The sequence below is a fragment of the Streptomyces sp. NPDC058683 genome (assembly GCF_042716195.1).
Lineage (GTDB): Bacteria > Actinomycetota > Actinomycetes > Streptomycetales > Streptomycetaceae > Streptomyces.
This window is the reverse complement of record NZ_JBHXSK010000010.1, coordinates 113,039-168,685: the sequence shown is the minus strand read 5'-3', so window position 1 is coordinate 168,685 and position 55,647 is coordinate 113,039. Positions and strand designations below refer to the sequence as shown.

The window sequence follows — 55,647 nt, the reverse complement described above, 5'->3', positions numbered from 1 at the left end:
GGAGCGGGAGTGGGGGGACTCCGGCGGGTCCGGAGGCTCGAGCAGCGAGGCGAAGGGCGATTCCGGTACGACGGACTCCTCGCCGTCCGCCCGTACCGGCACCGGCCGGCAGCAGACGTCGTACACCACCCGGGTCGTCGCCTCCCAGGCCTACGCGATCCTCGTCATTCCCCGGCTCGGCCTCCGTGTCCCGGTCGCGGAGGGCGTCAGCAAGCCGAACGTGCTCAACCACGGGTACGTCGGCCACTACCCCGGCACCCAACAGCCGGGCCAGGCAGGGAACTTCGCGCTCGCCGGGCACCGGAACACGCACGGGGAGCCGTTCCGGTATCTCCCCCGGCTCCGGCGCAAGGACACCGTCGAGGTCGAGACCAGGGCGGCGACCTACACGTACACCGTGGACCAGATCCTGCCGCAGACCTCGTCCCGTGACTCCGGGGTCATCCGGGCCGTACCGCGGTCGATCGTGAAGCCGTCGTACGGGTACCAGGAGCCCGGCTACTACATCACCCTCACCACCTGCACGCCCGAGTTCACCTCGCGGTACCGGATGGTGGTGTGGGGGGAGTTGGTGTCGATGCGGCCGCGGGCGTAGTGCGCTGCCGCCGGGAGCGTCGCCCTCGTGACCGGGGCCGGCGGATCGAGGACGTCCACGAGGGGCGGCGGGTGCTCGCGGAGGCCTGGCGCAGAGGGGATGCCGGTCCCACGGAGGAGGAGCGGGCCGTGCTCGCCGTGCTTGAGCGGGAGCATCGGGTGCCCGGCCTCCTGGACACCGACCCGGTGCCGCTCCTGCCTGTCGCCCGGCTCTTCGTGCGGGACGTTCCCGGGCTCGTCGTTCCCGACGGCCGTGACCTGCTTCAGGTCCTGTGGTGTCCGTTCGGCGCCCACGGGGAACAGGCGGCTCCCGGTCCCGCCCCGCCGGGTCTGGAAGCAGCGCCGTAGGGGCCCGGCACCGACGTCGGCAATACGTGACCGCCCGCCTGGTCCGGGCGGGCGGTCGGCGGTCGGTGGGGCCGGACTACGTGGTCGACCAGCGCCTCAGGCAGGGCCAGGTGTTCGGACCCACCTCGCCGTCCCACTCACTGGAGTCCGAGAAGCAGGCCTTCTGGGCGTTGATCACCGCGGCTTCCGTGTTGGAGCCGAACTCGCCGTCGATGCCCTTCGGGCTGAATTTGCTGTCGCCGACCCGGTTGGCCCAGTAGGTCAGCAGGCACTGCACCTCGATGACGCGATTGCCGGTCTGCCCCTTCTTCGTGTTGGTCGTGTTGGTGTCGCTGTACCCCTCGTACAGGTAGTACAGGCCGCCACTGGCCTTCCAGGAGGGGTGGCAGGTGTACGTCGCCGTGGCCGCGGTGGGTACCGCCGCCGACGCGGCGGGTGCCAGGGCGACGAGCGAGGCGCCGAGGACTCCCGCCACGAGAACCGTCAGCTTGGCGCGCGCCGTCCGCGCCGTCCTCGTCCTGGCACCGGTGGTGTTCCTGATCATGAACTGTCCCCCATGTTCGGATCGGTCCTGGTGAGGCCACGATGTCAACGTGGTGGACGAGGATCCAGGACGTTCGACCCAGTTCTAAAGACGCAGGCCCACGTGGCCGGAACGCGTGACGGGTGCGCACGGAGGGGTGAGGGGCGGGGGAGGGAGCTGAGAGGGCGTCAGCCGAGCCTTTCTCCGGGCGTCCGGCTCTCCCGCTCCCGCAGCCCCAGCACCGCCACCGCCGCCAGCAGTGCCAGCCCCGCCGACACCGCGAGGGCGGTGTTCGCGCCGTGGCCCGGGCCGCCGCTCGACGAGGTCACGATGGCGATCGTCAGGGCGACGCCCGCGCAGGAGCCGATGTAGCGGAAGGTCTGCTGGGCGCCGGAGCCCATGGCGGCGCGGGCGGCCGGGACCGATTCGACCGAGAGCAGGGGCAGGGCGGCGTTCAGGAGGCCGCTGCCGATGCCGCCCAGGACCAGGCCCGGCAGCAGGCGTTGCCAGGAGCCCGAGTCGACGGCGCCGAGCATGGTCAGGACGCCGGCCGCGTGGAGGGTGAAGCCGACCGCCAGCTGCCGGCGGGGCGGGACGCGGCCGGACAGGCGCTTGGCCTGGAGCGCCACCGTGAAGGACAGGCCCGACCAGAGCAGGAACAGCCACGCCGTGTCCAGCGGGGTCAGGCCGAGCACCTGCTGGAACAGGACCGGCAGGAAGCTGAAGAGGCCGATGACCGCGAAGCCCGTGAACAGGCCGCCGGCGGAGGAGGCCAGGAAGCTCGGGCGGCGCAGCAGGCCCAGGTCGATCATGGGGGTCGTGGTGCGCTTCTCCACCAGGACGAAGACGGCTATGAGGACCACCGCGGCCAGGAACAGCAGGCCCACCTCGGACCGCAGCCAGCCGTCACGGCCCAGGGTGAGCGCGGCCACCAGGGAGACCAGCGCCAGGCCGAAGGTGAGGGCGCCCAGGATGTCGGGGCGGCCGCCCCTCGGGGAGCGGGATTCGGTGAGCGCCCGTGGTGACAGGGCCGCCACCAGCAGCGTCGCCGCGGCCAGGACGGCGTAGGCCACCCGCCAGTTGGGCAGCGCCGCTGCCAGGAGCGGGCCCGCCGCGATACCGCCGCTCACGAAGGCGCCCCACACGCCGGTCGCGTGCAGCCGGCCGCGTGGGCTCGGGAAGGCGTGCACCAGCAGGCCGAGGCTGCTCGCCAGGATCGCCGCACTGGCCGCGCCCTGGGCGATACGGGCCAGCGTGAACAGCAAGGTGGAGTCGGTCAACGCGCCGAGGGCGGTGGTGATGCCCAGCGTCAGCGTGCCGAGCAGGAAGATCCGGCGGCGGCCGAAGTCGTCGGCGAGGCTGCCGACCACCAGGAGGAGGGCGGCCAGGCCGAGCGGGGTGCCGTTGATCAGCCAGGCCTGGGCGGAGAGCGGGGTGTGCAGGTCGGCCGCGGTGTCGCGGAGGGTGACCACCGGCGCGGTGTACGTCATCAGGCTCACGGCGGTGGCCGCGCTGGTCAGGGCCAGGGTGGCGCGGGCGCGGGGCGTCGTGTCGGGGTGGGGTGCCGCGGGCTTGTGTCGGGCACCCGGCGCTTCGACCTCAGTGAGGGTTCGTTCATTGAACTCAGCCATGGTGGTACCGTAGCACGGTGGGTTCGATGAATGAACCTAGCGTGGAGGAACTGACTAAGGTGGTCCCCATGGCACTGGGCAAGGACTATGTGACGCAGGAGTGCTCGATCGCCCGCGCGCTGGAGGTCGTCGGCGAGCGCTGGACGCTGCTCGTCGTCCGCGACGCGCTCTACGGCGTACGGCGCTACAACGACTTCCTCGTCCACCTCGGCATCCCGCGCGCCGTCCTGTCGGCCCGCCTCAAGGCGCTCACCGAGGTGGGGATCCTGGAGAAGCGCCGGTACCAGGAGTCGCCGCCCCGGGACGAGTACGTCATCACCGAGCGCGGGACCGAGCTGTGGCCGGCCCTGCGCGCCCTCGCCGTCTGGGGGCGCGAGCACCTCATGGACTGCCGGCTGCGCTACTTCCGGCACGCGGACTGCGGCACCGAACTCGGGTCGTACGGCGAATGTCCCGCGTGCGGAACCGTCGTGCCCGTCGCCGACGTTCTTATTACGCCGGGACCGGGACTCGACCCCGACCCGGCGGATCCGGTCAGCCGGGCGCTCCTCAAGCCCAAGAGGCTCCTGGAACCGATGGAAACCGATCATGTATAAACAGCGACAGGCAGTCGATAAGCAGTAGAGCAGGCAGTGGGGAAGGGGGAGGACGCACGTGAACCGCTGGTCGGCCGTGCCGTCGCGCCCCGTCGCCTTCCTGCTGCTCGTGCTGCTCGATCTCCTGCTGCTCGACTCCGGCAGCCTCTTCACCACCGTCGCGCTCGCCGCGACCGCCGCCGTCGGCTCTGCCCTCGCGGTCTCCTCCGTCCTCGCCGCCCGCTCCGCGCCCGCCGTGCCGCCCACCCGGGTCCGTACGGCGATCCGCGACCGGGCCCGGCGTACCGCCTTCCTGCCGCAGCGGGACCCGGACGCCAAGGGCCGGAGCCGCCCCCGAGCCCCCGGACACGCCCTCCCGGCGACCACCGCGTAAGGCACCCGAGAACCCGTTCCGGGTGACCCCGCGCGGGTCGTCATGCCGTTCCACCTCTTCACCCACGGCACGACGAGACCCCCGGAGGGCTCCCACCCATGTCCGTTTTCGCTGCCCTGGTCGAGCAACTCGCCGACCTGCTCCAGCCGTTCTTCCACGCCTCCGCGGCCGCCGCCGCGATCGTCCTGTTCACCGCGCTCGTACGGCTGCTCGTGCATCCCCTGTCCCGTGCCGCCGCCCGTGGCCAGCGGGCCCGGACCGCGCTCCAGCCGAGAATCGCGGAGTTGCGGAAGAAGCACGGCAAGGACCAGGAGGCGCTGCAGAAGGCCGTGCTGGAACTGCACACGCAGGAGAAGGTGTCACCGCTGTCCGGCTGTCTGCCCGGGCTGCTGCAACTGCCCGCGTTCTTCCTCCTGTACCACCTCTTCTCGAGCTCCACGATCGGCGGCCACGACAACAGCCTGCTGAACCATTCGCTGCTGGGCGCCCCCCTCGGCGGGCGCGGGGCCGACGTCCTCGGCAACGGGTCCGGGGGCGCCGGGCTGGTCTATCTGGGGCTGTTCGTCCTCGTCGCCGCGGTCGCCACGTTCACCTTCCTGCGCACCAGGCGGACGACGGCGGGGGCGGTCGCGAGCGGCGTGGAAGGTGAGCAGGTGCCGGGGCTGGGCGCGGTCACCAAGGTCACGCCCTACCTGTCGTACTTCACTCTGTTCACCGTGGCCGTGGTGCCGCTGGCCGCCGCGCTGTACGTGGTGACCAGTACGACGTGGAGTGCCGTCGAACGCGCTGTGCTGTACCGATGAGGGCGGGAGTACGGTCCAGTACGTGAACAGGGTATTGCCCGCTGCAAGTTCTTCTCGGAGGATCGACCAGTCCTCCGATGGCTGCACCCATCGGCCGGGCGCCCGCTATCAAGGGAGATGGTGACGACCATGAAGCTGCTGCGAGTCGGTACGGCGGGGGCGGAGCGGCCCGCGCTGCTCGACGCCGAGGGGGTCCTGCGGGACCTGTCCGGGATCGTCGACGACATCGACGGGACCCTGCTCGCCGACGAGGCCGCGCTCGGCCGGGTCCGCGCCGCCGCCGAGGCCGGGGAGCTGCCCGCGCTCGACGCGACCGGGCTGCGGGTCGGACCGCCGCTCGGGCGGATCGGCAAGATCGTGTGCATCGGGCTCAACTACCACGACCACGCCCGCGAGACCGGCGCCGAGCCGCCGACCGAGCCGGTCATCTTCTTCAAGGCCGCGGACACGGTCGTGGGGCCGCACGACACGGTGCTGGTCCCTCGCGGGTCCGAGAAGACCGACTGGGAGGTGGAGCTGGCGGTCGTCATCGGGCGTACGGCGCGTTATCTGGCCGACGACGAGGATCCGCTGGCGTACGTCGCCGGGTACGCGGTCGCGCACGACGTGTCCGAGCGGGAGTTCCAGATCGAGCGGGGCGGGACCTGGGACAAGGGGAAGAACTGCGAGACGTTCAACCCGCTCGGGCCGTGGCTGGTCACGGCGGACGAGGTCGGGGATCCGCAGGAGCTGTCGCTGAAGCTCTGGGTCAACGGGGAGCTGAAGCAGGACGGGACCACCGGCGAGCAGATCTTCTCGGTCGCGGAAGTCGTGCGGTACGTCAGCCAGTTCATGGTCCTCTACCCCGGGGACGTCATCAACACGGGGACCCCGGCGGGGGTTGCGCTGGGGGCGCCCGAGCCGAAGCCGTTCCTGCGGGGCGGGGACGTGGTGGAGCTGGAGATCGCGGGGCTCGGTCGGCAGCGGCAGGAGTTCAAGAACGCGTAGGCGCTCTGCTGGGAGGGGCGGCGGGGAACTGCTCCGGTCGGTCGGCTGCGGGCCGGATGTGGCTGGTCGCGCAGTTCCCCGCGCCCCTTTTTGTCGGCTACGCCTCCAAAAATCGCTCCAGGGCCTCCACCACGAAACGGTGGTCCTGGAGTTGGGGCAGGCCGGAGACCGTCACCGACCCGATCACTCCCACGTTCTCCACGGTGATCGGGAAGGAGCCGCCGTGGGCCGCGAACTCGTCCGGGTCCAGGCGGGAGGACTCCTCGAACGTCGTGCCCTTCGCCCGGAAGCGGGCTCCCACCAGGTAGGACGCGGAGCCGTAGCGCTCCACCACCCGGCGCTTGCGGACGATCCACGCGTCGTTGTCGGGGGTCGAGCCGGGCAGGGCCGCGTGGAAGAGCTGCTGGCCGGCGCGGTGGATGTCGATGGCCACCGGGGCCTGCCGCTCCCGTGCCATCTCCACCAGCAGGGAGCCGAGGGCCCACGCGTCGTCGTAGGTGAACTGCCGGAAGACCAGGAGACGTTCCTGCTTCTCCAGCTCCTCCACCGACGGGGTGAGTTCGGGGGTGGACCGGGGAGTGATCTGCGGGTGGTGCATCAGAGGGTCACCGTCACCTTGTCTCGGGCCGAGCGGCGGGCTGCTTCCAGTACGTCCAGGGCGGCGGCCGCCTCCAGCGCGGTCACCGGGTTGGGGCCTTCGCCCCGCAGCGCCCCGGCCACCGCCGCGTAGTACGCGGGGTAGTCGCCGGGGAGGGTGGGAACGGCACGGCCGGCGCCGGTCACCGGGGACTCCCCGGCGCCGAGCCTGCCGTAGAGGGACTCCGGCTCGGCGCCCCATCCGGGACCCGGGCGCTCGCCCTCGCGCAGCGCCGCCTCCTGCGGGTCCAGGCCGTACTTGACGTAACCCGCCTTCGAGCCCAGCACCCGGAAGCGCGGGCCGAGCTGGGCCGCCGTCGCCGAGGCATAGAGGTGGGAGCGGACGCCGCTCGCGTGGGTGACGGCGATGAAGGTGTCGTCGTCCGTCTCGGCACCGTCCCGGCGGATGACCGACTCGGCGTACACCTCGGTGGCCGGGCCGAAGAGGACCAGGGCCTGGTCGACGACATGGCTGCCGAGGTCGTAGAGGAGACCTCCGATCTCTGCCGGGTCGCCGGACTCGCGCCAGCCGCCCTTGGGCTGCGGGCGCCAGCGCTCGAAGCGGGACTCGAAGCGCCAGGGGTCGCCGAGCTCGCCCTGCTCGAGGAGGCTGCGCAGGGTGAGGAAGTCGTTGTCCCAGCGGCGGTTCTGGAAGACCGAGAGCAGCAGGCCGCGCTCCTCGGCCAGGGCGGCCAGCTCGCGCGCCTCGGCCGCGGTGCCGGCCACCGGCTTGTCGACCACGACCGGCAGGCCCGCCTTGAGCGCGGTCGTCGCCAGCGGGACATGCGTCTTGTTCGGGGAGGCGATGACGACCAGGTCGAGGTCGCCGGACCGGTCGAACAGCTCGTCGGGGCCGGCGGCCGTTCGGACCTCGGGGAACTCGGCCTTCGCCTGCGCCTGCCGCTCGGGGTTCGAGGTGACCACCGTGTCCAGGGCGAGGCCCTCGGTGGCGGCGATCAGGGGGGCGTGGAAGACGGATCCGGCGAGGCCGTAGCCGATGAGGCCGACGCGGAGGGGAGTGGCAGCTGTCATGCCTCCCACTTTGGCAACGCTGTTGCTAAAGCGCAAGCGGTGGGGAGAATGGGTGGCGTGAACAGGACGAGGAGCGGACGACCGGGTGCGGCCGGAGCGAACCTGCCGGCCATGCGCAGTCACAACGCCGCGCTGGTGCTGGATCTGCTGCGCACGGCGGGGGAGGACGGCATCAGCCGGCTCGAACTGGCCGAGCGCACCGGGCTCACCCCGCAGGCGGTCAGCAAGATCACCGCCCGGCTGCGCGAGGAGGGCCTCGCGGCGGAGGCCGGACGGCGCGCGTCCACGGGGGGCAAGCCGGCCACCGTACTGCGGCTGGTGCCGGAGGCCGGGCACGGGGTCGGGCTGCAGCTCGACCGGGACGAACTGCGTGCCGTACTGGTCGACCTCGACGGCACGGTCGTCGGCGCCCGGCACGGCGAGCTGGACCTGGGAGCGGGGGCGGCGGCCGTGCTGGGGGCCGCCGCGGAGCTGGTCGGCGAGCTGCGCGAGGAGGCGCCCGGAGAGGTCCTCGGGGTCGGCGTGGCGGCGCCCGGGCCGCTCGACCACATCCACGGTGTGCTGCACCGGGTCACCGGGTTCCCCGAGTGGGACGGTTTCCCGCTGCGGGACGCGCTCGCGGAGCGGCTCGGGGTGCCGGTCGTCGTCGACAAGGACAGCAACGCGGCCGCCCTCGGACTCGCCGTCGGCGGCGAGGGCGGCTCCTTCGCCTACCTGCACCTCGGTACGGGGCTCGGCGCCGGACTGGTGATCGGCGGCAGCGTGCACCGGGGCACGCGGACCGGGGCGGGGGAGTTCGGGCACCAGGTCATCCAGCTGGACGGACCCCTGTGCCACTGCGGCAACCGGGGCTGCATCGAGGCGCTCTGCCTGGCGGCGGTGGGCCGCGCGGACCCGGCGGAGGCGGCGCGGGTGCTGGGCGCCGGGGCCGCGAACCTGGCCGCGCTGCTCGACATCGACCTCGTGCTGCTCGGCGGCCGTACGGTCGCGGCCGCCCCGGAGACCTTCGTCCGCGGCGTCGCCGCCGTCCTCGACGCCCGCGCCCGCCGGGAGGGCAGCCTCGGCACGACCGTCCCCGTCCGGCTCGCCCCCGGCAGTGACCGGCGGGTCGCGGAGGGCGCGGCCCAGCTGCTGCTCGCCCCGCTGTTCGGCCGCGCGGACGGCTGACGGCAGGGGGCGGCGGACAGCGGGCAGCGGGCGGGGAGGCGGAGCGCAGGGGGCTGATCGAGCGGAGTTGGCGTGCCCTCGCGGAGTGGCACCGGTCCGGTCCCGGCGGTGCCCGGCATGATCACATGATCATGCGACTGAGCACGTCCCTGTCCCTCTGCGTGGCCGCAGCCGCCGTTCTCACCCCGGTGCCGTCGGCGACCGCCGCGCCCCTGTCGTCGTCGGAGACCACCGCCCCCGCCGGCGGCTCCTGCGCGGGCGCCGACGAGCAGGGCTTCCCCCTCGCTACCCGTATCCACGGCGGCCCCTCGTCCTACGAGGCCGGCGGCGGTTACGGCACCTGGTACCTGGACCTCACCAACACCACCGACCGCACCTGCACCGACGTCCACCCGGTCGTCGTCCTCGTCGACGACAAACGGGCCCTCAAGCCGTCCCAGGCCGAGCTGGAGTTCTACGACGGCCCGCGCACCCGCCCGGTCCCGCTGACGGAGACCGACGAGTCCGAGCTGGTCGGCGTGTTCGACGGGAACGACTTCCCGGGGCTCACCGTGGCACCCGGGGCGACCGTCTCGGTGAAGGTCAGACTCGCCGTCGCCTCCGACGCCGTACCGAACGCGGTCACGGCCAACGCGGCCGTCGTGCAGCGGCGGGGGTCGGACGGCGACTGGGTGGGGGAGTCGGACGACTACCGCTTCGGCATCGGCGGCGAGCCGCCGCCCGCGAGCGCCGCCCCCGCCGTCCCCTCCATCGGCGCGGAGGTCGGCCCGGGGACCTCCCCGGGAACCTCCGCGGGAACCGACCCGGACGCCAGCCCCGGCACCAGCCCCAGCCCCGACGCCAGCCCTGGGGCGACCCCCGAGGTCACCCCTGAGGGCACCCCCACCGCCTCCCCGGGGGGCGCCCTGCCCTTCGCCGAAGCGGCCGAGGAGGCCGGAGAACGCGCCCGCGAGCTGGCCGGCACCGGCCTCGGCCTGGCCCACGGGCTGCTCGCGGCCGCCGTCGCCCTGCTCGCCGTCGGGGGCAGCGTGTTCCTGCTGGCCCGCAGACGGCGGTGAGCGGCGTCGTCCCACGACCCTGCCTGACGACCCCCGCCCGACGACCCCCGCCCGACGACGAAGGCGCAGTCTGCGAACATCCCTGCGTGGACTACCCGAACGACCAGGCCCCCGGCGCCCCCGTCCGCTCCGGCATCCCGGAGCACGGCCGCATCCCGAAGTACTACGCGGTGAAGGCGCGGATCGATGATCTCGTCGGCGATCTGGGGGAGGGCAACGTCATCCCCACCGAGCGCGACCTGTCGGAGGAGTACGGCGTCGCCCGCGAGACCGTCCGGCAGGCGCTGCGCGAGCTGGTGCTGGAGGGCAAGCTGCGCCGGCAGGGCCGCGGCACGGTCGTCGCCGGGCCCAAGCTGGCGCAGCCGCTCTCCCTCGCCAGCTACACCGAAGGCGTACGGCGTCAGGGGCGCACCCCCGGCCGTAGCCTGGTCACCCTCGACCGCTTCCCCTGCCCGGCCGCCCTCGCCGACGAGACCGGCCTCGAACGCGGCGAGCCCGTCTGGCACCTGGAGCGCGTGCTGCTCGCCGACGACGAGCGGGTCGGCCTGGAGAGCACCTATGTCGCCGTGGCCCGGGTCCCGCACCTCGACACCGACTTCCACCCCGACTCCTCCTTCTACGGCTATCTGCACGAGAAGGGCATCGCCTTCGGGGACGCCGACGAACGCATCGAGACCGTGCTGGCCACCCCGCGCGAGGCCCTCCTCATCGGCACCCCGCCGGCCCTGCCGATGCTGCTGATCCACCGGGTGTCACGGGACACCGGGGGACGGCCGCTGGAGCGGGTGCGGTCGCTGTACCGGGGGGACCGGTTCTCGTTCACGGCCCATCTGCGCGGCTGAAAAACACCGATTTCGCCCCCTTTCAAGTATCACGAAAAGATAACGGGTCTAGCCCAAACGTGATGACCAGTTCACGCTCTCGTTGTCAGCCGGTCCATTCCGGTTCCCCAGTCGCGAGGAGCGTGGCGGTCGTGAGAGTGACAGTCGTCGGAGCAGGCGTGGTGGGCACCATGCACGCCTGGCAAGCAGTGGAACGCGGCCACGAGGTCGTGCAGATCGAGCGCGAGGCCGAGGCCCGCGGTGCCTCGCTGCGCAACTTCGGGCAGATCTGGGTGAGCGGGCGCGCGGGCGGAGAGGAGCTCGAAACCGCCCTGCGGGCCCGGGAGCTGTGGGAGGAGATCGGCGGCCGGGTGCCCGCGCTCGGCTTCCGCGCCAACGGGTCGCTGACCCCGGTGCGCGGCGCGTACGAACTCGCCGTCGCCGAGGCCGCCGTGGCCCGCGCGGACGCGGCCGCCCGTGGCCACAAGCTGCTCACGCCCGCCGAGGCCCGCGCCCTGAACCCCGCCCTGCGCGGTGACTTCGACGCCGCCCTCTACTGCGAGCGGGACGCGGCCGTCGAGCCCCGCACCGCCCAGCTCGCCCTCCGCGCCGAGCTGCTGAAGTCCCCGAACTACACCTTCCTGCCGGGCCGCGAGGTCCGCGAGGTGACCGGCCCCGGGACGGTCCGCGACGACCACGGCGACGTCCACCACGCCGACGCCGTCGTCCTGTGCACCGGCGCCTGGCTCGGCGGCCTGGTCCGCGAGCTGGCCGGACCCGACCTGCCCGTGCGCCGCGTCCGGCTCCAGATGATGCAGACCGACCCGCTCGGCGAACCCCTCCCCACCTCGGTCGCCGACGCCGACAGCTTCCGCTACTACCCGGCGTACGCCTCCCCGGCCCTGGACGCCCTCAACGCCGGCCGGCCGCAGCCGGAGACGGCGGCCGTGCACCGTATGCAGCTGCTCATGGTGCAGCGCGCCGACGGCGGGCTGACCATCGGCGACACCCACGAGTACGAGCACCCCTTCGCCTTCGACACCGTCGAGGAGCCCTACGAGCACCTCACCGGCGTCGTCGAGTCCCTCCTCGGCCGGCCGCTGCCGCGCATCCGGCACCGCTGGGCCGGGGTGTACGCGCAGTGCACCGACACCACCCGGGTGGTGCACCGGCAGGAGCTGGCCGACGGGGTGTGGCTGGTCACCGGGCCCGGCGGGCGCGGCATGACCTGCTCGCCCGCGATAGCCGAGACGACCGCGAACGAACTGGGCTGGTGAGAGAGATGACCGACATGGCTGAGATGACTCCAGACATCCGACTCGTCGTGCTGGACATGGCCGGTACGACCGTCGCGGACGGCGGGCTCGTCGAGCAGGCGTTCACGGCGGCCGCCCGCCATCTGGGCGCCGACCCCGACCTCATGATCGACTACGTCCGCGCCACCATGGGCGAGTCCAAGATCTCCGTCTTCCGGCACCTGTTCGGGGAGGAGACCAAGGCCCAGGAGGCCAACCGGGCCTTCGAGGCGGCCTACGCCGAACTCGTCGACGGCGGCAGGGTGCACGCCCTGCCCGGCGCCCGCGAGACCATCGAGAAGCTCCGGGCGGACGGCCGTACCGTCGTCCTCACCACCGGGTTCGCCCGCGCCACCCAGGACGCGATCCTCGCCGCCCTCGGCTGGCAGGACCTGGTGCCGCTCACCCTGTGCCCCGCCGATGCCGGGGGCCGCGGGCGGCCGTACCCCGACATGGTCCTCACCGCGCTGCTGCGCACGGCCGCCGCGGACGACGTCCGCCAGGTCGCCGTCGTCGGCGACACCTCCTACGACATGCTCACCGGCGTCCGCGCCGGCGCGGGCCTGGTCGCCGGGGTGCTGACCGGCGCGCACGACGCGGACGCGCTGCGGGCGGCCGGCGCGACCCATGTCCTGGACTCGGTCGCGGACCTGCCGGGAGTGCTCGGATGACCAGCGGCATCCGCTTCGACTCGGTGAGCGTCACCTACGACGGGAACGTCGACAGTTTCGCCCTCGAATCCCTCGACCTCACCGTCGCACCCGGCGAGGTGATGGCCCTGCTCGGGCCGTCCGGCTCCGGCAAGACCACCGCGCTGCGGGCGGTCGCCGGGTTCGTACGGCCCGTCTCCGGGCGGGTGTTCCTCGGCGACCGGGACGTCACCGACCTGCCGCCGTACCGGCGGGGGATCGGGATGGTCGTGCAGCAGTACGCGCTGTTCCCGCACCTGCGGGTCGCCGACAACGTGGCCTTCGGGCTCAAGGCCCGCAGGACGCCCAAGGGCGAGGTCCGCGAACGGGTCGCCGAGGCGCTGGAGATGACCGGGATGGCGGCGTACGCGCGCCGCTATCCGCGGGAGCTGTCCGGCGGGCAGCAGCAGCGGGTCGCCATCGCGCGGGCGCTGGCCATCCGGCCGGAGGTGCTGCTCCTTGACGAGCCGCTGTCGGCGCTCGACGCGCAGCTCCGCTCCGGGATGCTCGCCGAACTGGCCCGGCTGCACCGGGAGTTGCCCGACGTGTCGATCCTCTACGTCACCCATGACCAGGTCGAGGCGCTCACCCTCGCCGACCGGATCGCCGTGATGGACCGGGCGAGACTGCGGGCGTGCGGGACGCCGACCGAGCTGTACCGGGCGCCTGCCGACGAGTTCACGGCGTCCTTCGTCGGCGGGGCGAACCTGCTGCCGGTGACCGTGGGGACCGGGGGAGTGGACTTCGCGGGGGTCGCGGTGAAGGTCGAGACGGGGGGTGCGGTTGCCGGGGCGCGGGCCACGTTGTGTGTGCGGCCGCATCTGGTGGGGCTGGGGCAGGGGCCCAATCAGCTTGTGGGTGTCGTAAAGGAGATCCAGTGGCGGGGGGCCACGCATCGCTTGTACGTCGAGGTGGGTGGACATGCGGTGATGGCTGATCTGCGGGAGTTGCGGGATCCGCCGGGGTTCGGGGACGAAGTGGCGTTGCACTTCGCGCCGGAGGATGCGGTGTTGCTGCCGGCGGGGGTTGGCCGTGACTGAGGTTGTGCGTCGGCCGCGGGCCGGTGGGGGCTGGTCGCGCAGTTCCCCGCGCCCCTTTGGGGCGCGGTTGCTGTGGACGTTGCCCCCAATAGCTCTCCTCGCTCTCTTTTTCCTTTATCCACTCGCCCTCGTCGTTCAGCAGTCCGTGCAGCCGGACACGGGCGGTACCTCCTTCCAGGCGTACGCCGATGTGTTCGCCTCCGAGTCGTTCCGTAACGCCCTGTGGACCACCGTCTGGATCGCCGTCTCCTCCACCGTCGGGTGCATGGTCCTCGGGTTCCTGCTCGCGCTGATCATCGCCTTCGTTCCCTTCCCCGGTGCCAGAGCCGTCGCCCGCTTCATCGACGTCTATCTCTCCTTCCCCTCCTTCCTCATCACCCTCGCCCTGCTCTTCATCTACGGCACGACCGGGATCATCGGGTCCTTCCAGTTCCTGACCACCCCCTGGGGGGTGCTGCTGGCCGAGGTCACCTACTTCACGCCGTTCGTGATGCGGCCGCTGCTCGCCGCGTTCTCGCAGCTCGACACCGCGCAGCTGGAGGCGGCGTCGAGTCTGGGGGCGCGGGCGCCGCGGATCGTGCGGCAGGTGATCCTTCCCGAGGCGGTGCCCGCGCTCGCGGCCGGCGGGAGCCTGGTGCTGGTGCTGTGTCTCAACGAGTTCGGGATCGTGCTGTTCACCGGCGCCAAGGGGGTCACCACCCTCCCGATGCTCGTCTACAGCAAGGCGATCCTGGAGTCCGACTACCCGGGCGCCTGTGTCGTCGCCGTCGTCAACGTCCTGATCTCCGTGGGTCTCTACGGCCTCTACCGGGTGGTGAGCCGTCGTGCTGGTGCATAGCCGCAAGGCCAAGTGGGCGGTGTGGGCGGTGTTCCTCGTCCTCTTCCTGCCGCTCTTCGCCCTCCCTCTGCTCGTCGTCCTCGGCGCCTCCTTCGCCACCCACTGGTCCGGCGCCCTGCCCTCGGGGCTGACCACCGGCAACTTCCGTTCCGCCACCCGCGGTGACGCCCTCCAGGCGCTCACCACCAGCCTCGTCACCGCCGTCACCGCGAGCCTGCTCGCGCTCGCCGTCGGCACCTGGGCCGCGCTCGCCGCCCATGCCCTCGGCAGGCGCCGCAAGGCCCTGGTCGACGCCCTGTTCGTGCTGCCGGTCGCCGTGCCGTCGGTGGTGGTCGGGCTGGCCCTCCTGGTGGCCTTCTCCAAGCCGCCGATGCTGCTCAACGGCACCCGGTGGATCGTCATCCTCGCCCACACCGTGCTGGTGACCGCCTTCGCCTACCAGTCGGTGTCGGCCGCCATCACCCGTCTCGACCCGGCGTACGAACAGGCCGCCGCCTCCCTCGGCGCCCGGCCGGCCTATGTGCTCTGGCGGGTGCGGCTGCCCCTGCTGCTGCCTTCCCTGACCGCCGCCGCGGGCCTCTGCTTCGCCCTGTCCATGGGCGAGCTGAGCGCCACGATGATGCTCTATCCGCCCGACTGGACCCCGCTTCCCGTCCTGATCTACTCGGCCACCGACCGCGGCGCCCTGTTCGCCGGCTCCGCCCTCGCGGTGGTCCTCATGGCGGCGACCCTGATCGCCCTGTTCGCCGTCTCCCGCGTCCGCAACCGAGCTTCGTACCGCTGATCGCACTGATCCAGAACCCTTACCGACGCAAGGAGTTAGCCTCGCCATGCCCAGAAACACGCTCAAGATCGCCGTAGCCGTCTCCCTCCTCGCCACCCCGCTGCTCTCCGCCTGCGGCGGCTCCTCGGCCGCCGCCGACGAGAAGGTCGTCACCGTCTACAGCGCCGACGGACTCAAGGGCGAGAACAACGACGGCTGGTACGACAAGGTCTTCGCCGACTTCCAGAAGCAGACCGGCATCAAGGTCGAGTACGTCGAGGGCGGCTCCGGCGAGGTGGTGCAGCGCGCCCTGCGGGAGAAGAGCAACACGCAGGCCGACGTCCTGGTCACCCTCCCGCCCTTCGTCCAGCAGGCCGACAGCAAGGGCCTCCTGCAGAAGTACCAGCCGAAGGACTCGGAGCAGGTCGGCGGCGCCGACAAGGCCGCCGACGGCACCTGGACCTCCGTCGTCAACAACTACTTCGGCTTCGTCTACAACAAGAAGGAGCTGAAGCAGGCCCCGACCACCTGGGAGGAGCTGCTCGACGGCAAGTACAAGAACAAGCTCCAGTACTCCACGCCCGGTGTCGCCGGCGACGGAACCGCCGTACTGATCAAGGCGATCCACGACTTCGGCGGGCAGAAGCAGGCGCTGGAGTACCTCGGCAAGCTCCAGGCCAACAACGTCGGCCCGTCCGCCTCCACCGGCAAGCTCGCCCCCAAGGTCGACAAGGGCGAACTGCTCGTCGCCAACGGCGACGTCCAGATGAACTACGCCCAGTCCAAGACCATGCCCAACCTCGGCATCTGGTTCCCGGCCGCCCAGGGCGGCAAGCCCACCACCTTCGCGCTGCCCTACGCGGCCGGACTGCTCACGGGCGCCCCGCACACCGAGAACGGCAAGAAGCTCCTCGACTTCATGCTCGCGCGCAAGCAGCAGCAGGAGGTCAGCTCGGTCGGCGGCGGCTTCAGCGCCCGTACCGACGTCAAGGCCGTCGACGCCAACGCCATCGCGCTGACCAAGCTGATGGACGGCGTCGACGTCTTCTCGCCGGACTGGAACGACATCGACAAGAACCTCACGTCGTACGTCGACGCCTGGAAGTCCGCCACCGGCAGCTGAGCCGCCCGGACCGAGGCGACGGACGGGGTCGCGTTCAGGTAGTCCTGACTAGGCTGGGGGCGTCGGTACGCCGTGGTTCCGGCGCCCCCAGCTCACGCATGACCGCATGCACGCCATCCGCACGCCAGGAGAGCACCACATGGCAGACCGCAAGCCCATCGAGTCATGGCTCACCGACATGGACGGGGTTCTCATCCACGAGGGCGTCCCGATCCCCGGAGCGGACGCCTTCCTGAAGAAGCTGCGGGACTCCGAGAAGCCGTTCCTGGTCCTCACCAACAACTCCATCTACACCGCCCGTGACCTGCACGCACGGCTGCGCCGGATGGGCCTGGACGTGCCGGTGGACAACATCTGGACCTCGGCCCTGGCCACCGCCCAGTTCCTGGACGACCAGCGGCCCGGCGGCAGCGCCTACGTCATCGGCGAGGCCGGCCTGACCACCGCGCTGCACGACATCGGGTACATCCTCACCGACCACGAACCCGACTTCGTGATCCTCGGCGAGACCCGCACCTACTCCTTCGAGGCGCTCACCAAGGCCGTGCGCCTGATCAACGACGGCGCCCGGTTCATCGCCACCAACCCCGACAACGTCGGCCCGTCCGTCGAGGGCGACCTGCCCGCGACCGGCTCGGTCGCCGCGCTGATCACCGCCGCGACCGGCAAGGAGCCGTACTTCGTCGGCAAGCCCAACCCGCTGATGATGCGGGCGGGGCTGAACGCGATCGGCGGCCACTCGGAGACCTCCGCGATGATCGGCGACCGGATGGACACCGACGTCCTCGCGGGCCTGGAGGCCGGGATGCGCACCTTCCTGGTGCTGTCCGGCGTCACCCAGCCGGACGACGTCGACCGCTACCCGTTCCGTCCCTCCCAGGTCGTGGACTCGATCGCGGACCTCGTCGACCGGATCTGAACCGCCTCCGACCGGCCGGGCACCAAACCTGATCTCACTCGTACGGAGCAACAAGGCGCCCCCAGAGGATGCGGGGGCGCCGGGTGCGGGGGAGCCTCCAGATATCTGGAGGTTCACGATGGGCTCATTTCGCCTCACTCTCTGTACCGGACTGCTGGCCTGCGCCGCCGGCCTCTCCCCGGCGGCCGCCCACGCGGCGGACGGCCAGGGAGTCACCGTGACCCCGGCCTCCCCGGCCCCGGGCTCGGTCGTCGCGCTGCGGGTGAGCGGCTGCTCCGGTACGACCGGCGCCGCCTCCTCGGCGGCCTTCGTCTCGGACGCCCGTGTCAGCGGCTACGACGGCACCCTGACCGGCGAGGGCCAGGTCCGCTCCACGATCGGCGCCGGCACCTACGACGTGAAGGTCACCTGCGCCGGCGCCGTCGTCAGCGGCAGCGTCACCGTCGTAGGACAGTCGCCGCTCGCGCAGTCGGGGGCCGGGCAGCCGGACGGATCCGGCGTCCTGCCCGCCACGCCGGCCGCGCCCGTACACGCGGGCGGCGGCGGCACCGCCCCACTCGCCTCGGTCGAGCCCCGCTCGACCGGTCCCGACACCGCGCAGGCGGTCACCGGTCTGGTCCTCGCCGGATTCGCCGCGGCCGCCGTCGGGCTGCTGGGCGCCCGGCGGAGCCGCGGCTCACGCTGAGGAGACAGCACGACGATGTCCGACGACGAAACCGAACGACCCGCCGGCACCGGGCGGCTGCTGACCGGCTTGGCCTGGGCGATCCTGCTGCTCGGGCTGTGGCTGTGGGGCCGCGGGGTGACCGAGGTACCCGACGGCATATCCGGCCCCACCACGGGTGACGTGGCCGCCGTCGGCCGCCCCGTAGGCGCCGAACTCCCGCCCGCCGCCAAGCCGTTGGGCTCGGCCCCGCCCGAGCGCATCGACATCCCGGATCTGGGCGTGCAGGCCCCCGTGGTCGCCCGCGGCCTCGACGGCAAGGGCGGGATCGACCCACCGCCCTTCGACCAGCCCGGCGTGGTCGGCTGGTACGGCTCCGGGACCGAACCGGGAGCCGCCGGCACCGCGATCCTGGTCGGGCACGTCGACACCGAGACCCGACCCGCTGTCTTCTACAAGATCAGCGCCCTGGTCCCCGGCGAGACGATCCGCGTGGTCCGCACCGACGGCACGGTCGCCGAGTTCACCATCGACGACGTACAGGTCCTGCCCCGCGACGACTTCGACGCCCAACAGGCCTACGGAACCCGCGAGTCGGGCCGCGCCGAACTCCGGCTGATCACCTGCGGCGGCACCTTCGACCGGACCACCGACAGCTACACGGCGAACGTGGTCGTCTCCGCGTACCTCACCGGAACCGCCGTATAGAAGCCGTACCGGACTCACCTGGCCCGGTCGACGGTCCGCTCCCCTGAGACCGCCGGCCGGGCCGGTCCTCGACCGCGCGCGCCCGGGCTGCGGGAGTAACCCGGGGGCGGGCACGGGAGGCTGGGAAGGCACGGCCGGGGGCCGGGCCGCCCGCAAGCGACTCTAGAGGGGAACCCGCGCCCGGGCCTAGGTTCGCGCTCGCCCGGCCTCCTCCTCGCCGTCAACCCGGGCTGTAACAGCTCACCGACAAGACCGGGCGATCTCGTGGTGAGTGCGGTAGGTATGTCACGATTGAGGCCTGGCCAAGTGCACCCAGGGGGGAATTGGATGTACGACAGCAGGGGGGCCCGGCCGCCGGCCTGGACGTGGGCACTGGGAGCGGCACTGCTGCTCGCCGGCTGCTCCTCGGGCGGGGGCGGCGACGACCGGCCGGACACCGCGGATCCGGGCGCGGCGATCACCCAACAGCCCAAGGGGGCCGACCCGTTCTGGGTGAACCCCGACTCCAACGCGGCCCGCCAGGTGAAGACCTACGCGAAGGCCGGCAAGGACACCGACGCCGAGCAGATCCGCAAGATAGCGCAACAGCCGACCGGCGAGTGGATCGGCCCGGAGAACCCGGAGCAGGAGGCCCGCGGTTTCACCGAGGCCGCGCAGAAGTCCGACCGTACGGCCCTGCTGGTCCTCTACAACATCCCGCACCGCGACTGCGGCCAGTACAGCCAGGGCGGCGCGGCCGACGGCGACGCGTACCGGGCGTGGATCGACGGGGTCGCCCGGGGCATCCAGGACCGCCCCGCCACGGTGATCCTGGAACCGGACGCCGTCCTGCACCTCGTCGACGGCTGCACCCAGGACCGGTTCGCCGAGGAACGCTACGACCTGCTGCGCGACGCGATCACCAAGCTCAGGTCCCTGAAGAACACGAAGGTCTACCTGGACGCCGGGAACGCCGGCTGGGGCCACCCCGACCAGATCTACCAGCCCCTCCGCCAGGCGGGCATCACCGAGGCGGACGGCTTCGCGGTCAACGTCTCCAACTTCTACTCCACCGAGGACTCCATCACCTACGGCAAGCAGCTCTCCCAGAAGGTGGACAACAAGCACTTCGTCATCGACACCAGCAGAAACGGCAACGGCCCCTACGCGGGGGGCGACCCGGACGAACGCTGGTGCAACCCACCGGGCCGGGCCCTGGGGGAGACGCCGACGAAGAAGACGGCGGACGCCCTGGTGGACGCCTACCTGTGGGTCAAACGCCCGGGAGAATCAGACGGCACGTGCAAGGGCGGCCCGCAGGCAGGAAATTGGTGGCCGACCTACGCTCTGAAACTTGCCCAGGGTTCAGAAACCTAGGGGCGCGGGGAACTGCGCGACCAGCCACGGTGCTCCCGCACCCAAAAGAATCACGTGCGGGAGCGCCACGGCGGAAAAAGCTACGGCACCTTCACCCACCGAGCCTCACTCGGCGTCCCCTGATCGTCGTCCACGAACACCATGTACCACCCCGACGGCACCAGGTTCCGGTTCTTCGGTACCGTCACCGTGATCCGGTTCCCGGACGTCCTGAAGTCCAGCGCGATCGAGCGCTGATCCACATCGGTCACATGCGTGGTCGCACTCGGCCGGATCAACCGCACCTTCTTGATGGTCGAAGCGTGCTGGGACGTGAACGTCCCCGACCCACCCCGGGCGATGGCCGCCGGCCCTCCGCTCAGGGACGGCCGGGAGTCCCGGTAGAGATACGGCGGTGTGTAGATCTCGATCCGCTGCTCGAAGACCCCCGGCTTGGTGTCCGCCTTGTCCGCGAACAGCGGGTTGGACCCGAAGAACATGACCCGGCCGTCCGGCAGCAGGATCGATCCGGAGTGGTAGTTCCGCCCCACCAGCGGATCGGCCACCCTCTTGAAGGAGTTGGTGGCGGTGTCGTAGATCCGCGCCTGCCTGATGTCGGAGTCGCCGCGGCCCCGGTAGTCCTCGGAGCCGCCCGACACCAGCACGCTGTCGTCCGGCAGTACCGAGATCTGCGGATACCGCGTCCCCTTCTCCAGGGAGGGCCCGTCCACGAACTTCGGCTCGGCGTCCTTGAGGTCGATGAGCCGTGTCTTGTTCGTCGACAGCTTGGACTCGCCGACCCCGCCGCCGCCGACCACCATGTATCTCTCGTCCTGCGCCGGAGGCAGCAGCACGGTCCCGGACGTCTCCAGTTTGTTCGGGTCGCTGAGCCCGGGCAGCTGGGTGAACCGGTTGGTGTCGACGTCCCAGATCCCGGGGTCACGGCCCACGTCGTCCGGCCCGTACCCGGCGTTGGAGCCCGAGTAGAAGAGCTTGCCGTTCTCCAGGAGGAACAACGCGGGGTACGTCGGGAACTGGCGCTTGTACTTGGTGTACGTCCAGGTCTTCGTCGCCGGGTCGAAGACCTCGTTCTTGCCCGGCACCAGCTGCCCGATGTCGTCGAGCCCGGAGACACTGAGGACCTTGCCGTCCGACAGCGTGGTGAGCGTCGGATACCAGCGGGCCTCGTTCATCGGGTCGACCTTGATGTACTTCTCGGCGACCGGATCGAACTCGTAGGTGTTCTTGATGCCTTCGAAGTCCCGCTTGTCCATGCCGAGTTTGTTGGCGATGCCGTAGGTGTTGCGGGCGTCGTCGCCGGTCAGTCCCTCGATGCTGTAGTTGTCCTGGGTGCCGGTCTCGTACTGGGTGCCCTCCTTCGGCGCCTCGACGACGACCCGCGCGTAACCGGGGTTGTTCCGCAGGAACTTGCCGGTCTTCTTGTCGAAGACCTTGGTCGCGCGCGGGATCAGCACCGAGTCGTCGGAGAGGAACGTCCTGCCGTTCCCCTTGCCGGTGAACCGGGTGCCCTTGGGCAGGGTCATCGGCTTGTCGGGGTTCTCGTTGTAGAGAATCATGACGCCGCCGGCCTTCTTGACGTCGCCCTTGAGCTTCTCGTACTGCTTGGTGCCGCCGGCGATCAGGATGTTGCCGTCGGCGAGCTGGGTGTGGCCGGTGCAGAACAGGTCGGCCGGGGTGGGCACCTTCTTGACGGTGCCCTTGACCGGGTCCCAGATCCGGCTGTCGTAGATCTTCGCGTCGAAGTTGTCCTGGTTGTTGCCCGAGCCCGCGACCAGCAGCACCTTTCCGGTGTGCAGGAGTACCGCGTGGATGGTGTCCTGGCGGTACTCCTTCGGGAACTCGATGACGTCCCAGTGGCCGTTCTCGGCCTTGTACTCGGGTCTGTTGATCTTGTACTGGTGGTATTGCTCGGTCCCGAAGCGGTACACCCACGGCCCGTTCATCCCGGCCAGGACGAGAACCACCGCCGTGCCGATCGCGAGACGACGAGCCCGGCGGCCGCCGGCACTGTCGTTCATCAGGTCTCCTTCGAGTTCGGTGTCATGGCGAACCGGCTCCCAGCCCAACTGGCGGCCGCTCACAAATTGGTGGGCTAGTGTGTGAGGCATGGGGACCACTCACGTGAAGCGGGCGTTCAAGTTCCGCTTCTATCCGACCGATGCGCAGGCAGCCGAGCTGTCGCGCACGTTCGGGTGCGTGCGGAAGGTTTACAACCTCGCGCTCGCGGCCCGTACGGAGGCGTGGATCCTGCGGCAGGAGCGTGTCAACTACAACGCGACCTCGGCGATGCTGACGGCATGGAAGAAGACGGAGGAACTCGCGTACCTCAACGATGTCTCCTCCGTCCCGCTCCAGCAGGCCCTGCGTCACCTTCAGACGGCGTTCGCAAACTTCTTCGCCAAGCGGGCGAAGTACCCACGGTTCAAGTCGCTGAAGAAGTCCCGCAAGTCCGCCGAGTACACCACCAGCGCCTTCCGTTTCCGCGACGGCAAGCTGACACTGGCGAAGATGACGGAACCGCTCGCCATCGTGTGGTCCCGTTCCCTGCCCGAGGGTGCCACGCCGTCCACGGTCACCGTGTCGCAGGACACGGCCGGCCGCTGGTACGTGTCCCTGCTGTGCGAAGACCCCAGCGTCACGCCGCTCCCGGCCAGCGGGAACGTGGTCGGCGTGGACGTCGGACTCGACCACCTGCTGACCCTGTCCACCGGGGAGAAGATCACTAATCCCCGGCATGAACGGCGCGATCGCGCCCGTCTCGCCAAGGCCCAGCGGGAACACGCCCGCAAGGTGAAGGGGTCGGCGAACCGGGAGAAGGCACGCCGGAAGGTGGCCCGTATCCACGCCCGCGTCGCCGACCGGCGACGGGACAACCTGCATAAGCTCACCACTCGGCTCGTTCGTGAGAACCAAACGATCGTGATCGAGGACCTCACCGTCCGTAACCTGCTCAGGAACGGCAGGCTCGCCCGTGCCATCAGTGACGCTGCGTGGAGCGAGTTCCGCGGGATGCTGGAGTACAAGGCAGCGTGGTACGGCCGTGAAGTGATCGCAGTCGACCGCTGGTTCCCGTCCTCCAAGCTGTGCTCGAACTGCGGGGCCTTGCAGGACAAGATGCCGCTGCACGTTCGTACCTGGACGTGTGAGTGCGGCATCACGCATGACCGCGACGGAAACGCCGCGAAGAACCTTCTGGCCGCCGGGCTGGCGGTGTCGGCCTGTGGAGCCGGTGTTAGACCTCAACGGAGTTCTCCGGGCGGGCAGTCGGCGACGAAGCAGGAACCCCTACGGCGCGAGCCGTAGGAATCCCTTCTTTCAAGAGGGGAGGAAGTCAATCCTTGTGTCCCCCCAGCCCGCCGAGCGCGATCCGCATGGTCTCCTCCGGGTTCCCGCCGCTGCCCGCGGGCGCCCAGCTGGGCCGTTGCTGCGGGGCGTGTGCCGCGCGGGTGTATCCGGGCGGTACCGCGTCCTCCGGCTCGGCGGCGACCGCGGGCGTCCTGCTCTCCTTGCGCAGCGTGTACTGCCAGGCGAGGATCGGGGCCGCCGTGATGAGCAGCGCCAGCGTCGCCCAGGTGAGCATCGCCGGGTGCGAGTGGCCGCCGACGAAGCCGGCGGCGAGCGAGCCGCCGAAGACCAGGATGAAGAACCAGTGGATCCGGAACGTGCCGAACAGCGTGTCCGGGCTGGCCGACTCGCCCTTGGGCGTGACCACGAACTTGCTCTTGCGGCGCAGCACGGCGTCCATGAGCGAGCGGGCGTAGATCGGCGCGGACAGCGCCGACATCATCATGCCGGCCACACCGCCGGAGCCCTCCGGTTCGTGCGGGGAGACGTTGTGCCGCCGGTTCCAGATGTACAGGCCGATCTGGAGCGCGGAGGCGTTGCCGTAGAGCATCAGCCACACGGTGGGGTCGATGTTCACACCCGAGGCGCCCAGGCCCAGGAACAGCGCGCAGCTCAGGGCCGCGAGGATCCAGTTGAGCGCGGACATCGGGTAGAAGATGATCATCATGGTGTAGTTGAAGAACTTGCCCGGCGGCAGCGAGAACAGGCCCTTCCAGTACTGCTTGAGGATGGTCTCGTAGGTGCCCCGGGACCAGCGCAGCTGCTGGGTGAAGAAGTCGGTCCAGGCGTTCGGGCCCTCGCCGACCGCGAGCACGTCCGGGGTGTACACCGAGCGCCACTTCCGCCCGGTGGCCGGATTCTTCGCCCGGTGGATCTCGAAGCCGGTCGCCATGTCCTCGGTGATCGAGTCGTACAGGCCGCCGATCTGTTTGATCGCCCTGATGCGTACGGCGTTGGACGTGCCGACGAACATCGGGCCGCCGTAGCGGTTGCCGGCGCGCTGGATCAGGGCGTGGAACAGGAACTGCTGGGACTCGGCGGCCTTGGTGATGGGGTTGTCGTAGTTGCCGTACACCTGCGGGCCGATGACGAAGCCGATGTCCGGGTCACGGAAGTAACCCAGCATCCGCTCCAGGTAGTTGGGCAGCGGGACGTGGTCGGTGTCGACGGAGGCGAAGAAGTCGTACTCGTCGCCGTGCGCCTCCAGCCAGGCGTTGTAGTTGCCGTGCTTGGTCTTGGCGCGGTGCGGGCCCTTGGGCCGGTTCCACTTCTCGACGCCCTTGCGGGTGAAGTGGTGCACGCCCAGGCGCGCGCAGACCTGCTTCACCTCCGGATCGTCGCCCTCGTCGAGCAGCCAGATGTGCAGCAGGCCGCGATGGCGCAGCCGGACCGCCGCCTCCAGGGTCCGGGTGACCATGTCCAGCGGTTCCTTGCCGGGCACGAACGTGGTGATGAACGCGACCCGGGTGCCGGTCTCCGGGACCACCGGGACCGGGTCGCGGGCCACCAGGGTGGCGTGCGCGTTGGACAGCACGTTCAGGCAGCGGAAGAACTCGATCAGGCCGATCGACACCAGCATCACGATGTCGAGGGCCGGCAGGAAGTCGTAGGCCGGGTAGTCGCGCTGGGTCCAGTGCGCGGGCTGCAGCAGCCAGGTCAGCAGCACCAGCGAGAGCAGCGGTGCCGCGCCCAGCATCAGGGCGGCGCGCAGGCGATGCGGTTCCTGGGAGAGCAGTGAGCGGTACTGCACCTTGTACGGTTTGCTCGGATCGGGCTGGGTGAGGGGGCCCGCGAGCCTGCTGTAGTGCTCGTAGTCGTATCTCGGGAGTGTCTTCTTGATCCGGCGCAGGGCGCCGGTGGTGCTTCGGTGTGCGGGTACGCGGAGCTGTGTGGTCTGTGACGGGTCGTATGTCTGTGACGGGTCGTGTTCCTGTTCCTGCCGGGCGCCCGTCGGCGTCGACGTCATGAGTCATCCCCCCACACGCGCAGATCGGCGCGTGTCTGTCGGTCCCACCGCCCGGTCGGATCCCCCTCGATCAGGCCGGGCGCGTCAATGGCGGGGCACGGTCGTTCCACAGATATGGACACGGACCGTGACCGTCCGGTTGCATGATGCCCCCCTCGGCATCGATTCATGACCGGGGCCCCTCACCCCGCAGATCTGGCAACCGGTTACCTACCCCCCAAGTGCCCCGAATCATCGGCACTTTGGACATCCAGGGTTCTACGGTGCGGAGCATGATCGCAAGAGCGAAACGCGGTGTTTACCGGTCATAGGTGTTCATTGTGGAACCTGTGGTGATTGTGTGGATCGACCGTGTCGGTAGTTGACATAAAGGGGCACATGGTGCCGAAGTGCCCTCGTGTGGCCGGTGGGACGTACGCCAGAAGGCCCCCCGCTGCTGCGGAGGGCCTTCTGGGTGTCTGTGCGCCGCCAGGGACTCGAACCCCGGACCCGCTGATTAAGAGTCAGCTGCTCTAACCAACTGAGCTAGCGGCGCGTGCTGACAGCGAGAACTCTACCCGACGGGGGGTGGTGCTCCCGACCGGCGGCCACCGGGGCGACCCCCGTCCGCCCCCCGCTGTACATCATTCGGACCGTCAGCATGCGCACCGGGACGACAGTTGGGAAACTGATCAATGTGCACAGTCCCGGACATATCCACCCGAAATGTGAGGGGAATCGCATGCCGGCCCCGGTATTCGAGGAACTCGACCCCGCGAACGACTGCGAATGCCCCGGATGCGCCCACTGGCGGCGGGTCGGCCCGCACCCGCTGCCCGGACGTTTCGGCGGGCACCCCGCCGCCCGGGGCGTTCTGGTCGTGGCCGCCGCCGCGTCCGCCGCCCTCGCCGCGAGCGCCCCGACGGCCGCCGCCCACAGCACCCCGCCCGCCCCCCACCGGCCCGCCGTCCCCGTGGACGGCGAGCCCGACACCCCGCAGGGCGCCAAGTCCCCCCTGCACGGCCCCGGCGGCAAACCCGTCCAGGGCCCGGTCACCACGCCCCCCATCACCCGTACGGAGATCATCAACCGGGCGAAGATCTGGGTCGCCGCCCAGGTGCCGTACAGCATGTCCCTCTACTGGACGGACGGATACCGGCAGGACTGCTCCGGCTATGTCTCGATGGCCTGGGGGCTGACCGGGAACGAGTGGACGGGCAGCCTCGGCCAGTTCGGCACGAAGATCACCAAGGCGGAGCTCCAGCCCGGCGACATCCTGCTCTTCCACAACCCGGACAACCCCGAGAAGGGGTCCCACGTCGTGATCTTCGGCGGCTGGACGGACTACACGCAGACCTCTTACACGGCGTACGAGCAGACACCCCCGCACGCCCGCCGCCAGTCCACTCCCTACGCCTACTGGAGCAACTCCGCCAAGTACGTCCCCTACCGCTACAACGGCCTGATCGCGGACCCGGGCACGGCCGGCGCCCAGGCCGGCAGGACGGCGGTGCCGTTCCCCGGCGCGGCCTACTTCGGTCCCGGCGCCGACAACAAGTACGTCACCCTGCTCGGCCGGCTGCTGATCGCCCGGGGCGGGGCCGGTCACTACCCCAAGGGCCCGGGCCCGGTCTGGGGCACCTCGGACCAGCGGGCCACCCGGGCCTTCCAGCTCGCCCAGGGCTGGACCGGCGCCGCCGCCGACGGCCTGCCCGGCCCGCGCACCTGGGAACTCCTCGCCGCCGGCAAGGGCAAGAACATCAAGCCCGCCATCACGGGCACGTCCGCCCCCGCCTCGCACGGGGTCCCGGGCTACCCCGGCAAGAACTACTTCCGTCCGGGCGCCACCAACGACTACATCGCCCAGCTCGGCAGGCAGCTGGTCAAGAAGGGCTTCGGCCGTTTCTACACCCACGGCCCGGACCGGGCCTGGGGCGAGGCGGACCGCAGGGCCGTCGAGGCGTTCCAGCGCAGCCAGGGCTGGCGCGGCGGCGCGGCCGACGGCTACCCGGGGGCGGAGACCTGGCGCCGCCTGTTCCTGTAACGACCCGACGATCACGTGACGCATCTGGCGCGGAGGCTGGAGGCAGGCATGAGTACGACGACCGCACACACCCCTGAATCGGGCGACCCCCTGGACGGCGGGCCGCCCACCCGTCCGGTCCCCCGGCTGATCCAGAACGAGGCCACCACCGAGATCCCCGTCCATCTGCTCTTCCGCGACGACCCCGACCCGGTCTCGGTCCCGCTGCGGCCCGCCGTGGTCGGCCGCCGGCAGGGCACCGGCGAGCAGCCCCGGCTGCGCCGCCCGACCCCGGCCAAGCCCCGGCCGGTCGCCGCCGTCGACCCCGAACTGGTGGAGCGCCCCGCCCGGGTGCTGCCCGGCGCGGCCGGGGTGGCCGCCGGGCTGGGCGGGATGGCCGGGGGGCTCGCCACTTCCTGGTGGGCTGGAGTGCTGCCCCCGCTCGCGGTGCACGCGCTGCGCCTTCCGGCGTACGCGGGCGCGGGACTCGGCCCGGCGCAGTGGGCCGCGTACGCCGGAGCCGGCGCGCTCGGCCTGTTCGGCTTCGCCGGGCTCGCGCGCGGGGCGACCGGACGGGCCTGGGTGCTCGGCCTGTTCGGCCGCTACCGGGGGACGGTGCGGCGCACCGGCCTGCTCTGGGTCAACCCGCTGCTGCTGCGCCGCCGCGTCGACGTCCGGCTGCGGCACTGGCGCAGCGAGGAGATGCCGGCGGCGGACGGCAACGGGGTCGCGCTGCGGGTCGTGGTCCTGGTGGTGTGGCGGATGCGGGACACCGCGCGGGCGGTGCTCGGTGTCGACGACCACGAGACATACCTGCGCGAGTGCGTGGAGGCGGCGCTGGCCCGGGTGCCGGTGGAGGTGCCGGGCCGGACGCGGGGCTCGGTGGAGATGGCCGCCGACGCGCTGACCCGGCTGGTGGCACGGGACGCGGCCGGGATCGGCCTGGAGGTGTTCTCCGTGCAGCCGGTCCGGGTGGAGTACGCCCCGGAGGTCGCCGCGGCCATGCACCGCCGCCGGATCGCCACGCTCGACGCCCAGCAGCGGTCCGGGATGCTCGCCTCCGTCGTGGACTCCGTCGAGGACACGGTGACCCGGCTGACCATGCGCGGCCTGGTCGAACTCGACGACTACGAGCGCAAGGTGCTGGTACGGGACCTGACGGTGGCGTTCTGCTCGGGACGCTCCGACTCCGCACCTTGACCGCAGGGGATGGGTCGTTGATATGGACACCGTCAACTGATGGCAATATTCTGAGACTTGGTCTAGACCTGCACGGCTCACAGAACCTCCCCCACGTTCTCCAGGAGCGGCAGCATGCGTAAACGGACCAAGATCTCGGCCGTCGTGCTCGGTGTGGCGACCGCCGGAGCCTTCGCGCTCTCCACCGGCGGCGCCAGCGGGCACGGCTACACCGACCTCCCCATCAGCAGGCAGAAGCTCTGCGCCAACGGCACCGTGACCAACTGCGGTGACATCCAGTGGGAACCGCAGAGCGCCGAGGGCCCGAAGGGCTTCCCGGCGGCCGGTCCCGCCGACGGCCAGCTCTGCAACGGCGGGGTGAGCCGGTTCTCCCAGCTCAGCTCGCCCAAGACCCCCGCGGGCGCGGCCTGGCCGACGACGAAGGTGACGGGCGGCCAGTCGTACACCTTCCGCTGGCAGTTCACGGCGGTGCACGCCACGACCGACTTCAAGTACTACGTCACCAAGTCGGGCTGGAACCAGAACCACGCTCTCGCCCGTTCGGACCTCAACACCACCCCCTTCCTCACCGTCCCCTACAACGGCCAGCGCCCGCCGAGCACCATCAGCCACAGCGGCACCCTGCCGTCGGGGCTGAGCGGTCACCACGTGATCCTGGCGGTCTGGACGATCGCCGACACGGGCAACGCGTTCTACGCCTGTTCAGACGTCACGTTCTGACCGGCGTCGTTCGACGGCTGGGTAACATCCGGCTGATCTGAGCTTCGCTTGAGGACCTGCGGCAGGTCGCAGGGGTACGTTCCCGCCACGCCGGCCGGTCGGACCGGTGTTCGGAACCGGGGGACTGCCATGGGCCTGCTGCAAGCGTTCTTCTACATCATTCCCGGCATCTTCGTCGTCGGCGGGGTGTACGGGGTGATCAGAACAGTGAAGCGGTCACGCCAGATCAGCCGGACGTGGCGTCACGGCCGTACGGCCGAGGCACGCTGTCTGCGGTCGTACACGACGACCAGCGGCGGCGGTGGAGACACGTCCGTGACGACCACGCTGCACCATGTCTACGAGTTCAGGACGGCCGAGGGGCGTACCGTCCGCTTCGATGAGGGCAACGCGCGCCCCACCGTCCTCGAGGGCGACTTCGTGACGGTGTACTACCTGCCGGAGAACCCGGAGAAGGCCACCGCGCAGCCGCCCGCGCAGGGGAAGCTGGCGGTGGGGACCGGATGCATGGTGGCGTTCCTCGTGGTGTTCATAGGGTTCGCGGTGGCCTTCATGATCGGGGCGCACTTCGCCTTCTCGGACGGGGGCACGGACATGGGGCCGGGGCCCGCGGAGTGGACTCCGTGAGTGCCGCGATCTGCGGGTGGGGCGCTGCGGGTTCGTCGTGGTTGATCGCGCCCACGCGGCGGTAGCCGCATATCGATACGGCCCGCGTCCCCGGGGTACTGATCTGACGGAGTGTCAATTAATCTGCTTCTTCATGGCCTTCCAAGGGCGTACCGTCGCTGAAGCAGTCGCCGCCCGGTGGGGTGACCACCGGCCCGGGCTGTGGTTCGAGGAGCAGGTGCTGACGCATCACGAGGTGGCCGGCGGTGCCGCCGCTCGTGCGGCCCTGCTGAGGGATCTGCTGCCGCCCGGTGCCGTGCCCCATGTGGGCGTGCTGCTCGACAACACCCCCGAGTTCCCGCTCTGGCTGGGGGCCGCCGCGCTCGCGGGGGCGGCCGTCGCCGGGGTCAATCCGACCCGGCGCGGGGCCGAGCTCGCGAGGGACATCCGGCACACCGAGTGCCCGGTGCTGGTCACCGAGCGGGCCCACCTGCCTCTCCTCGCCGGACTCGACCTGCCCGGAGTACGGCTGCTCGTCACCGACGATCCGGCCTACGGCGCGCTGCTCGCGCCCTATCGCGGCGCCTTCCCGGACGCCTCCCGGGCCACCCCCGGCGACCGGATCCTGCTCTACTTCACCTCCGGTTCCACCGGCGCCCCCAAGGCCGCCCTCTGCTCCCAGGGCAGGCTCGCGGCGGCCGGGCGGTCGCTCGCCGGGCAGTTCGGGGTCGGGCCCGACGACGTGCACTACATCTGCATGCCGATGTTCCACGGCAACGCGGTGATCGCCGACTGGGCTCCCGCGCTGACGGCGGGCGCCGGGGTGGCGCTGCGGCGGCGGTTCTCGGCGTCGGGATTCCTGGCCGACGTCCGGCGCTACCGGGCGACCTACTTCACCTATGTCGGCCGTGCGGTGCAGTACATCCTCGCCACCGAGCCGCGCCCCCACGACCGGGACCATCCGCTGCGGCTCGGCTTCGGCACGGAGGCCGGCGCGGTGGACGCGGCCGCCTTCCAGGAGCGGTTCGGGGTGCGGCTGGTCGAGGGGTACGGGTCGTCGGAGGGCGGGGCAGCGATCCAGTGGTCGCCGGGGACGCCCGACGGGGCGGTGGGGCGGGCGGCGCCCGGTCTCGTCGTGCTCGACCAGGAGACGGGGGAGGAGTGCCCGGCCGCCGACTTCGACTCAGGGGGCCGGCTGCTCAACGGGGAGCAGGCGATAGGGGAGCTGGTGAACCGGGCGCCGAACCCCTTCGAGGGGTACTGGCGCAACCCGGAGGCGGAGGCCGAGCGGCGGCGGGGAGGGTGGTACTGGACCGGGGACCTCTTCTACCGGGACGGGGACGGCTATCTGTACTTCGCGGGCCGTACCGACGACCGGATCCGGGTGGACGGGGAGAACCTGGCCGCCGCGATGATCGAGAACATCGTGGCACGGTACGCGGGCGCGGACGCCGTCGCCGTGTACGGGGTGCCGGACCCGGTGACCGGGGACCAGGTGATGGCGACCGTCGCCGGGCGGTTCGAGCCGTTGGACTTCGCCGAGTTCCTGCTGGCCCAGCCCGACCTGGGGACCAAGATGGCGCCCCGGTTCGTGCGGGTGGTGGAGCGGATGCCGGTGACGGCGACCAACAAGATCCAGCGGGCCGCGCTGCGCAGGGAGGGGGTGCGGTGCGCCGACCCGGTGTGGTGGCGGCCGCCGGGCGAGCAGACCTACCGCAGACTGACCCCGGAGGACGCCGAAGGGCCCCTCGTCTTCACGAGGGGCCCTTCAAAACAGTGCGCCGCCAGGGACTCGAACCCCGGACCCGCTGATTAAGAGTCAGCTGCTCTAACCAACTGAGCTAGCGGCGCATGACTCTCGCCGAACCGTCCGATCTCTGTCTCGCGGCTGGCGACGAAGAAAATACTACCTGGTCCGCGGGGGTGCTTCCGACCAGCCCCGGAGAGAAGCCGCCGGCTCAGATGGCGAGGGACAGCAGCACCGGGGCCGCGCTGCGGTTCAGTGCGTCGGCGGCCTGCCGGAGCCGGTGCGCGTGCTCGACCGGCAGGGACAGGGCCAGGCAGCCCACCGACGAGCCGGCGGTGATCGGCACCGCCGCGCACACCGTGCCGATCGCGTACTCCTGGAGGTCCAGGACCGGCACCGTCGGCGGCTGTGCCTCCAGCCGGGAGAGCAGCAGCTTGTCGCTGGTGATGGTGCGCGAGGTGAGGCGGGCCATCTTGTGGCGGGAGAGATGGTCGCGGCGGCCGTTGTGGTCGAGCTGGGTGAGCAGGCTCTTGCCGATCGCGGTGGCGTGCGCGGAGGACCGGAAGTCCACCCACTCGTTGACCGCGGGGGCGTCCGGGCCGGCCGCGTACGGGCCGATCCGCACCTCGCCGTCGACGTACCGGCTGAGGTAGACCGCCGCGCCGACCGAGTCGCGCAGCCGGTCGAGGGTCAGCTGGAGCTGCTCGCCGAGGGCGCGCTCCCGGTCGTGCGCGGAGCTGAGGCGGCGCAGGGTCTCGCCGGTGACGTAGGCGCCGTCGGCGACCTGCTCGACATAGCCCTCGCGGCGCAGCATGCGCAGCAGCGCGGTCAGGCGCTCGGGGTCGAGGCCGGTGTGGCGGGCCAGCTCGGTGTCGGTGACGCCGTCGGCGTGCCCTGCCACCGTCTCCAGGACGCGCAGCGCGTCCTGGGCGGAGTGGTACGGGGCGGTCGGCTCGTGCTTCAGCGCCACGGTGAATCCCCCTGCGCTCGCTCGGCGATGCTGCCTTCGGCAGCACTGCTTGGGCCGTGATCCGGGCAACGGATCCTCTCCACGATAACGGGCAGCAGCCCGAAACGGAGGGGGTGTTGGCGAGATTCCGGCCCTCCCAGCTGCGACGAAGACCCGTTGGCATATGTCAGCGGAATGAGCTGACCGCTGGACCTCGGGTGATCGAGCATTCACTTCCTGTAATCATCACATCGCGCGGGGAATCTTTTACGACGGTTTGCGCGGAGACGCTTACAGCACCGCGCTGAGGAACTCCCGGGTCCGCTCGTGCTCGGGCTCGCTGAAGATCCGCGCCGGCGGGCCCGCCTCGATGATCCGGCCCGAGTCGAACATCAGGACCTGGTCGGAGATGTCCCGGGCGAAGTTCATCTCGTGGGTCACACAGAGCATCGTGATGTCGGTGGTGCGGGCGATGTCCCTGAGCAGGTCGAGAACGCCCGCGACCAGCTCGGGGTCGAGCGCCGAGGTCACCTCGTCCAGGAGCAGCACCTTCGGCCGCATGGCCAGCGCCCGGGCGATCGCCACCCGCTGCTGCTGGCCGCCGGAGAGCCGGGTCGGCCGCTCGTCGGCCTTGTCGGCGAGGCCCACCAGGTCGAGCAGCTCCCGGGCCCGCGCCTCCGCCTCGTCCTTCGGCAGGCCGAGCACGGTCACCGGAGCCTCGGTGAGGTTGCGCAGCACGGTCATGTTCGGGAACAGGTTGAACTGCTGGAACACCATCCCGATCTGCTTGCGGACCTCCCGCAGCTCCTTCTCCGACGCCGGGAAGAGCCGCTGCCCGTCGACGGTGATGGTGCCCGCGTCCGGCTTGGTCAGGGTCATCAGCAGCCGCAGGATCGTGGTCTTGCCGGAACCGGAGGGCCCGATCAGGGTGACGTGCCGGCCCGCCTGCACGGTGAGGTCGAGGCCGTCGAGGACGGTGTTCTCCCCGAACCGCTTGGTCACCCCCTCGATGCGGATCAGCTCGGTGGACGTCGTGTCGGCGGTACTCGGCTGCTTGCTGGTCTCAACGGACAAGGCGACGCTCCAGGGTGCGCAGAAGAAGGGAGGCGAGGTAGGAGATGACGATGAAGGCGACGCCGATCACCGTCACCGGCTCGGTGAACTGGAAGTGCTGCTGCGAGAAGAGCCGCGCCTGCCCGAGCATCTCAAGCACCGTGATCGACATCAGGATCGGCGTGTCCTTGAGCATCGAGATCACGTAGTTGCCGAGCGGCGGCACGACCCGGCGCAGCGCCTGCGGCAGGATCACCACCGTCCAGGTCCGCCGCGCCGGCAGGTTCAGCGCCGTCGCCGCCTCCCACTGGCCCACCGGCACGGCCTCGATACCGGCCCGGTAGACCTGCATGGTGTACGTCGAGTAGTGCAGGCCGATCGCGAGGACACCGGTGGTCAGCGCGGAGAACGTCAGCCCCCACTCGGGCAGCACGTAGAACAGGAAGAACAGCTGCACCAGCAGCGGGGTGTTGCGGACGAACTCGGTCACCACGCCCACCGGCCAGCGCACCCACCTGGTCGGCGTCCGCATCAGCAGCGTCCACACCAGCCCCAGCGAGAACGAGATCAGCGAACCGAGGACCAGCGCCTCCAGGGTGACCAGCAGGCCGTCCCAGAAGTGCGGCATGAACTCGCTGACGGCACTCCAGTCCCACTTCACGCGACACCACCGACCCCGGTCGTCTGCGCACGCTTGGCCTCACGTGCGCTCTGTTCGCTGCCCGGGTCCTTGCCGATGCCGGCCTTCAGCCGCTTCTCCAGCCCGCGCATCAGCCGGGTGATGGCGAACGCGATCACGAAGTAGATGAGCAGCAGATACGTGTAGATGTGCGCGCTCTCCTGCAGCGCCAGGCGCACCAGGTTCCCGCTGAACGCCAGGTCGCCCATGCCGGTGATCGACACCAGCGCGGTGCCCTTGAGCAGTTCGACCAGCAGGTTGCAGAAGGAGGGGATCATCTCCGGCACCGCCTGCGGCAGCAGGATCAGCCGCAGCCGCTGCCAGGGCGTGAAACTGAGCGCGATCCCGCCCTCCTTCTGCGCCGGGTCGACCGCGTTCAGCGCCCCGCGCACGATCTCCGCGCCGTACGCGCCGTAGGTCAGCCCGAGCGCGAGGGTGCCCGCCCACAGCGGCACCAGCTGCCAGCCGAAGGCGACCGGCAGCACGAAGAACACCCAGAAGATCATCACCAGCGCCGAGGTGCCACGGAACACCTCGGTGTAGAAGCCGGCGAGGAACCGGACGAACCGGTGCCGGCTCGTCCGCGCCACGCCCACCACGAAGGCCACCGCGGTCATCAGCAGCCCGCTGAGCACGAGGAGCTGGACGGTGGTCCAGACGCCCTTCAGTACGAGGTCCCACAGTCCCGAGGTCATCCGCTCTTGCCTCCCCCGCACAGCTCCTTGGCCGTCAGGTCGGTCATCTCGGCCTCGGTGAAGCCGAACGGCCGCAGGATCCGGAAGAGTTCGCCGCTCTTCCTGAGCTTGCGCAGCTCCACGTTGAAGGCGTCCCGCAGCTTCGTCTCGGCCGACCGGAACGCGAACGCGCCCCCGTCCACGTGCGGTGTGCCGTCGACCAGCGGGGCGAAGGGCTTGGTGGCCTCGGTCTTGGCGGACTTCCTGACCACCTCGCGGACGGTGACCGCGGTCCCGGCGAAGACGTCCACGCGCCCGGCCTCCACGGCGTTCAGCCCGGCGACCTGGTCCGGCACGATCAGGATGTCGCTCTCCTTGTACCCCGCCTCGACCGCGTACTGGATCTCCGCGTACCCGGTCCCGGTGGCGAACCTGGCCTTCTTGGCGACGACGTCCTTGTAGTCGTGCAGCCCCTTGGGGTTCCCCTTGCGCACGACGAACGAGTCGAGCATCTGGTAGTCGGGATCGGCGAAGATCACCTGCTCGCAGCGCTCGGGATTGACGTACATCCCGGCGGCCACGACGTCGAACTGCTGCGAGTTCAGCCCCGGGATCAGCGAACCGAACTCGGTCGGCACCGGCTGCACCTTGTCGACCCCGAGCCGCTTGAAGATCGCCTTCGCCAGCTCCGGTGCCTCACCGGTGAGCTGCCCGTCCTTGTCGATGTACCCGAAGGGGATCTCACCGGCGATCCCGAGCCGTACGACACCCTGGGCGCGCAGCCGTTGCAGCAGGTCACCGCCGTCGGTGCCGGCCGCGGTGGCCACGCGGGTGCAGCCGGCGGCGGCGAGTGCGCCGATGGCGGCGGCACCCGCGAGCACCGCACGCCGAGTTTGTCTGGATTCATACCCAGATGTGTCTGTCTCGTTCCCAAGTGGTGGAGCCATGGCGGCGCGGCTACCCGGGGCCAATCGACTTATGCATCATGGATGACATGGCCGATCGATTCATCGAAGTCTCGCTGGTCACCCGCGAGGTCAGTGCCACGGCCCGGCTGCTGGACGACCGGGCCCCGGTGACCTGTGCCGCCGTCTGGGACGCCCTGCCACTCGCCGGCGACGTCTACCACGCGAAGTACGCCCGCAACGAGATCTACGCTCTTTTCCCGCCATTCGCGGCGACGGAACCGCCCCTGGAGAACCCGACCGTCACGCCCATCCCCGGCGACCTCTGCTACTTCTCCTTCGCCGGCGCGGAGTTGGGCACGAAGGCCTACGGCTACGACCGCGAGGTGCGCCCCGGCACCACGGTCGTCGACCTGGCCCTCTTCTACGAACGCAACAACCTGCTGCTCAACGGCGATGTGGGCTGGGTGCCGGGGATCGTGTGGGGCGAGGTGGTGCGGGGCCTGCCGGACCTGGCCGAGGCCTGCAACGACCTGTGGCGGACGGGGGCGGCGGGGGAGACCCTTGCCTTCCGCAGGGCCTAGCCGCGGCCCCCGCCCGACTGCCGTGCTTCAGTCGGTGACCACGGACGTGTTGAGGCCCTTGGCGTAGTGGTTGTGCGCGATCCGGATGTCCGAGCTGCCGTGGAAGACGAACAGCGGTGAGGTGTACGGCGGTTGGTCCGACCCGTCCAGCCGGCGGACCGTGTTGCCGGTGAAGGCGAACCCGCCGACGCTCTTGGCGTTGACGACGGTGACGTCACCGATGTCGAACGCGTTGTCCTCGACCTTGATGTTGTGGTGCACGGGGTTCGCCGGGTCGACGACCTGGTTGGTCGGTTCCACGAAGATGACCGGGCCGCTGGGCCGGGTGAAGGTGTTCCCGCGGATCGTCAGGTCGGAGACCGGCCCGGACTCGTACCACTGGTAGGCGTCCGCGGAGACGTAGATGCTGGCCATGGACATCGCGTCGAACCGGTTGCCGGTGATCAGGACGGGCTTGCGGGTGGTGACCAGGATGCCGCGGGTCGGCACGTTGCGGAACACGTTGCCGGAGATGACGACCGACGGGGTGGCCGTGATGTTCTCGACGACCGTGCCGCCGATCTCGGTCCCGGCGGGGACCGGCCGGTCGAAGGTGACGGTCATCGTGGTGAGCGGCTTGTCGTGGTCCATCCCGCTCGGTCCGTCGACCGCGGTGACCTTCGCGTGCGCCGGTGACAGCTGGGTCATCGTGCGCTTGGTGGTGAACTCGACCTCGTCACCCGGGGCGAACTGCGGGAACCCGGCGGTCTGCGGGTGCTCGTAGGCGAGCGTGAGGGTGTTCGGGCCGGGCTGCCCGACGACTTCCAGATAGGTGCCGTGGATGTTGATCGGGTCGTCGTGCGGGCCGTCGAAGACGCTCCGGGTGATCGAGACCTTGCCCTTGACGCCGGACATCTGCACGAAGTCCGCGAACGAGGCCGTCGAGCGGCCGGACTTCGGGTCGGGCGCGAAGTTCACCTTGTCGATGGAGATGTTCTCGCTGAACTGCCCCACCACACCGAAGGACTGCAGGTAGTACGCGTTCATCGAACGCATCGTGACGTTCTTGGACTCCCAGATGAAGGCGCCCGGCTCGGTCCGCTCGATGAGACGCATCTGGTAGACGAGCCCGGCGTCCGTCGGTTGCGTCGAGCCGTTGTAGTCGATCCGGATCCGCCGGCCGCCGAGGTCGGTGACGGCGGCGACATCGTTGAACAACGGGTTGTCCGCGCGCCAGGTCTTCTGCGCCTCGGGGTCGTGGATCTGGGTGTACTGGAGGCCGTCGACCCCCGACCAGTACGGCTGCCCGGTGACCGGGCTCTTCTCGCCGAGCCAGGTGATGTGCGTGCCGTTCACCTCGTACGGGCTGCCGGCCGGGATCTTCAGGACGCGGTAGGCATGCCCGTCGGTGACACCGGTGGTGGCGACCGTCGCGTCGATGACCTCGGGGGCCGCGTAGTCGAAGGAGAAGTTCGTGAAGGTCACGTTCGTCGAGCGGATCGACGCGAACGCCGTCTGGAGACCGTGGTATTCGAGCTTGGCCCCGCCGCCGTCGACGGTGACGTCGTGCATGTCCTCGATCAGCAGCCCGATCTTCTTGTCCCGGTAACGCTGGTCGGCGCCCACGGTGTTGGACACGTACAGCTCACGGGTCTCGGCCCGCTCGGGATAGAGCTGGTAGGTCCCCTTCGAGAAGACGATCCTGACCGGCCGGTCGAGGCTCCTGGCGTGCCGCAGCGCCGCGGCGACGGCGGGAGCCGAGTCCGTCCGGCCGGTGGGGTCGGCTCCGTAGTCGTCCACGTCGACCACCACCGGTGCCGCCTTCGGCGCCGCGGCGACAGGAGCGGCCGCCCCGCCGCCGAGCAGCGCGAGCGCCACCCCGAGAAACGCGAACCGAGACATGGGCATAGTCCCTCCGGATCGTGCATGAGCGATGAAATACCCGATGAATAGCGGGAGTTACCGCCGATGATCCGGCCGGATCTCCGTGCAGAGTCTGCATAGATCCGATGTCTAGGTCAATGGTCCGGGCGAACAGGTGCCACCGCCGCCGTGCTGGCGCGGATCACCAGCTCGGGGTCGAAGAGGAGTTCGCCGACCGGGACCTCGCGGTTGCCCACCAGAGCGATGACGCTGCGGGCCACCTCCGCGGCCAGGCGGTCGGCCGGCTGGCGGACCGTGGTGAGCGGGGGGTCGACGAAGTCCATGATCATGGTGCCGTCGTAGCCGACGACCGACACGTCGCCCGGGACGTCGTACCCCTGGCGGCGCGCGCCGCGGATCGCGCCCAGGGCCATGTAGTCGCTGGCGGCGACGATGGCCGTGGCGCCCCGGCCGAGCAGAGAGATCGCGGCGGACTGGCCGCCCTCGACGGTGTAGGACTGCCGGACCACCCACTGCTCCGGATCCTTGACCCCGCGCCGGGCGAGCGAGGAGACGAAGCCGCTGACCCGGCGGTCCGCCGGGCGGTTGCCGACCGGGCCCGACGCCATTCCGATCCGGCGGTGGCCGAGGCGGTGCAGGTGGTCGACGGCGAGTTCGGCGGCCAGCAGGTCGTCGGTGGAGAAGACCGGCACATCGCCCACGCCCTCGAACTCGCCGTTGACCCCGACGAACGGGATCCGGCGGGAGCGCAGCAGTTCGTACGCCGCCGGGTCCGCGCCCTCGATCGTGTTGCTGGCCGACAGGAAGACCACGGCGGCGACGCCCCGGTCGGCGAGGGAGGTCACGAAGTCCAGCTCCTGCACCCCGCCGGGGAAACACGGGCACAGGACCGTCTTCAGGCCGTGCGGGGCGAGGGTGGACTCGATCCGTTCGCAGACGTCGGCGAAGAACGGGTTGGAGACGAACTCGGTGATGACCGCGATCAGCTGCCCCCGGGTCTGCCGCTCGTACCCGAGGTCGGCCATCGCCTGCTCGACCGCCTCACGGGTCTTGCGCGCCACCCCCTGACGCCGGTTGATGACCCGGCTGACGGTGGCCTCGCTCACCTGCGCCCGCTCCGCGACCTCGGTGATGCCGACCTTCATAACGGTTCCCGTCCTGCCTTGCTTGCACGAAAACGATGAAAACTTTCAGCGCATCATGCCATGGAAAATGGCAGTCAGTCTGCGTGTCTTGCATGTTTCTTCTGCATGACCATTGAAGCGCCTCTCCGGGCCCTGTTAGCTTGCCGCCACCGCTCGGCCGCCCCACCCGCCCGACCGCAGTGACCGAAGACCGGAGACCCGATGAAGCCCTCAAGGCTCATGCTGCTCACCGCCGTTGCCCTGCTCGCACCGATGGCCCCCGCCGTGTCGGCCGAGGCGGCACCGGGTTCCCGCCCCCAACTCGCCATCCCCGACCCCGGCTTCGAGAACGGTGGCACGGGCTGGACCTTCACCTCGGGCGCCGGCGTCGGCACCGGCAACAGACACGGCGGCGAGCGCTTCCTCTACCTCGACGCCGGAGCCGGCAAGAGCGCCGAACTGACCATCGTCGCGCCCCGCAACGGCAGTTACGACTTCTCCGCGTGGATCGGCAGCGCCGGCACCGGCGGCACGTACACGGTCCGGCGCAACGGCGAGACCGTCCAGACGATCACCTTGCCGCAGCACCCGGGCTACGCCCGCTACACCATCAGCGATGTCGCGCTGAGGACCGGCGACCGGCTGGGGATCGAATTCGGCTCCGGCAGCGCCTGGGTCAACGCGGACGACCTGATGATCTCTCCCGCCGCACCGGCCGACCCGAAGGTCACTTCGTCCGACCCCGAGGTCGCCGAGATGTTCGCCTGGGCGCAGAAGAAGGCCAACAGCTGGGTCCAACTGCCCGGCACCGTAGGCCCGGTCAACGTCGACGAGTACCAGACCGGCGGCACCGGCAGCGCGACGTACGAGCCCACCTACTGGGCCGGATACGCCAACCGCAGCGCCTACTACTCCCGCGACATGACCCACCAGCTCGCCGGCGCCCACCTCATCGGCCTCGACGCCGAGAACGAGACCATGCTCCGCTCCTACGCGGAGTCGGCCACCGCCGAGCACAAGTACTTCCCGGTGTGGTCCCTCAACTTCGACGCCAAGACGTACCTGAGCATCGACTACAAGAGCCCGGACAACTTCGTGCGCGAGGTGCCGGCCACCTTCGAACTCGTCGAGAAGGCGGCCCAGGCCTACCTGTGGACCGGCGACCGCAGATACGTCGACGACCCGGTGCTGTGGGACTTCTACCGGCACGCCACCGAGCAGTTCATCGACCTGCACAACTCCGCGGTGGACAACGGCAAGGTCAAGGTCGCCGAGGGCACGGGCAACGGCATCTTCCAGGGCGCCGCCAGCTACAACGAGCAGGACGGCGACGGCCTCGCCGAGGCCGGGGACGGCATCGCCTCCGAGTACCAGGCGTACCTGGCGATGGCCGTCCTCGCGCGCGGCAAGGGCGACACCAAACTCGCCAGGACGTACGACAAGAAGGCCGCCGACCTGAAGACGTACTTCAACGACGACTGGAGCGGCACCGGCACCGGCGCCGACATGGTCCGCGCGTACACCCTCTCCGGCACCCCGGTCACCGGCTGGGGCAAGGAGAACAGCGTCTTCATGCCGATGAAGCAGATCATCGACCCCGGCCCGCGCAACGACGCCTACCTCGACTACATCGAGAAGCAGGAGCTGGGGCCGGACGGGTCGCCCAACATCGAGTCGACGACCTACCTGCCCGACATGTTCTTCAAGAACAACCGCAACGACACCGCCTGGCAGTGGATGCGGAAGATCTACGGGGAGCGGGAGACCCAGCACGTCAACTCCAGCCAGGGCCCCAACGGCGACTACCCCGAGGTGTCGTTCACCCTGGTCAGCCAGACCATTCAGGGCCTGATGGGCATCACACCGGACGCCCCGGACCACAAGGTGACCACCCAGTCGCGGCTGCCGTCCGGCATGAAGTGGCTCCAGGCGGCGGACGTCCCCATCGGCACGGGCACCGTCACCGTCCGCCACGACGGCGCGACGAGGACCACGCTGACGAACAACTCCCGCAAGGACTCCTACCGTTGGGAGGCCCGCTTCCCCGGCGTGCACCAGCGGATCGAGGTCGACGGCGTCCCCCAGCGGGTCCGCACCAAGAAGGTCGACGGCGTGACCTACACGTACGCGACTCCGACGGTACGGGCGGGACGGACGGCGGTGGTCCAGGTGACCGGCTGACGCGCCCGCCGCTCCCCGGCGCGCTCCGTCAGAGGCGTGCTCCGTCAGACCACGGCGTTGCCGGCCGGCGGTACCGAAGCCGCCCCCGCCTCGTACAGCGCATGGGCCGCCCGCAGCACCAGATCGTCCCGGTGGCGGGCGGCCACGAGCTGCAACCCCACCGGCAGTCCGTCCTCGTCCAGGCCCACCGGCACGGTCGCGGCCGGCTGCTGGGTCAGGTTGAAGGGGTACGTGAACGGCGTCCACCCCGTCCAGCGCCGGAAACCCGAGTTCCTCGGCACCTCCGCCCCCGCCTCGAACGCGGTGAGCGGCAGCGTCGGCGTGACGAGCAGGTCGTACCGCTCGTGGAAGAGGCCCATGCGGCGCCCCAGGTCCATCCGGACGTCCACCGCCGCCAGGTACTCCAGCGCGCTCAGCCCGGCCCCCTGCCCGCAGATCTCCCGCAGCCCCGGGTCGAGCGACGCCCGCTGCTCCGGGGAGAAACGCTGGGTCACCCGGGCCGCCCCCGCGAACCACAGCGCGTGGAACGCCTCCACCGGGTCGCTGAAGTCCGGGTCGGTCTCCTCGACGTACGCCCCCAGCCCGGCCAGCCGCGTCACCGCCCGCCGTACCGCCGCCGCGACCCCCGGACGGACCGCCACCTGGCCGCCCAGCGTCGGTGAGAACGCCACCCGCAGTCCGCGCACGCCCCCGGAGAGACCGGCCGTGAAAGGCCCCGGGGCGGGACCCAGCGCCGACCAGTCCCGGGCGTCCGGGGTGCCGATCACGTCCAGCAGCAGTGCCGCGTCGGCCGCGTCCCGGGTCATCGGACCCACGTGCGACAGCGTGCCGAAGGCGCTCGCGGGGTAGAGCGGCACCCGGCCGTACGTCGGTTTCAGGGCGAAGACTCCGCAGAAGGCCGCCGGGATGCGCACGCTGCCACCGCCGTCCGTGCCCAGGGACAGGGGCCCGGCACCCAGGGCGACGGCCGCCGCGCTGCCGCCGCTCGAACCGCCGGCGGTGCGGGACGGGTCGTACGGGTTGCGGGTGATCCCGGAGAGCGGGGAGTCGGTCACGCCCTTCCAGCCGTACTCGGGGGTGGTGGTCTTGCCGATGAACACCGCGCCGTGTTCACGGAGCCGGGCGACGGAGGGCGCGTCCTCGTCCCAACTCCCGTCGGCGGACACCGTCCTGGAGCCGCGCAGGGTCGGATGGCCGCGCATCAGCAGGATGTCCTTCACCGTCACCGGGACGCCGTCGACCAGGCCCTTCGGCTCGCCCCGCCGCCACCGCTCCGCCGACTCCGCCGCCTGTGCCAGGGCGTCCTCCTCGGTGAGGCGGACGAAGGCGTTGACCTCCGGCTGGATCCGGGCCGCCCGTTCCAGGACCGCCCGGGTGGCCTCCACCGGGCCGAACCCGCCGGTGCGGTAGCCGTCGAGGAGCTGTCGGGCGGTGAGGCCGGTGAGGCCGGTGAGGTCGGTGAGCTGCATGAGGGGCACCCTCCCGGGGGTCAGTGACCGGGCACGTAACCGCGCTTCTTGTCGACCACGTTCGGCAGAGATCTGCCCGCCGCCCACCGCTCGTACAACTCCACGAACTGAGTGCCCAGTTCGTCCCGCCAGCCGATCGTGTCCCCGCTCATGTGCGGCGAGACGATGAGACCCGGCACGTCCCACAGCGGGCTGTCGGCGGGCAACGGCTCGGCGGTGAAGACGTCCAGGGCCGCGGCGGCGATCCAGCGCCGGGTCAGCGCCCGCACCAGCGCGTCCTCGTCGACCAGCCGGCCCCGGCCGACGTTGATGAAGCAGGCCGACGGCTGCATCACGCCGAAGCGGTGCGCGTCGAACATGCCCTGCGTCTGCTCGGTCAGCGGCGCGGCCGCGATCACCCAGTCCGCGCGGGACATCAGCCGGTCCAGGTCGTCGGGGCCGTGGATGCCGGTGCGCGGGACGCGGCCGACCAGCGCGGTGGTGATGTCGAGCGCCTTGAGGGTGCGGACGATGGCCCGGCCGATCGGGCCGGAGCCCACCACACACGCGCGGGTGCCGGCGACCCGGCGCGCCTCGCGGTGCCGCCAGGTCCGCTCCCGCTGGAGGCCGAGGGTCTCGGGGAGGTCCTTGGCGATCGCCAGGACCAGCGCGGCCACGTACTCGGCGATGGGCCGGTCGAAGACCCCGCGCGCGTTGGTGACGACCGTGTCGGACGCGGCCAGTTCGGGGCACATCAGATGGTCGACGCCCGCGCTCGCCGTGTGCACCCAGCGCGGCCGCGGCCCCTCGCCCGGCCAGGCCTCGCGGACGGCGTGCGAGGCGAAGTCCCAGACCAGGAGGGCATCGGCGGCAGGCAGCCGGGCCGCCAGGCCCGCCGCGTCCGTGTGCACGATCCGGGCGCGGCCGGTGAGCCGGCCGAGCCGCGGGGGCGGGTCGGCGTCGAGGACCAGCAGGGTGGGGACGGGCGGTGTCATTCGGGGCGGTCTCCCGGCGTCCGGCAGCGTCTGACATGAGCGGATTGAACGTCTGAGATGCGCGGATTGACCACGCTCGCACCCGAACCTACCTTCGTCAACACGGGCGTGACCATCGACCGTTGCCCTCGACTTCCAGCGTGAGGCCGGTGACTTCCCATGGACGTCTCCTTTCTGGGCGGACCTCGTCCCCAGCGCGGTGTCGGCGTCGTGGCGCCCTTCGATTTCGCCCTGGACCGCGAACTGTGGCGCTGGGTGCCCGACGACGTGTCCCTGCACCTGACCAGGACGCCGTTCGTGCCGGTCGAGGTCAGCCTCGACCTGGCCCGGCTGGTCAGCGAGCACGAGACGCTCGGCGAGGCGGTGCGCGCGCTGACCGCCGTCGCACCCGAGGTGGTCGCCTACGCCTGCACCTCCGGCAGCTTCGTCGGCGGCATCGCCGGGGAGCGCGCGATGTGCGAGGCGATGACCCGGTCCGGCGCGCTGCCCGCGCTCACCACCTCCGGTGCGCTGCTCGACGCGCTGGCCGAGCTGGGCGTACGGCGGCTCGCGCTGGTCACGCCGTACACGGTCTCGGTGACGCGGGTGCTGGAGGAGTACGTCGCGGAGGCGGGCGTCCAGGTCGCCGGAGTCGCGTTCATGGGGCTGACCCGGCACATCTGGCAGGTGCCGTACCGGGACGTGGTCGCCATGGCCCGGCAGGCGGTACGGCCCGGGGCCGCCGACGCCCTGTTCATCTCCTGCACCAACCTGCCCACCTACGACGTCATCCCCCAGCTGGAGGCCGAACTGCGTGTCCCCGTCCTGTCGGCCAACCAGGTCACGATGTGGGCGGCGCTGCGCAGGCTGGGTACCCGAGCCGTTGGGCCCTATCAGACGCTGATCGGTCATCCGGACGGATCGGCGCCGCGGGAGTGGCCCGTACTGCCGGAAGAACAGCAGGAAGGGTGGACATGACAGCGCTCGGAATCCTCTATCCGGGGCACTCCGCGGAGGACGACTATCCGCGCATCGAACAGCTCCTCGGCAGCGACATCCGGGTGGACGTCGTCCACACCGACATCGGCGAGGACGCGCACCGGGTGGACGCGCTGCGGGAGATGGGATCGGCCCGGCGGCTGGCGGCCGGGGTGGACGAACTACGGCTCGCGGGCGCGGACGCGGTGGTGTGGGCGTGCACCAGCGGCAGCTTCGTGTACGGCTGGCAGGGCGCCCACCAGCAGATCCGTGACCTCGCCCGGGCTGCCGGGCTGCCGGCGTCGTCCACGTCCTTCGCGTTCGTGCACGCGGCGCGGGAGATCGGGGTACGGCGGGTGGCGGTCGGCGCGACCTACCCGGACGACGTGGCGCAGCTCTTCGCGGACTTCCTGCGGGCCGGGGGCCTGGAGGTCACCGGGGTCCGTCCGTCGGGGATCGTCACGGCGGCGGAGGTGGGGACGTGGGGGGAGGAGGAGGTGCTCACGCTGGCGCGGACCGCGGACGCCTCCGGCGCGGAGGCGGTGCTCCTCCCGGACACGGCGCTGCACACGGCGGCGCATCTTCCACTTCTGGAGAAGGCGCTGTCCAAGCCGGTGCTCACGGCGAACCAGGTGACCGTGTGGGAGGGCCTGCGGCTGGCCGACCGCCGGGTGAACGAGCCGGCGCTGGGCACCCTGTTCACCCGCCAACCGATCATCCAGGCCTGACAAACCCCCGCACCAGGGGACTCCGCCCCCTGGCCCCCCGAAAACCTCCGCCCACCCACCACCCGACTCGGTCGGTACGAAGGAACCGAAGAAGCCGAAAAATCTCAGCGGCACCCTGCCGGCGCCGGTAAGCGATACCCCCGTGCCCTCGGCTTCACCGGCGTCAGGAATAACCGGAGCCCTCCTCCTGTTACCGCTCACTAGTACAGCTCACGGTCGCAAACAGGAGGCTCTCAGCGTGTCGGCAGACGAGATCCGGGGCATCACGCACGGGACCGCCCCCGTCCCCCTCTCCGTACTGGACCTGGTGACCGTCGGCACCGGCAGTACGGCCGGCGACGCCCTGCGCACCAGCGTGGAGCTCGCGAAGCTCTCCGAGGCCCGCGGTTTCCAGCGGTTCTGGGTCGCCGAGCACCACTCCATGCCGGGTGTGGCCTCCTCATCGCCCGCCGTGATCCTCGCCCACCTCGCCGCCCACACGGAGCGCATCCGGCTGGGTTCGGGCGGTGTCATGCTGCCCAACCACGCGCCGCTCGTCATCGCGGAGCAGTTCGGCACGCTGGAGGCGATGGCCCCGGGGCGGGTCGACCTGGGCCTCGGCCGGGCGCCGGGCACGGACGGGGCCACCGCGGCCGCCCTCCGCCGCACTCCGACCCTCAACGAGGGCGCCGACGACTTCCCCCAGCAGCTCGCCGAGCTCACCCGGTTCCTGGACGACGACTTCCCGGACGGGCATCCGTACCGCCGGATCCACGCCATCCCCGGCCCCATCCAGAGCACCAGCCCCGGCGGTGTGCAGTCCCCGCACCGGCCGGTCGTCTGGCTGCTCGGCTCCTCCGGCTTCAGCGCCCGGCTCGCCGGCATGCTCGGGCTGCCGTTCGCCTTCGCGCACCACTTCTCCGCGCAGAACACCATCCCGGCCCTGGACCTCTACCGCGAGTCCTTCACCCCGTCCGCCGTCCTCGACGCGCCCTACGCCCTCATCGGCGTCTCCGCGCTCGCCGTGGACGAGGAGCGCGAGGCCCGGCGCCAGGTGCGGGCCGGCGCGGTGAACATGCTGCGGCTGCGCACCGGGCGGCCCGGTCTGTTCCCCGACCCCGACGAGGTGGAGAACCACGAGTTCTCCCCGATGGAGGAGGAGTTCGTGCACTCCTGGACCGCCAACATCGTGCACGGCACCGCCGACGAGGTGCGCGCCGGTCTCGACGACCTCCAGAAGCGCACCGGCGCCGACGAGCTGATGCTCACCACGCACGCCCACCGCGGCGAGCTGCGCCTGCGCTCCTACGAACTGATCGCCGACGCCTACGGTTTGCCGACCGGGGTGTCCGCGTAGGTCCGGGTGCCCAGCAGCTCGGAGATACGATCCGGCGTCACCGGCCGGGAGTACAGCCACCCCTGGCCGGTGTCGCAGCCGATGTGCCGCAGCCGTGAGGCCTGCGCCGAGGTCTCGACGCATTCGGCGGTGACGGTGAGGCCGAGCCGGTGGGCCAGCTGGATCATCGCCTCCACGACGACCTCGTCGGCGGGGTTCGGACGGTCGCCCGGGTCGTCGTACTGGAAGCCCCGGACGAAGGAACCGTCCAGCTTGAGGACCGAGACCGGCAGCCGGCTGAGGTAGGCGAGGTTGGAGTAGCCGGTGCCGAAGTCGTCGATGGCGATGCGGACGCCCATGTCGCTGAGGGCCTGAAGGGCCTGCAGCGGGCGGCCCGCCGAGCCCATCACCGCCGACTCCGTCAGCTCCAGCTGGAGCAGATGCGGCGCCAGGCCGGTCTCCGCCAGGGTCTGCGCCACGTCCGCGACCAGGTCGGAGTCCCAGACCTGGCGCACGGCCACGTTCACGCTCACGAAGATCGGCGGCTCGCCGGGGTGGTCCAGCTGCCACCGGCGGGCCTGCCGGCAGGCGGTGGTCAGGGCCCAGCGGCCGAGCGGGACGATCGAGCCGTCCTCCTCCGCCAATCCGATGAACCGATTCGGCGCTAGTGTGCCGAACTGCGGATGATTCCATCGGACCAGAGCTTCGACCCCGCTGAGCCGCCCGTCCTCCATGCCCACCAGCGGCTGGTACTCGAGCACGAACTCGCCGCGTTCGATGGCCGGGCGGAGGGTGGAGGAGAGCGCCTGGCGGGTGACCAGGTGGGCGTTGCGCTCCGGGTCGAAGAGCGTCCAGCGGGACTTGCCGTCGGCCTTCGCCCAGTAGAGGGTCGTGTCGGCGGCCTGCATCAGACCGGTGGCCGTCGTACCCGCCGCATGGCGCTCCACCACCCCGATCGAGGCCGACAGGGAGAGCCGCTGGCCGGCCAGGTCGAACGGCGCCTGGAGAGCCGCCAGCGCCGACTCGGCCAGATCGGCCAGCTGCTCCGTGCCCGTCGAGTCCTCGACCAGCAGGGCGAACTCGTCGCCGCCGAGCCGGGCCACCAGCGGCGCCCCGGCCCGCGCGAAGCCGGCCTCGTCGGCGACCCGGGTCAGCCGTTCGGCGACGGCGGCCAGCAGCCGGTCGCCCACCCGGTGGCCGAGGGTGTCGTTGACCGCCTTGAAACCGTCAAGGTCCAGGTAGCACAGGCCGATTCGGCCGGTACCGCCCTGCTCGTACGACTCCGCCTCCAGCGCGGCCGAGAGGCGCTCGAAGAACAACGTCCGGTTGGGCAGCCGGGTCACCGGGTCATGCATCTGCAAGTGCCGCAGCCGGGCCTGGAGTTCGCGGCGCGCACTGATGTCGGAGACCGACAGCAGCACGCCCGGGGTGTCCTTCGCCAGCGGGGAGACGGTGACCTGGACCCACAGCGAGTGCCCGTCGGGGTGCTTGAGCCGGCGGGTGCAGCGCAACTTGGCCTGCCGGCCGCGCAGTACCTCGCGATAGGCGTGCCAGGTACGGGCGTCCGAGGCCAGGTCCACCAGATCCGCGGCGATCCGCCCGGTCAGGCCGGCCGGGTCGGCGCCGATCAGGGCGCCGAACGCCGCGTTGGCGGTACCGACCAGGCCTTCGCGGTCGACGACGGCCATGGGCAGCGCGGCGGCCGTGAAGGCGTGCTCGTATGTCTTCGGATCCGGCGTCGCGCCTGTCGGCTGTGTCGACTGCGTCGGCCGTGGCGCCGGTGTCGTCTGTGTGGTGTCTGCTGTCTCGCCTGTCTTCGGGTCGGCCGTCTCGTTGTACGACTTCCGACAGATGTTGTCACTCTCTGTGACGGCGGACCGGTCGAGGTCTGCCGCGGGCGTCGGCCCTTCGGACGTTCCGCTCACCGCTCGCTCCCGCAGTGCACTCGATCTCTGTCCGTGCAGGAAAGTGTGCCGATCATAGAGGCTGGCCCGAGGGCCTTCCAGCCACTGTCCAGTGTCCACGATGAAGCACCGGTTCTGACAGATCGTTTCTGCCCGCACCTGGACGGGTTCTTGAGCCGCCTGGCCACTTGTGACGTTCCGTGAGTTTGCCGGGGTGTCGGCCGTTCGGGTGCCTCACCCTTCTGGTGCAGGTAAACAGGTCATATGGCAACAAACTCACACAGGCTGGGTGGCGGTGTCCCGCGAACCGCCCCGGAGGTCCTTCCGTGCCGCGTCTCCTGCTGCGCAGCACCGCCGCCGTGTTCACCACGATGTCGGCGCTCGTCGCAACGACGATCCTGACCGGACCGTCGGCCGCCGAGCCGTTCTCCACGGCTCCCTGTGCCCTGCACCGCACCGACGCGCACCACTCCGAGGGCGTCGACACCTGGAACGCCGCCTACACCCGCCCCACCCACCCGCTCTCGGCCGTCATGGTGTTCCTCTCCTTCCCGGACGCGCCCCCGCGCACCACCCCCGCGGAGCTGGCCGCCGACCACTTCCCGGCCACCAGCCGCTACTTCGAGCAGGCCTCCTACGGGAAGTTCACCATCCGGCCGCACCCGCTGACGCACTGGCTGAGAATGCCCCGGCCCTCGGTCGCCTACGGCATGAAGCGCGACTGGAACCTGGTGCTGCGGGCCGCCTACCTGCGGGACGCGTTCGCGGCGGCCGATCCCGAGGTCGACTTCTCGCGCTACGACGTCGTGTACCTGGTGGCCGACCCGGACGCGCCGGGCGTCGACTCCGACGCCACCAAGGTGGTCAACCTGGACGTCCCGGTGCACGTCGACGGAACGGACCTCCGCCGGGTCGTCACCGTCTTCGAGAGGCATCCGCCGGACCGGCTGGTTCTCGCCCATGAGACCGGGCATGTCTTCGACCTCCCCGACCTCTACCACCGTCCGGTGGACGGCAAGGGCGACTGGGACACCTTCGTCGGCGACTGGGATCTGATGGGCAGCCAGTTCGGGCTGTCCCCGGACCTCTTCGCCTGGCACAAGTGGAAGCTCGGATGGCTGGATCCGCGCCAGGTGGTGTGCGTACGGGGGACCCGGCCGGCCCGGCTGACCCTGGAGCCGCTGTCGGCCGGGCCGGGGGTGCCGGAGGAGGGCGCCGCGGGCGCGCCGGCCTTCGGGCTCGGCGGCGGCACCAAGCTGGCGGTGGTGCGCACCGGGCCCGACAGCGTGCTGGCCTTCGAGGCGCGGGGCGCGTCCGGGAACGACAGCGCGGCCTGCCGGCAGGGCATCCTCGTCTACCGGGTCCGCGACCAGACGGCCTCCGGCGGCGGCCCGATCGAGGTGGTCGACGCCCATCCGCACAGTGAGGCCTGCTGGGAGAACTCCGTCTACCCGCCGCTGGCCGACGCCCCGGTCGCCCTCGGTGAGAGCTTCACCGTCCCGAGGGACGGCGTACGGGTCGAGGTGGAGGGGCGGACGGCGTCCGGCGCGTGGAACGTGAAGATCACGCCGGGGGAGCTGGACTGACACACGGGCCAAGGGGCCGGAAACACGAAAGGCCAAGCTCGCAGGAGCTTGGCCTTTCGCCTACTTCGCGTGCGCCGCCAGGGACTCGAACCCCGGACCCGCTGATTAAGAGTCAGCTGCTCTAACCAACTGAGCTAGCGGCGCCTGCTGACGTCGTAGACCTTAGCATCCTGATCGGCGGGAGGAAAAATCGATATCCGCACGGCCGAGCGGGCCGCCCGCACCGCCGCCCAGAGCAGGATTTCCGGTCCGGGGAGCCAGGGGTGCCGGGTGTCCGGGCCGACCAGCCAGCGGGCGCCGGCCGGGGCGGGGGAGCGGTCGCCGTTCAGTGCGGGGACGGTCACCGCGTCGCCGGTGCCGTGGCACAGCAGTGGCGGTACGGCCTGGCCGCGGCCGCCCCACTCCTCCCAGCCCAGCAGCGACGGCAGCCGGGCGGCGGTGCCGGGGGCGGCGAACAGGAGCATCCGGCCCCGGAACGCCGCGACCGGCCCGGAGCCCGGCCCCTCGTCCCACAACCGGTCCAGCATGCGGCGGCCGAACACCGCCGGGGCGTTCACCACGTCGAACACCGAGCCACAGGGCAGGACGACCGGGGCGTCCGGCCGCTGCTCCCACAGGGCGAGCGTGCTCCGCGGATACGTTCCTGCCGAGGCGAGCCAGGCGGCTCCGTCGGCGGTGACCCCGGCGGCGTCGGAACGGTCGCCGGGGCCGTGGAGGGGCGTCTCGTGCGGTGTGCGGCTCATAGGGAATTGATACCCATCGTGAGTCGGTGCTCGCCGTGAGTTGCGGAAAACCGGGACGGGAGGCAGCGGAAGGGGTATCTTGCCCGCCTGGCATATGCCGCGTGCGGTGCCCGGCTCCGCGGGGACCGCTAGAGGGGCTCCGCCGGCTCCGCGTCCTCGCTGCCCTTCAGCAGGTCCCGGCCGAACTCGACCATCTTCTTCGCGTAGTCCTCGGTCCACTCGGCCCGCGCGGCGATGTCGGCCGGGGTCAGACGGTCGAAGCGGCGCGGGTCGGCGAGCTGGGCGGCGGCCATGGCCTGGAACTCCACCGCGCGGTCGGTGGCCACCCGGAACGCCTGGGTCAGCTCGGTCGCGCGCGCCAGCAGCGCCCCGGGGTCGTCGATCGACTCCAGGCCGAAGAAGTGCTCCGGGTCGGCGACCGCTGCGACCGGCTCGAAGAGCAGGTGCGCGGGGCGTAGCCGCGGTTCGTTCCGACGCGGCGTGGGCTCCGCCATGTCTGGTCCTCCTCGTACGGTTCGGTGCCTACGGTTCGATGGCCACCGTCCATTCTCTCGCGCCCGCGCAAGCCCACCCCAAGGCCGCCGGATGACTCTGCGCTCACCGGCACCTCCGTCGGGGCCACCGGCCGACCCGGTGTTCGGCCAGGTGGGCCAGTACCCCGTGGCTCGCCCCCCAGTCGTCCGGGCTGTGGCCATCGGCCGCCTGCGGCGGCGCGCCGGGCTCCGTGCGGCGGACCGGGCGGTGAGCGGGGCGTTCGTCAGGGCCGCCAGCTGATCCGGTGTTCGGCCAGGTGGGCCAGTACCGCGTGGTTCGCCTCCCAGCCGTCGGGAAATTTGACGAGTGTGCCCAGCTGGACCGGTTCTGTCGACGGGTAGTCGTCCAGGAGGTCGGTCACGCCGGCGCGGCAGATCACGATGCAGGCCTGGCGGTGCCGGGAGGCCAGGACGCACAGGCGGCCCGTCTCCAGGTGGAAGGCGGTGGCGTCGGGGCGGCCGGAGAGCGGGTGGAGGACGACCGTCACGTCGTACTCGCGGCCCTGGAGGCGATTCGCGGTGTCGACGGTGATGTCCGTCACGCCCAGCTCCGCCAGGGCCGCGCGGACCGCCGCCGCCTGGTCCCGGTGGGCCGTGCCGACGGCGATCCGGTCGGCGGTGAGGGGGGACGGGTCGGGCGAGCGTTCGGAGACGGCCGCACCGCCCCGGTCGAGGAGCCGTCGTACCACCGTCGCCACCGCCCGGACCGCCTCCGGGTCGGTGCGCGGGGTGTGCCGGGCGGGCAGTTCCAGCAGGCCCCAGCCGGACTGGGCCGCCTCGTCGATCACCCGGTCGGGTCCGGAGCCGTCGGAGGCGACGGCGAAGGCCAGCCGCCGGTCGCCGTGGCCGGTGCCGCTGCGGAACGGGGTGTACGGGTAGAACGCGCCCGAGACGAGCGGGGCGGCGGAGGCGGGGAGGCGCCAGGAGACCGGGAGGCGGTGCTGCGGGAGCCCCGGGTTGTGGGCGAGGAGGGTGGAGACGGCCGAGGCCGAGGGGTCGTACGACAGGCCCGCCCACTGCTCGCTGCCCACGGTCGCGAACGGGTCCAGCTGGCCGGGGTCGCCCACGAACAGCGCCCGTTCGAACAGCCCGGCCACGGCCAGCAGCGAGTCCGAACGCATCTGGTACGCCTCGTCGACGATCGCGTGCCGCCAGGGCTCGTCCACCGTGACATGCGCCCACTTCGCGGCGGTGGACAGCACCACCGGCGCCTCTTTGAGATCGGCCGCCTTCGCCGACTTGCGGACGTTCGGCAGGTCGTCCAGCGCCTTGTCGTACGGGTCGGCGTCACTGCTGTGCAACCGGCCGACGGGCAGCTCCGGGTTCTGCTCGGCGAGCCGGAGGACCAGGTCGTCGACCTGCGCGTTCGTCTGCGCGACCACCATCAGCGGGCGGCCCGCGGCGGCGAGTTCGAGGGCCGCGCGGACCACCAGCGTGGACTTGCCGGCGCCCGGCGGGGAGTCCACGACCACACCCCGGGCGGTGCCGTGCAGGGTGTCGTGGAGGATCGCGTCGGTGGCGCGGGTGGCGGCCGCACCCGGGTCGAAATCGACGTCGGCCGTCACAGCACGTCCTCCTCGGTCACCGTGTCGGCCGCCTCCGACGCGGCCTCGCCCGGCGGGCCGCCGTGGGTCCACGGGGTCGCCTCCGGGTCGGGCAGCTTCGCCCCGCCGCGCTGCTCGTGTTCGAACAGGGTGAAGGTGAGCCGGTCGCCCTTCTCCGGGACCGACCCCACCTCCGGCTCCTTGCCCCGGCCCATCTTGTCCATGACCCGGAGCACCAGGACCCCCTCGGCCTCGTGCCCGACGAACTCCACGGACTGCGGCTTGCCGCCCAGCGAGCGGTACGCCTTCGCGCGCTCCCCGAGATGCGGCCGGTCCTCCGTGCGCAGGGTCACCAGCGGGCGCGGGCTGGGCCGCTTGCCCTCGCTGTACGCCATGACGACATCGAGGACCTCACCCGCGAACGCCTCCCCCGTCAGCCGCCGCCCCGCCATCACCAGCGGGTCGTCGAGCGCCTCCTGGGCGTCGAGCCGGGCCTGTTCCCGCTCGCGGGTGGCCAGCTTGTTGGCGGCGGTGACCGCGTCGTCCCGGCGCGGCTGCGGCGGCTCACCGGCGAGCACCCGGTCCCGGTGGCCGGTGAACGACCAGCGGTCGCGCGTCCACCGCTCCTCGACCCGGGCGCCCTCCGGCAGCCGGTGCAGCAGGTCGAGCCCGCGCCAGACCGCGTCCCAGGTGGGCCGGGTCCGGCTCGCGACGAGGTCGCGGATCTCCTGCTCGGCGGCGGTGAGGATCGCCAGCCGGGCGTCGGCCTGGAGGCCGTCCTCGGCGCCGGCCAGGGCGGTGCGGGCGCGGTCGTACCGCTCGAAGGCGGGGGCCAGCAGCTTGTTGTCGAACGCCGGGTCGGTGGCCGGGCCGGCCGGCGGGCACAGCAACTGCCCCTCGCCGTCCCGGGTCAGTTCGGCCACGCGCGCCGCCGCCGCGCCCGTGCTGCCGTCCGGAGGGCTGATCCAGGCGAGCAGCGCGCCCAGGTGCTGGTCGTCGACACCGGACTGCCCGGTCGCCCAGTGCCGGGAGAGCAGGTCCGTCACGGCGAGGAGGAGGGAGGAGCCGGGGACGCGGGCGCGCTCGCCGAAGTGGGTGAGCCAGCGGCCGAGCAACGGCACCCGGGGCGGGGCCGGATAGGGCGCCTCCGGGTCCTGCTCCGCCGTACGCCTAAAACGCATCGACCGCCCCAGCAGCCGTACGTACTCGATGCCCGCGCGGCCCGGGACGATCAACTGGGGTGCGTCCGCGCACAGTTCCACCTCGACCTTGACCCGCTTGCCGGTCTCCGGGTCGGTCTCGGTGCGCTCGGCGGCCTCGACCGAGTCGGCGTAGGAGTCCAGGTACGGCAGGACGACGTCGGCGAGCTCGGCGAGGAACGCGAACCGCAGGTCACGGTCGCGCGGCTGCGGTACGGCCAGCAGGCGCGGGGCGTCCCGGTCGGTGCCGACCAGGGCACCGAGGGGCGCACCCGCCTCACCCGAGGTGGTGAGCGGCACGAAGACGAGGGGGTGCCCGGACAGGTGCCGGTGGCGGACGGTCGCGGCGGGCTGGGCGGTGCCCGTGCTCACGGCTTCGAGCCGGGCCAGGGTGGTGATCAGGGACACATGGCCCCCTGGGCGCTCAGCGCTTCGGCGCGCAGGGCCGCCGCACGGCGCAGGGCCGCCACCGCCGGGTCGTCCGGGTCGCCGCTGTCACCGCGCGCCGCCGACAGGACGTCCTCGACGGTGGTCAGCCCGCCCAGCTCGGCCCGGACCGCGCGGCCGAGCGTGGTGACCTCGTCGGCCGCGCGGGAGCGCTGCCGGCAGTGGAAGGCCAGTTCGCAGGCGGACAGGCACTCGGGCGCGTAGGCCGCCGGGACCGCCTCGACGGCCGCCGTCAGCTGCTCGGCGGGCAGGCCGGGGGCGAAGCAGGTGCCCTCCGGCAGGGTGTCGGCGATGTCCTGGATGCGGGTGAGCCGGGCCAGCTGGCGGGCGGTGACCGCGCGCTGCTTGCGGACGTCGACGGCGGCGGCGGTGGGCAGGTTGGAGAAGTCCTTGGGGCAGACCAGCAGCACGTCGTGCCGCACCCGCGGGGCGGGGTCGAGCCGGGCCGCGACCTCCTCGAGGGCCAGCACGTACACCGCCGCCTGCCGGGCCGCCGCCCCCACCTTCGCGGGGTCCGCCGAACCGTCCAGCATCGGGAAGGACTTGATCTCCACGACCGTCCAGCTGCCGTCGGGGTGCACGACCACCGCGTCCGGCTCCAGGAACGCCGGGGAACCGGCCACCTGGAGGGCCAGCATCGGATGGTCGAGGAGAACCCAGCCGCCCGCCTCGCCCGCCTCGCGCAG

51 protein-coding genes, 3 tRNA genes and 1 pseudogene (2 of these 55 only partly in view) are annotated in these 55,647 nt (G+C 71.2%); 31 read left to right on the top strand and 24 right to left on the bottom strand.

Annotated features, from left to right (window positions below; all coding sequences use genetic code 11):
- Positions 1-595, top strand: partial view of a class E sortase gene (locus ACFWXC_RS13315; RefSeq protein WP_384477706.1) — the 3' portion only. The gene continues 176 nt to the left of window position 1, outside the view; only the last 595 of its 771 coding nucleotides appear in the window; its start codon lies beyond the left edge, outside the window; its stop codon occupies positions 593-595.
- Between the two features lie 128 nt (positions 596-723).
- Complete coding sequence (locus tag ACFWXC_RS13310; protein ID WP_384477703.1) at positions 724-942, top strand: hypothetical protein; 219 nt, start codon at positions 724-726, stop codon at positions 940-942.
- Between the two features lie 76 nt (positions 943-1,018).
- On the opposite strand, the gene ACFWXC_RS13305 is transcribed toward ACFWXC_RS13310, so the two are convergent.
- A complete protein-coding gene (locus tag ACFWXC_RS13305) occupies positions 1,019-1,486 on the bottom strand; it encodes a peptidoglycan-binding protein (RefSeq protein WP_384477700.1) in 468 nt (155 codons plus the stop codon).
- Positions 1,487-1,653: 167 nt separating this feature from the next.
- Positions 1,654-3,096, bottom strand: a complete 1,443-nt coding sequence (locus tag ACFWXC_RS13300; protein WP_384477697.1) for an MFS transporter — start codon at positions 3,094-3,096, stop codon at positions 1,654-1,656.
- A 68-nt stretch (positions 3,097-3,164) separates the two neighbouring features.
- Between ACFWXC_RS13300 and ACFWXC_RS13295 the strand changes: the two genes are divergently transcribed.
- The 4 genes from ACFWXC_RS13295 to ACFWXC_RS13280 all read left to right on the top strand — a co-directional run bounded on the left by ACFWXC_RS13295 (position 3,165) and on the right by ACFWXC_RS13280 (position 5,855).
- The gene (locus tag ACFWXC_RS13295) at positions 3,165-3,692 is read left to right on the top strand and encodes a winged helix-turn-helix transcriptional regulator (RefSeq protein WP_384477908.1); all 528 of its coding nucleotides are present in this window, start codon (positions 3,165-3,167) and stop codon (positions 3,690-3,692) included.
- Between the two features lie 58 nt (positions 3,693-3,750).
- Positions 3,751-4,065 carry a DUF6412 domain-containing protein gene (locus ACFWXC_RS13290; RefSeq protein WP_384477694.1) on the top strand — a complete coding sequence of 105 codons (315 nt, stop codon included), beginning with the start codon at positions 3,751-3,753 and terminating at the stop codon, positions 4,063-4,065.
- 98 nt (positions 4,066-4,163) lie between these two features.
- Positions 4,164-4,868 (top strand): YidC/Oxa1 family membrane protein insertase, encoded by a 705-nt coding sequence (locus ACFWXC_RS13285; protein ID WP_384477691.1) that lies wholly within the window; start codon positions 4,164-4,166, stop codon positions 4,866-4,868.
- 129 nt (positions 4,869-4,997) lie between these two features.
- A complete protein-coding gene (locus ACFWXC_RS13280) occupies positions 4,998-5,855 on the top strand; it encodes a fumarylacetoacetate hydrolase family protein (protein WP_384477688.1) in 858 nt (285 codons plus the stop codon).
- Positions 5,856-5,952: 97 nt separating this feature from the next.
- Here the strand turns inward: ACFWXC_RS13280 and ACFWXC_RS13275 are convergent, their stop codons facing one another.
- The gene (locus ACFWXC_RS13275; protein WP_384477685.1) at positions 5,953-6,453 is read right to left on the bottom strand and encodes a heme-degrading domain-containing protein; all 501 of its coding nucleotides are present in this window, start codon (positions 6,451-6,453) and stop codon (positions 5,953-5,955) included.
- On the bottom strand, positions 6,453-7,523 hold the full coding sequence (locus tag ACFWXC_RS13270) for a Gfo/Idh/MocA family oxidoreductase (RefSeq protein ID WP_384477682.1): 1,071 nt from the start codon (positions 7,521-7,523) through the stop codon (positions 6,453-6,455). The genes ACFWXC_RS13275 and ACFWXC_RS13270 overlap by 1 nt, the downstream gene beginning before the upstream one ends.
- A 48-nt stretch (positions 7,524-7,571) precedes the next feature.
- Between ACFWXC_RS13270 and ACFWXC_RS13265 the strand changes: the two genes are divergently transcribed.
- The 13 genes from ACFWXC_RS13265 (at position 7,572) to ACFWXC_RS13205 (ending at position 19,964) form a co-directional block, all read left to right on the top strand.
- Positions 7,572-8,690 carry an ROK family protein gene (locus ACFWXC_RS13265; RefSeq protein ID WP_384477679.1) on the top strand — a complete coding sequence of 373 codons (1,119 nt, stop codon included), beginning with the start codon at positions 7,572-7,574 and terminating at the stop codon, positions 8,688-8,690.
- A gap of 125 nt (positions 8,691-8,815) precedes the next feature.
- On the top strand, positions 8,816-9,748 hold the full coding sequence (locus ACFWXC_RS13260; protein ID WP_384477676.1) for a hypothetical protein: 933 nt from the start codon (positions 8,816-8,818) through the stop codon (positions 9,746-9,748).
- An 86-nt stretch (positions 9,749-9,834) separates the two neighbouring features.
- Positions 9,835-10,590, top strand: a complete 756-nt coding sequence (locus ACFWXC_RS13255) for a GntR family transcriptional regulator (protein ID WP_384477672.1) — start codon at positions 9,835-9,837, stop codon at positions 10,588-10,590.
- 170 nt (positions 10,591-10,760) lie between these two features.
- Positions 10,761-11,846 (top strand): TIGR03364 family FAD-dependent oxidoreductase, encoded by a 1,086-nt coding sequence (locus ACFWXC_RS13250; RefSeq protein ID WP_384477905.1) that lies wholly within the window; start codon positions 10,761-10,763, stop codon positions 11,844-11,846.
- A 5-nt stretch (positions 11,847-11,851) separates the two neighbouring features.
- On the top strand, positions 11,852-12,535 hold the full coding sequence (locus ACFWXC_RS13245; protein ID WP_384477669.1) for a phosphonatase-like hydrolase: 684 nt from the start codon (positions 11,852-11,854) through the stop codon (positions 12,533-12,535).
- Entirely contained in the window at positions 12,532-13,593 is a 1,062-nt protein-coding gene (locus ACFWXC_RS13240; RefSeq protein WP_384477666.1) for an ABC transporter ATP-binding protein, read from the top strand. The genes ACFWXC_RS13245 and ACFWXC_RS13240 overlap by 4 nt, the downstream gene beginning before the upstream one ends.
- Positions 13,556-14,431, top strand: coding sequence for a 2-aminoethylphosphonate ABC transporter permease subunit (locus tag ACFWXC_RS13235; protein ID WP_384477663.1), 876 nt, complete (start codon positions 13,556-13,558; stop codon positions 14,429-14,431). Before ACFWXC_RS13240 ends, ACFWXC_RS13235 begins: the two co-directional genes overlap by 38 nt.
- Positions 14,418-15,215 (top strand): ABC transporter permease, encoded by a 798-nt coding sequence (locus ACFWXC_RS13230; RefSeq protein ID WP_384477660.1) that lies wholly within the window; start codon positions 14,418-14,420, stop codon positions 15,213-15,215. The genes ACFWXC_RS13235 and ACFWXC_RS13230 overlap by 14 nt, the downstream gene beginning before the upstream one ends.
- Positions 15,216-15,261: 46 nt before the next feature.
- Positions 15,262-16,317: a 2-aminoethylphosphonate ABC transporter substrate-binding protein gene (locus ACFWXC_RS13225; RefSeq protein ID WP_384477657.1), complete on the top strand. Its 1,056-nt coding sequence runs from the start codon at positions 15,262-15,264 to the stop codon at positions 16,315-16,317.
- Between the two features lie 139 nt (positions 16,318-16,456).
- On the top strand, positions 16,457-17,236 hold the full coding sequence (locus ACFWXC_RS13220; RefSeq protein ID WP_351745215.1) for an HAD-IIA family hydrolase: 780 nt from the start codon (positions 16,457-16,459) through the stop codon (positions 17,234-17,236).
- Positions 17,237-17,354: 118 nt separating this feature from the next.
- Complete coding sequence (locus ACFWXC_RS13215) at positions 17,355-17,921, top strand: hypothetical protein (RefSeq protein WP_384477654.1); 567 nt, start codon at positions 17,355-17,357, stop codon at positions 17,919-17,921.
- A gap of 15 nt (positions 17,922-17,936) precedes the next feature.
- Positions 17,937-18,608 (top strand): class F sortase, encoded by a 672-nt coding sequence (locus ACFWXC_RS13210; protein ID WP_384477651.1) that lies wholly within the window; start codon positions 17,937-17,939, stop codon positions 18,606-18,608.
- Positions 18,609-18,935: 327 nt separating this feature from the next.
- Entirely contained in the window at positions 18,936-19,964 is a 1,029-nt protein-coding gene (locus ACFWXC_RS13205) for a glycoside hydrolase family 6 protein (RefSeq protein ID WP_384477648.1), read from the top strand.
- An 80-nt stretch (positions 19,965-20,044) separates the two neighbouring features.
- On the opposite strand, the gene ACFWXC_RS13200 is transcribed toward ACFWXC_RS13205, so the two are convergent.
- Positions 20,045-21,982, bottom strand: a complete 1,938-nt coding sequence (locus ACFWXC_RS13200) for a galactose oxidase-like domain-containing protein (RefSeq protein WP_384477645.1) — start codon at positions 21,980-21,982, stop codon at positions 20,045-20,047.
- Between the two features lie 88 nt (positions 21,983-22,070).
- Between ACFWXC_RS13200 and ACFWXC_RS13195 the strand changes: the two genes are divergently transcribed.
- A complete protein-coding gene (locus ACFWXC_RS13195) occupies positions 22,071-23,267 on the top strand; it encodes an RNA-guided endonuclease InsQ/TnpB family protein (RefSeq protein ID WP_384477642.1) in 1,197 nt (398 codons plus the stop codon).
- 28 nt (positions 23,268-23,295) lie between these two features.
- Here the strand turns inward: ACFWXC_RS13195 and ACFWXC_RS13190 are convergent, their stop codons facing one another.
- Entirely contained in the window at positions 23,296-25,275 is a 1,980-nt protein-coding gene (locus ACFWXC_RS13190) for a glycosyltransferase family 2 protein (RefSeq protein WP_384477639.1), read from the bottom strand.
- Positions 25,276-25,736: 461 nt separating this feature from the next.
- Positions 25,737-25,810, bottom strand: a tRNA-Lys gene (locus ACFWXC_RS13185).
- A 186-nt stretch (positions 25,811-25,996) separates the two neighbouring features.
- Here ACFWXC_RS13185 and ACFWXC_RS13180 point away from each other — a divergent pair.
- From ACFWXC_RS13180 to ACFWXC_RS13160, 5 genes and pseudogenes are all read left to right on the top strand, one after another.
- Entirely contained in the window at positions 25,997-27,298 is a 1,302-nt protein-coding gene (locus tag ACFWXC_RS13180) for a peptidoglycan-binding protein (protein WP_384477636.1), read from the top strand.
- 48 nt (positions 27,299-27,346) lie between these two features.
- Entirely contained in the window at positions 27,347-28,477 is a 1,131-nt protein-coding gene (locus tag ACFWXC_RS13175; RefSeq protein WP_384477633.1) for an SPFH domain-containing protein, read from the top strand.
- 114 nt (positions 28,478-28,591) lie between these two features.
- On the top strand, positions 28,592-29,197 hold the full coding sequence (locus ACFWXC_RS13170; RefSeq protein WP_384477630.1) for a lytic polysaccharide monooxygenase: 606 nt from the start codon (positions 28,592-28,594) through the stop codon (positions 29,195-29,197).
- 129 nt (positions 29,198-29,326) lie between these two features.
- Positions 29,327-29,824, top strand: a complete 498-nt coding sequence (locus ACFWXC_RS13165) for a DUF3592 domain-containing protein (RefSeq protein WP_384477627.1) — start codon at positions 29,327-29,329, stop codon at positions 29,822-29,824.
- Between the two features lie 133 nt (positions 29,825-29,957).
- Positions 29,958-31,615: pseudogene (locus ACFWXC_RS13160) on the top strand (long-chain-fatty-acid--CoA ligase).
- Here the strand turns inward: ACFWXC_RS13160 and ACFWXC_RS13155 are convergent.
- The 6 genes from ACFWXC_RS13155 to ehuB form a co-directional block, all read right to left on the bottom strand.
- A tRNA-Lys gene (locus ACFWXC_RS13155) sits at positions 31,581-31,654 on the bottom strand. The pseudogene ACFWXC_RS13160 and the gene ACFWXC_RS13155 sit on opposite strands and share 35 nt — an antisense overlap.
- Before the next feature lie 107 nt (positions 31,655-31,761).
- Positions 31,762-32,520: an IclR family transcriptional regulator gene (locus ACFWXC_RS13150; protein ID WP_384477624.1), complete on the bottom strand. Its 759-nt coding sequence runs from the start codon at positions 32,518-32,520 to the stop codon at positions 31,762-31,764.
- A 270-nt stretch (positions 32,521-32,790) separates the two neighbouring features.
- Positions 32,791-33,573 (bottom strand): ectoine/hydroxyectoine ABC transporter ATP-binding protein EhuA, encoded by a 783-nt coding sequence (ehuA, locus tag ACFWXC_RS13145; protein WP_384477621.1) that lies wholly within the window; start codon positions 33,571-33,573, stop codon positions 32,791-32,793.
- Positions 33,563-34,213 (bottom strand): ectoine/hydroxyectoine ABC transporter permease subunit EhuD, encoded by a 651-nt coding sequence (gene ehuD, locus ACFWXC_RS13140; protein ID WP_351700944.1) that lies wholly within the window; start codon positions 34,211-34,213, stop codon positions 33,563-33,565. The genes ehuA and ehuD overlap by 11 nt, the downstream gene beginning before the upstream one ends.
- A complete protein-coding gene (gene ehuC, locus ACFWXC_RS13135; protein ID WP_384477617.1) occupies positions 34,210-34,926 on the bottom strand; it encodes an ectoine/hydroxyectoine ABC transporter permease subunit EhuC in 717 nt (238 codons plus the stop codon). The genes ehuD and ehuC overlap by 4 nt, the downstream gene beginning before the upstream one ends.
- Positions 34,923-35,852, bottom strand: coding sequence for an ectoine/hydroxyectoine ABC transporter substrate-binding protein EhuB (gene ehuB, locus ACFWXC_RS13130; RefSeq protein ID WP_384477614.1), 930 nt, complete (start codon positions 35,850-35,852; stop codon positions 34,923-34,925). The genes ehuC and ehuB overlap by 4 nt, the downstream gene beginning before the upstream one ends.
- Before the next feature lie 47 nt (positions 35,853-35,899).
- Between ehuB and ACFWXC_RS13125 the strand changes: the two genes are divergently transcribed.
- Positions 35,900-36,394, top strand: a complete 495-nt coding sequence (locus tag ACFWXC_RS13125) for a DUF3830 family protein (RefSeq protein ID WP_382532975.1) — start codon at positions 35,900-35,902, stop codon at positions 36,392-36,394.
- A 27-nt stretch (positions 36,395-36,421) separates the two neighbouring features.
- Here the strand turns inward: ACFWXC_RS13125 and ACFWXC_RS13120 are convergent, their stop codons facing one another.
- Complete coding sequence (locus ACFWXC_RS13120; RefSeq protein ID WP_384477611.1) at positions 36,422-38,275, bottom strand: right-handed parallel beta-helix repeat-containing protein; 1,854 nt, start codon at positions 38,273-38,275, stop codon at positions 36,422-36,424.
- 116 nt (positions 38,276-38,391) lie between these two features.
- Positions 38,392-39,402, bottom strand: a complete 1,011-nt coding sequence (locus ACFWXC_RS13115) for a LacI family DNA-binding transcriptional regulator (RefSeq protein ID WP_384477608.1) — start codon at positions 39,400-39,402, stop codon at positions 38,392-38,394.
- Between the two features lie 201 nt (positions 39,403-39,603).
- On the opposite strand from ACFWXC_RS13115, the gene ACFWXC_RS13110 reads away from it, so the two are divergent.
- The gene (locus ACFWXC_RS13110) at positions 39,604-41,562 is read left to right on the top strand and encodes a hypothetical protein (RefSeq protein ID WP_384477605.1); all 1,959 of its coding nucleotides are present in this window, start codon (positions 39,604-39,606) and stop codon (positions 41,560-41,562) included.
- A gap of 44 nt (positions 41,563-41,606) precedes the next feature.
- On the opposite strand, the gene ACFWXC_RS13105 is transcribed toward ACFWXC_RS13110, so the two are convergent.
- Both ACFWXC_RS13105 and ACFWXC_RS13100 read right to left on the bottom strand, forming a co-directional pair.
- Positions 41,607-43,031, bottom strand: coding sequence for an amidase (locus ACFWXC_RS13105; RefSeq protein ID WP_384477602.1), 1,425 nt, complete (start codon positions 43,029-43,031; stop codon positions 41,607-41,609).
- Positions 43,032-43,051: 20 nt separating this feature from the next.
- Positions 43,052-44,005: a D-2-hydroxyacid dehydrogenase gene (locus ACFWXC_RS13100; protein ID WP_384477599.1), complete on the bottom strand. Its 954-nt coding sequence runs from the start codon at positions 44,003-44,005 to the stop codon at positions 43,052-43,054.
- A 159-nt stretch (positions 44,006-44,164) separates the two neighbouring features.
- Here ACFWXC_RS13100 and ACFWXC_RS13095 point away from each other — a divergent pair, with 159 nt between their 5' ends.
- The 3 genes from ACFWXC_RS13095 (at position 44,165) to ACFWXC_RS13085 (ending at position 47,026) form a co-directional block, all read left to right on the top strand.
- Positions 44,165-44,962 carry an aspartate/glutamate racemase family protein gene (locus ACFWXC_RS13095; protein ID WP_384477596.1) on the top strand — a complete coding sequence of 266 codons (798 nt, stop codon included), beginning with the start codon at positions 44,165-44,167 and terminating at the stop codon, positions 44,960-44,962.
- On the top strand, positions 44,959-45,690 hold the full coding sequence (locus ACFWXC_RS13090; RefSeq protein WP_384477593.1) for an aspartate/glutamate racemase family protein: 732 nt from the start codon (positions 44,959-44,961) through the stop codon (positions 45,688-45,690). Before ACFWXC_RS13095 ends, ACFWXC_RS13090 begins: the two co-directional genes overlap by 4 nt.
- A gap of 238 nt (positions 45,691-45,928) precedes the next feature.
- The gene (locus ACFWXC_RS13085; protein WP_384477591.1) at positions 45,929-47,026 is read left to right on the top strand and encodes an LLM class flavin-dependent oxidoreductase; all 1,098 of its coding nucleotides are present in this window, start codon (positions 45,929-45,931) and stop codon (positions 47,024-47,026) included.
- On the opposite strand, the gene ACFWXC_RS13080 is transcribed toward ACFWXC_RS13085, so the two are convergent.
- Positions 46,996-48,930 carry a putative bifunctional diguanylate cyclase/phosphodiesterase gene (locus ACFWXC_RS13080; RefSeq protein WP_384477588.1) on the bottom strand — a complete coding sequence of 645 codons (1,935 nt, stop codon included), beginning with the start codon at positions 48,928-48,930 and terminating at the stop codon, positions 46,996-46,998. The two genes, ACFWXC_RS13085 and ACFWXC_RS13080, sit on opposite strands and share 31 nt — an antisense overlap.
- Before the next feature lie 350 nt (positions 48,931-49,280).
- On the opposite strand from ACFWXC_RS13080, the gene ACFWXC_RS13075 reads away from it, so the two are divergent.
- A complete protein-coding gene (locus ACFWXC_RS13075) occupies positions 49,281-50,495 on the top strand; it encodes a M6 family metalloprotease domain-containing protein (RefSeq protein WP_384477902.1) in 1,215 nt (404 codons plus the stop codon).
- Positions 50,496-50,565: 70 nt separating this feature from the next.
- Here the strand turns inward: ACFWXC_RS13075 and ACFWXC_RS13070 are convergent.
- From ACFWXC_RS13070 to ACFWXC_RS13045, 6 genes are all read right to left on the bottom strand, one after another.
- Positions 50,566-50,639: transfer RNA gene (locus ACFWXC_RS13070), tRNA-Lys, on the bottom strand.
- Entirely contained in the window at positions 50,630-51,238 is a 609-nt protein-coding gene (locus ACFWXC_RS13065; protein ID WP_384477585.1) for a bifunctional DNA primase/polymerase, read from the bottom strand. Before ACFWXC_RS13065 ends, ACFWXC_RS13070 begins: the two co-directional genes overlap by 10 nt.
- 128 nt (positions 51,239-51,366) lie before the next feature.
- On the bottom strand, positions 51,367-51,732 hold the full coding sequence (locus ACFWXC_RS13060) for a hypothetical protein (protein ID WP_384477583.1): 366 nt from the start codon (positions 51,730-51,732) through the stop codon (positions 51,367-51,369).
- Positions 51,733-51,995: 263 nt separating this feature from the next.
- Positions 51,996-53,336, bottom strand: a complete 1,341-nt coding sequence (locus tag ACFWXC_RS13055) for an AAA domain-containing protein (RefSeq protein ID WP_384477580.1) — start codon at positions 53,334-53,336, stop codon at positions 51,996-51,998.
- Positions 53,333-54,922 carry a hypothetical protein gene (locus ACFWXC_RS13050; protein WP_384477577.1) on the bottom strand — a complete coding sequence of 530 codons (1,590 nt, stop codon included), beginning with the start codon at positions 54,920-54,922 and terminating at the stop codon, positions 53,333-53,335. The genes ACFWXC_RS13055 and ACFWXC_RS13050 overlap by 4 nt, the downstream gene beginning before the upstream one ends.
- Positions 54,913-55,647 carry the 3' portion of a hypothetical protein gene (locus tag ACFWXC_RS13045; RefSeq protein WP_384477574.1) on the bottom strand. It continues 447 nt past the right edge of the window, so 735 of the gene's 1,182 nt are visible here — the last part of the coding sequence; the start codon falls outside the window, past its right edge — the gene reads right to left on this strand; its stop codon occupies positions 54,913-54,915. The genes ACFWXC_RS13050 and ACFWXC_RS13045 overlap by 10 nt, the downstream gene beginning before the upstream one ends.

Bases quoted from the DNA above. Each gene is read 5' to 3' on its own strand.
- ACFWXC_RS13120 (WP_384477611.1), bottom strand. From the start codon at position 38,275: ATGTCTCGGTTCGCGTTTCTCGGGGTGGCGCTCGCGCTGCTCGGCGGC.
- ACFWXC_RS13270 (WP_384477682.1), bottom strand. From the start codon at position 7,523: ATGACAGCTGCCACTCCCCTCCGCGTCGGCCTCATCGGCTACGGCCTC.
- ACFWXC_RS13175 (WP_384477633.1), top strand. From the start codon at position 27,347: ATGAGTACGACGACCGCACACACCCCTGAATCGGGCGACCCCCTGGAC.
- ACFWXC_RS13165 (WP_384477627.1), top strand. From the start codon at position 29,327: ATGGGCCTGCTGCAAGCGTTCTTCTACATCATTCCCGGCATCTTCGTC.
- ACFWXC_RS13305 (WP_384477700.1), bottom strand. From the start codon at position 1,486: ATGATCAGGAACACCACCGGTGCCAGGACGAGGACGGCGCGGACGGCG.
- ACFWXC_RS13125 (WP_382532975.1), top strand. From the start codon at position 35,900: ATGGCCGATCGATTCATCGAAGTCTCGCTGGTCACCCGCGAGGTCAGT.
- ACFWXC_RS13115 (WP_384477608.1), bottom strand. From the start codon at position 39,402: ATGAAGGTCGGCATCACCGAGGTCGCGGAGCGGGCGCAGGTGAGCGAG.
- ehuB (WP_384477614.1), bottom strand. From the start codon at position 35,852: ATGGCTCCACCACTTGGGAACGAGACAGACACATCTGGGTATGAATCC.
- ACFWXC_RS13105 (WP_384477602.1), bottom strand. From the start codon at position 43,031: ATGCAGCTCACCGACCTCACCGGCCTCACCGGCCTCACCGCCCGACAG.
- ACFWXC_RS13260 (WP_384477676.1), top strand. From the start codon at position 8,816: ATGATCATGCGACTGAGCACGTCCCTGTCCCTCTGCGTGGCCGCAGCC.
- ACFWXC_RS13065 (WP_384477585.1), bottom strand. From the start codon at position 51,238: ATGAGCCGCACACCGCACGAGACGCCCCTCCACGGCCCCGGCGACCGT.
- ehuC (WP_384477617.1), bottom strand. From the start codon at position 34,926: ATGACCTCGGGACTGTGGGACCTCGTACTGAAGGGCGTCTGGACCACC.
- ACFWXC_RS13170 (WP_384477630.1), top strand. From the start codon at position 28,592: ATGCGTAAACGGACCAAGATCTCGGCCGTCGTGCTCGGTGTGGCGACC.
- ACFWXC_RS13090 (WP_384477593.1), top strand. From the start codon at position 44,959: ATGACAGCGCTCGGAATCCTCTATCCGGGGCACTCCGCGGAGGACGAC.
- ACFWXC_RS13280 (WP_384477688.1), top strand. From the start codon at position 4,998: ATGAAGCTGCTGCGAGTCGGTACGGCGGGGGCGGAGCGGCCCGCGCTG.
- ACFWXC_RS13295 (WP_384477908.1), top strand. From the start codon at position 3,165: ATGGCACTGGGCAAGGACTATGTGACGCAGGAGTGCTCGATCGCCCGC.
- ACFWXC_RS13210 (WP_384477651.1), top strand. From the start codon at position 17,937: ATGTCCGACGACGAAACCGAACGACCCGCCGGCACCGGGCGGCTGCTG.
- ACFWXC_RS13190 (WP_384477639.1), bottom strand. From the start codon at position 25,275: ATGACGTCGACGCCGACGGGCGCCCGGCAGGAACAGGAACACGACCCG.
- ACFWXC_RS13215 (WP_384477654.1), top strand. From the start codon at position 17,355: ATGGGCTCATTTCGCCTCACTCTCTGTACCGGACTGCTGGCCTGCGCC.
- ACFWXC_RS13275 (WP_384477685.1), bottom strand. From the start codon at position 6,453: ATGCACCACCCGCAGATCACTCCCCGGTCCACCCCCGAACTCACCCCG.
- ACFWXC_RS13100 (WP_384477599.1), bottom strand. From the start codon at position 44,005: ATGACACCGCCCGTCCCCACCCTGCTGGTCCTCGACGCCGACCCGCCC.
- ACFWXC_RS13225 (WP_384477657.1), top strand. From the start codon at position 15,262: ATGCCCAGAAACACGCTCAAGATCGCCGTAGCCGTCTCCCTCCTCGCC.
- ACFWXC_RS13300 (WP_384477697.1), bottom strand. From the start codon at position 3,096: ATGGCTGAGTTCAATGAACGAACCCTCACTGAGGTCGAAGCGCCGGGT.
- ACFWXC_RS13060 (WP_384477583.1), bottom strand. From the start codon at position 51,732: ATGGCGGAGCCCACGCCGCGTCGGAACGAACCGCGGCTACGCCCCGCG.
- ACFWXC_RS13180 (WP_384477636.1), top strand. From the start codon at position 25,997: ATGCCGGCCCCGGTATTCGAGGAACTCGACCCCGCGAACGACTGCGAA.
- ACFWXC_RS13205 (WP_384477648.1), top strand. From the start codon at position 18,936: ATGTACGACAGCAGGGGGGCCCGGCCGCCGGCCTGGACGTGGGCACTG.
- ACFWXC_RS13110 (WP_384477605.1), top strand. From the start codon at position 39,604: ATGAAGCCCTCAAGGCTCATGCTGCTCACCGCCGTTGCCCTGCTCGCA.
- ACFWXC_RS13075 (WP_384477902.1), top strand. From the start codon at position 49,281: ATGTCGGCGCTCGTCGCAACGACGATCCTGACCGGACCGTCGGCCGCC.
- ACFWXC_RS13285 (WP_384477691.1), top strand. From the start codon at position 4,164: ATGTCCGTTTTCGCTGCCCTGGTCGAGCAACTCGCCGACCTGCTCCAG.
- ACFWXC_RS13250 (WP_384477905.1), top strand. From the start codon at position 10,761: ATGCACGCCTGGCAAGCAGTGGAACGCGGCCACGAGGTCGTGCAGATC.
- ACFWXC_RS13200 (WP_384477645.1), bottom strand. From the start codon at position 21,982: ATGAACGACAGTGCCGGCGGCCGCCGGGCTCGTCGTCTCGCGATCGGC.
- ACFWXC_RS13245 (WP_384477669.1), top strand. From the start codon at position 11,852: ATGACCGACATGGCTGAGATGACTCCAGACATCCGACTCGTCGTGCTG.
- ACFWXC_RS13265 (WP_384477679.1), top strand. From the start codon at position 7,572: ATGGGTGGCGTGAACAGGACGAGGAGCGGACGACCGGGTGCGGCCGGA.
- ACFWXC_RS13095 (WP_384477596.1), top strand. From the start codon at position 44,165: ATGGACGTCTCCTTTCTGGGCGGACCTCGTCCCCAGCGCGGTGTCGGC.
- ACFWXC_RS13220 (WP_351745215.1), top strand. From the start codon at position 16,457: ATGGCAGACCGCAAGCCCATCGAGTCATGGCTCACCGACATGGACGGG.
- ACFWXC_RS13195 (WP_384477642.1), top strand. From the start codon at position 22,071: ATGGGGACCACTCACGTGAAGCGGGCGTTCAAGTTCCGCTTCTATCCG.
- ACFWXC_RS13240 (WP_384477666.1), top strand. From the start codon at position 12,532: ATGACCAGCGGCATCCGCTTCGACTCGGTGAGCGTCACCTACGACGGG.
- ACFWXC_RS13235 (WP_384477663.1), top strand. From the start codon at position 13,556: ATGCGGTGTTGCTGCCGGCGGGGGTTGGCCGTGACTGAGGTTGTGCGT.